This is a genomic window from Candidatus Accumulibacter contiguus (genome assembly GCF_036625285.1).
Lineage (GTDB): Bacteria > Pseudomonadota > Gammaproteobacteria > Burkholderiales > Rhodocyclaceae > Accumulibacter > Accumulibacter contiguus.
Window position 1 is genome coordinate 744,902 of sequence record NZ_JAZKUC010000002.1, and the last position, 56,205, is coordinate 801,106.

The following is a 56,205-nucleotide window of genomic DNA, read 5'->3' on the forward strand; positions in this document are numbered from 1 at the left end:
TTCTTCTCGTCGATTCCCGAGATTCCCTCACGCCGGCGCATCTCCTGCAATACGTCCTCGATCGACAGTCCATAGAAGGCGAGCAGCACCATCGTATGATAGAGCACGTCGGCGGATTCCCAGACCACATGCAGGCGGTTGCCCTCTTTGCCGGCCATGATCAGCTCGGCAGTTTCTTCGCCGATCTTCTTCAGGATCGCGTCCGGCCCCTTGGACATCAGCTGTGCCGTGTAGGAAGTTTCCGGGTCGGCCTTGCGGCGTTCAAGCAGTGTTTCCGAGATCCGGTGCAGCATGTCCATGTTCATTTGCCGTAAATGTCCTCAGGGTCCTTGAGCACCGGGTCGGTGGCAACCCAGAAGTCCCCCTGCAGTTGATAAAAAAAGCAGCTTGCGCGGCCCGTATGGCAGGCGATACCGCCGGCCTGGTCGATCGACAGCAGCAGCACATCACCGTCGCAGTCGGTGCGCAGCGACTGCACACGCTGTATATGGCCGGACTCTTCGCCCTTGCGCCACAGCCGCTGCCGCGAACGCGACCAGTATACCGCGGTCCCGCTGTTTATCGTCTCCTCTAATGATTGCCGGTTCATGAAGGCAAACATCAGTACCCGACCGCTGCTGGCGTCTTGTGCAATAGCCGGAAGCATACCCTGCTCGTCCCATTTCAGTGCGTCGAGCCACGGCAGGCCGGGGTCGAGATCACTCACAGGCGGACCTCGATGCCACGCTCGCGCAGGTATGCCTTGGCCTGGCGAACCGTATATTCACCAAAGTGAAAGATGCTCGCGGCCAGCACGGCGTCGGCACGGCCTTCCGCAATGCCGGCTGCGAGATGTTCGAGATTGCCGACGCCACCACTGGCAATCACCGGGAGATCGACTGCATCGGAGACCGCTCGCGTCAGCGGCAGATCGAAACCGTTCCTGGTGCCGTCACGATCCATGCTGGTGAGCAGGATTTCGCCGGCGCCCAGTTGCTGGACGCGGCGTGCCCAGGCGACGGCGTCGATGCCGGTGTTCCTGCGCCCGCCGTGCGTGAATACCTGCCAGACACCCGGAGCCGACTGCTTCGCGTCGATGGCCACGACGATGCATTGATTCCCGACCTTGGCCGATGCCTCGGCAACGAGATCCGGATTCTCGACGGCAGCGGTGTTCATGCTGACCTTGTCGGCGCCGGCATTCAGCAGACGCCGCACATCGGCGACCGAACGTACGCCGCCGCCCACCGTCAATGGAATGAACACCTGCGCTGCACAGGCCTCGACGATGTGCAGAATGATGTCGCGCTGGTCCGAGGAGGCGGTGATATCGAGGAAAGTGACTTCGTCGGCGCCCTGCTCGTCATAACGGCGGGCGATTTCGACAGGATCACCGGCATCACGCAAGTCAACGAAGTTGGTGCCTTTGACGACACGGCCGGCAGTCACGTCAAGGCAGGGAATGATGCGTTTGGCGAGGCCCAAGGTCAGCTACCGCCCCGAGTTTGCCAGGAGGAGGCGAAGACGATCATGGCGTTGCGGCACGGTCTGCTGCGGCCTGTGCCACAGCAAAATCGAGCGATCCATCGTAGATCGCGCGGCCGGCGATGGCAGCGCTGATGCCTTCCTCTTCAACCGCGCAAAGCTGCCGAATGTCTTCGAGGCTCGACAGACCGCCACTGGCGATCACCGGAATCAACAGGGCCTGAGCGAGTTTCACCGTGGCCGCGATGTTGATTCCCGAAAGCATGCCGTCACGGCCGATGTCGGTATAGATGATGGCCTCGACTCCGTAGTCCTCGTACTTCTTCGCCAGATCGATGACATCGTGGCCGGTCATTTTCGACCAGCCGTCAACCGCAACCTTGCCGTCCCTGGCATCGAGGCCGACAATGATGTGGCCGGGAAAAGCGCCGCAGGCGTCGTGCAGAAAGCCGGGATTCTTCACCGCTGCAGTCCCGATGATCACGTAACTGACCCCGTCGTCGAGGCAACGCTCGATGGTGTCGAGGTCGCGGATGCCCCCACCAAGTTGTACGGGAATATCATCACCAACGGCCTGCACGATTTCCTTGATCGCCTTCTCGTTCTTCGGCTTGCCGGCAAAAGCGCCGTCTAGGTCGACCACGTGCAGGCGGCGCGCGCCCTGCGCCAGCCAGTGGCGAGCCTGCTCGCCGGGGGAATCGGAGAAAACCGTGACCTGGTTCATCAGGCCCTGCTTGAGACGGACGCACTGTCCCTGTTTCAGGTCGATAGCGGGAATGATCAGCATCTTGAAAGGAGAAGAAGGTGGGTTGAGACAAGTAAGTGTAAAACAGCGTCGGTCGATCAGGGCTTCCAGACGACAAAGTTGGCCAGCATGGCGAGGCCGGCCAGGGCACTTTTTTCCGGGTGGCACTGAATGGCGAAGATATTATCCCGTGCCACCGCGCTGGTAAAGGGGAGGCCATAATCGGTGCTCCCGACGATGCAGGCGTCGTCGGTCGGGGCGACGAAATAGCTGTGGACGAAATAGAAGCGTTGGTCATTGGCAATACCCTTCCACAGGGGGTGCCCTCTGACTTGCCGCACCTGATTCCAGCCCATGTGCGGTACCTTGAGGCGGTTGCCGGCAGCGTCGAGCATGCGCTCGGCGGGAAAGCGGCGGACCTTGCCGGCGAAGACGCCGAGTCCCGGCACATCGCCTTCCTCGCTGTGCTCGAAGAGCATCTGCTGGCCAATGCAGATGCCGAGAAAGGGTTTGTTGCCAGCGGCTTCGAGCACCGCCGCACGCAAACCGCGTGCCTCGATCTCGCGCATGCAGTCGGGCATCGCCCCCTGGCCGGGGAAGACCACGCGTTCGGCTGCGCTGACCACCGCCGGATCTGCCGAGACGAGGACTTCACGTCCATCGGCGACATGCACCAGCGCCTGCCAGACCGAGCGCAGGTTACCCATGCCGTAATCGACCACAACGATCGCTCCCTTGCCATCACCCTTGGGCGCATTGTCCGTCAACATATTACAGTGTGCCCTTGGTCGATGGAATGCTGCCGCCGGCGCGCGGATCTTCCTCGACGGCCATGCGCAGCGCACGGCCAAAAGCCTTGAACAGCGTTTCCGCCTGGTGGTGCGCATTGTCGCCGCGCAGATTGTCGATATGCAGCGTCAGCAAGGCGTGATTGACCAGTCCCTGAAAAAATTCGTGTACCAGATCGACATCAAAAGTACCGATCATTGCCCGCCGGAAATCGACATGAAATTCGAGACCCGGCCGGCCCGAGAGATCGACCACGACTCGCGACAGCGCTTCGTCGAGCGGTACATAGGCGTGCCCGTAACGACGCAAGCCCTTCTTGTCGCCGAGGGCACTGGCCAGCGCCTGCCCGAGCGTGATGCCGATATCCTCGACGGTGTGGTGTGCGTCGATATGCAGGTCACCGGTGGCCGCAACATCGAGGTCGATCAGCCCGTGTCGGGAGATCTGTTCAAGCATGTGATCGAGGAAGGGCACGCCGGTCGCGAAGCTGCCGCGGCCGCTGCCGTCGAGGTTCAGTCGAACGGTGATCCGGGTTTCGAGCGTATTCCTGGAAACTTCTGCTTGCCGCATCGGGATACCATTGCCGGGAGGCATTTCGGGTCTGGAAAAAAGTTCGGCGTACTGCTGCGAACCCCTGGCGATCATCAGCACGGATCGCACTGCACGCATGATACCATTTCACGCTTCGCATGCATCCGAACCGAGCAGCCTTTCATGAGCCGCTACTGGAGTTCTCTCGTATACCGCCTGACGCCCTATGTTCCGGGCGAGCAACCCAGGCTGCCAAACCTCGTCAAATTGAACACCAATGAAAACCCCTATCCGCCGTCGCCGCGTGTTGCTGCTGCGATTGCCGAAGAAATGGCGAATGGCGGCGAATCGCTGCGTCTCTACCCGGATCCCGGCGCCGAGCGCCTCAAGGCGGCGGTCGCTGCCCGCTACGACGAGTTCGGCATTTCACCGCAACAGGTCTTCGTCGGCAACGGTTCCGACGAAGTGCTGGCGCATGTCTTCATGGCGTTGCTCAAACACGAGTTGCCGATTTTCTTCCCGGATATCACTTACAGTTTCTACCCGGTCTACTGTGGCCTGTATGGAATCGCTCATGTGGCCGTGCCGCTCGACGAGAACTTCGAAATCCGCAGCGAAGATTACGCGGCAGCAAACGGCGGCATCATTTTCCCGAACCCGAATGCGCCGACGGGTCGTCTGTTGCCACTCCCGGCAATCGAGCGTCTGCTCCTGGCGCATCACCGATCGGTCGTCGTCGTCGATGAGGCGTACATCGACTTCGGCGGCGAGTCGGCGCTTGCGCTGGTCAATCATCACCCGAACCTGCTGGTCGTGCACACCCTTTCGAAGTCGCGTTCGCTGGCTGGGCTGCGTGTCGGCTATGCGGTCGGCCATCATGAACTGATCGAGGCGCTCGAAAGAGTCAAGAACAGTTTCAATTCCTACCCACTCGATCGGCTGGCGATTGCCGGTGCCGTCGCCGCGATCGACGACCAGGAGCACTTCGAAACAACCCGGCAGGCTGTCATCCGCAGTCGCGAGATCCTGCGCAGCGCACTGCTGGGACTGGGTTTCGAAGTCCTGCCTTCGGCGGCCAATTTCATCTTCGCCCACCACCCGCAGCATGACGCCGGCCGGCTCGCCGCAGCCCTGCGTCAACGCGGCATCATCGTCCGTCATTTCAGGCAAGCACGTATCGACCAGCACCTGCGGATCACGATCGGCACCGACGATCAATGCGTGCTACTGGTCGAGGCTCTCGCAGGGATCCTGGGCGGATAGATCCTGATCGCTTGATTCGTCGCAAGGAGCACCATATGGAAGAAAGCCCTTTCAAGGGGCAGACCGGTTTGCGGCGGATATGGAACGCGTTCCACTATTCGCGCGCCGGCCTGCGCGCGGCTTATGTCGCGGAAGATGCCTTTCGGCAGGAGGTGCTGCTCGCTGCGCTGCTGATTCCGCTGGCTTTCTTCCTGTCGCCGAATGGTCCGGGGTTGGCGCTGATGATCGGCAGTGTGCTGCTGGTACTGATCGTTGAATTGTTCAACTCGGCGATCGAGGCGGCGGTCGACCGGATTTCTCTGGATCGGCACCCGTTGGCCAAGCGCGCCAAGGACATCGGCAGCGCTGCCGTCCTGCTGGCCTTGCTCAACGTACCGGTGATCTGGGGCTGTGTCTTGTTCGGGTGAGTCGGGGGCTTGCCGGAATCCTGTTCTGTGGGAGGTATCGCAATTTGCTCAGGGCGCTGCCTGAGGCGGTCTCAGCCGATGCGGCGCAGATGAATCCGCACCGAGATCTTCGCTCCCAGCCAGCCGAGGGCAGCGCCGATCGCGGCCAGGACGATGACGTCGCTCGCCGACAGGCCGCGCAGGGCGAAGCTGGCACCATAGAGCCGCGCCAGTTCGGCCACCGGCGGCGTCAGCAGGTGCAGACCGGCGCTCACCAGCAGGGCGGCGCAGAGTCCGCCGAGGGCGCCCTGCAGCATGCCGAAATAGTGCAGCGGGCGCTGAATGTAGGTATCGGTTGCGCCGATCAGTTTGGCCACCTCGATCTCGGCGGCCTGGGCGAGGATTTGCAGGCGAATGGTGTTGAAGGTGATGGTCACCAGCGCGCCGGCAAAGAGCGCGCCGAGTATCATGACGACCAGCTTGCCGAGGCGGAGCAGAGCGTCGAGGCGTTTCACCCAGGCCGAGTCGAGCTGGACATGCGCGACCTTCGGCCAGGTGGCAAAGGTCTTTGCCAGGCCTTCAAGGGCCTCCGGCCGAGCGTCTGTGGGGGTCACGACAAAGGCGTCGGGCAGCGGGTTTCGCGGCAGGCTGGCAATGATCTCGGCCATTCCTTCAGCGGCCTGCAGGCGCTGCAAAGCCTCCTCGCGCGGGACGAAACGCCAGCTTCCGGCAGGGCTTGCACGCAGGCGCGACTCGATTTCGCTGATCTCGCGCTTGCCGGTGTCGATGACCAGGAAGATGCTGATCTGTTGCACGCCGGGGGTGTCGCCGGTCAGCTTGCGGAGGTTGTCGAGGGTCAGCCAGCCGGCGGTCGGCAGGGTCAGCGCGACGCCGATCACCAGCAGCGACAGCAGCGAACTGAGCGGTGCTGCGGCCAATCGCCGCAAGGCATCGCGCAGCGCCGCCAGATGCTGGGCAAGCCAGGATCTCATGGCGCAACACCGCCGGTGGCCAGTTCGTGCTCTTCGCTCATCTCGCCTTGGGCGAGGCAGAGAACTCGCGGTCGCAGATGGGGCAGCAGCAGCGGGTCATGGGTGGCAATGACCACGGTCACCCCGACCTGCTGGAAGGCGCGAAAGATTTCGAGAATTTCGCCTGCCGAAGCTGCGTCGAGGTTGGCGGTCGGCTCGTCAGCGAGGATGATTGCTGGTCGATTGACGACGGCGCGGGCAATTGCCAGACGTTGTTGCTCACCGCCGGAGAGCGCGATCGGAAAGGTTTTCTCGCGATTCGGCAGACCCACCTTGGCCAGCGCCGCCTGGGCCCGGCGCAGCGCTTCTCTGGCCGGGTGGCCGACGATCGCCAGGGGCAGCAGCACATTGTCGATGACGTTGCGATCGAACAGGAGTTTACGATCCTGAAAGATCAGTCCGAGCTTGCGGCGCAGATAGGGAACGGCGTTCTTGCGCAGCGCAGCGAGATTCTGGCCGTTGATCACGATGCTGCCCGAAGTCGGGCGCTCGATGGCCGCCAGCAGTTTGAACAGTGTCGACTTACCGGCGCCGGAGTGTCCGGTAAGGAAAACCATTTCTCCGGCGGTGATCTCGAAACTCACGTTGCGCAGGGCTTCGCGACCTTCCGGGTAGCGTTTGGTGACGTTGCTGGCGGTAATCACTCGAATAGCGCGTCTACGAAATCGCGGGCAGTGAAAGGCCGGAGATCGTCAATGCCTTCGCCGACACCGATAAAGCGAATCGGTTTCGGGCACTGGCGGGCGATTGCGGCGACGACGCCGCCTTTCGCCGAACCGTCGAGCTTGGTCAGGACCAGACCGGTGACCTGGATCGCCTTGTCGAAAGCCATTACCTGTTGCAGCGTGTTCTGGCCAAAGGTCGCGTCGAGGACCAGCAGCGTCTCGTGTGGCCCGGACGGGTCGGCCTTCTGGATGACGCGCCGGACCTTGGCGATTTCCTCCATCAGGTGCAACTGCGTCGGCAGGCGGCCGGCCGTATCCGCCAGGACGATGTCGATGCCGCGTGCCCTGGCCGCGGCGATGGCGTCAAAGATCACCGCTGCCGGGTCGCCGGACTGCTGGGAGATCACCGTGACATTGTTGCGTTCGCCCCAGGCCTGCAACTGCTCGCGCGCGGCGGCGCGGAAGGTGTCGCCGGCTGCCAGCAGGACCGACCGGCCCTGTGCCTGAAAGTGCTTGGCCAGCTTGCCGATCGAGGTGGTCTTGCCGGCGCCGTTGACGCCGGCAATCATGATGATGAACGGGCGATGCGTGGTGAGATCGAGGGGCTCTTCGAGTGGCCGCAGGAGATCATGGAAAATCTCGGACAGCGCGCGCTGAATCGCTTCCGGGGTGTCGAGCCTGTCGCGTTTGGCGCGCATCTTCAGCTGATAGAGCAGATGCTGGGTCGCATCGAGTCCGACGTCGCTGCCCAGCAGCAGGCTTTCCAGATCTTCGAGCAGTTCGTCGTCGACCTTGCCGCGCGAGAACAGCGATTTCAGCTTGCCGCTGAACTGCGCGCGCGTGCGCGCGAGACCGGCCTTGAGTCGCTGCCGCCACGGGACCACAGGCGCTGCGCTTTCGTTGACGGCGGGACTGGTCGGCGCGGGCGGCTGACCAGTGGACTTCTTGAGGAAACCAAACATGGTGCTTTCGTGTCTCAAAGGCGCTCGGGTTTGTTGGCGGTGGTAAGATGCCGGTGAAATTACCCGACACCTTCCCAAATTCTATCAGAAGCGACTCATGCCCATGCGTCACGCGCGATTGATTCGATGCCTGCTGGTGCTGGCCGCACCCGCATCGGTGCTGGCCAATTCTTATGAGCAGCAGCTGGCGAACGGCCTGCGGATTATCGTCAAGGAGGATCGGCGTGCTCCCACGGTTGCACATATGGTCTGGTACCGGGCCGGCAGCATGGACGAGACGAACGGCAGCACCGGTGTCGCGCATGTACTCGAACATATGATGTTCAAGGGCACTCCGAGCGCCGGGCCTGGCGAGTTCAACCGCCGCGTCGCTGCGGCTGGCGGGCGTGACAACGCGTTTACCAGTCGTGACTACACCGCGTATTTTCAGCAGGTGCCGAAAGAGAAGCTGTCCGAGATGATGCAGCTCGAAGCCGATCGAATGCGCCATCTGACCCTGGACCCCAAGGAGTTCGCACAAGAGATCCGGGTGGTCATGGAGGAGCGGCGGCTGCGCACCGATGATCAGCCGCAGGCGCTGCTTTTCGAGCAACTGAGTGCGGTCGCTTTTCAGGCGCATCCATATCGCGTTCCGATCATCGGCTGGATGAACGATCTCGAGAACATGACCGTCAATGACGCACGCACCTGGTACGAGCACTGGTATGCCCCGAACAATGCTTATGTGGTGGTCGTTGGAGACGTCGACCATGCGCTCGTTTTCCAGCTTGCCGAGCAGCATTATGGCGCCTTGCCGGCACGCCCCCTGCCGCTCCGGAAGCCACAGGAAGAGCCGGCGCAGGTCGGCAGTCGCCGCCTGACGGTGAAAGCACCGGCAGACCTGCCGGTGCTGATCATGGCTTACAAGGTGCCGGTCATCCGCGATGTCGACCAGGACGTCGACCCCTATGCGCTCGAGATGCTGTCGGCAGTTCTGTCTGGTCACGAAGCTGCGCGCTTCTCCAGGCACCTCGTTCGCGAGCAGCGTCTGGCGGTGGATGCGGCGGCCAGCTATGACTCGACGACGCGCGGGCCGGGCATTTTCTACTTGCACGGATCGCCCAGCGAAGGAAAATCTCGTGCCGATCTCGAGGCCGGTCTGCGCGCCGAAATTGCGCAGGTGCAGCAACAGGGGGTGGCCGCCGACGAACTCACGCGCGCCAAGGCGCAGCTGATTGCCGGGCAGATCTACAAGCTGGATTCGATGTTTGCGCAGGCGATGGAGATCGGACAACTCGAGTCAGTAGGCATTCCCTACCGCTTGAACCGGCGCATGCTCGAAAAGCGGCAGGCAGTCACTGCCGAGCAAATCCAGATGGTCTCCAGGAAGTACTTCCGCGACGAGCAACTGACGGTCGCCGAACTCGACCCGCAGCCCTTGCCCCCGACGCCGCGTGCCCGCTCGCCATTCACCCCCCGTCATTGAGAGCCCGTTCATGAACCCTTGCAAGCTGCTGATCTGCCTGTGCCTGGTTCTTGCCATGCCAATGGCGCACGCCGGTCCCAGGATCGAGCGCTGGCAGACGACCTCGGGAGCCGGTGTTCTGTTTGTCGAGAACCACAGCTTGCCGATTCTCGACGTCCAGGTCGACTTTGCCGCCGGTACGGCGCATGAAGCCGAGGGCAAGGAGGGAGTGGCTTCGTTGACTCGCGCCCTGGTCGATCTGGGGGTTGCAGGGATGGACGAGATGCAGATTGCCAGCCGGATGGCCGACCTTGGCGCCAGGTTGTCGGGTGGGGTGGACATGGACCGTGCGTCGGTTGCGCTGCGGACGCTGTCGATGGCTGACAAGCGCGGCCCGGCACTCGACATGCTGCGTGCGATTCTGAGCACGCCGCAATTTCCCGCAGCGGTCTTCGATCGCGAGCAGGCCCGTTCGATCGCCACCCTCAAGGAAGCGCTGACGCGCCCCGAAGCCATTGCCAGCAGGGCTTTCTGGGCGGCAATTTATGGCGCGCACCCCTATGGACGGCATGCGACACCGGAATCGGTGGCTGCGCTGGTGCGTGCGGATGTCGTCGCTTTTCATGCCGCAAATTACACCGCGCAGCGCGCCCGCGTGACCATCGTCGGTGACCTGTCGCGCGACGAAGCCGAGTCGGTGGCCGAAGCGCTGACTGTCGCTCTGCCGTCGGGACCGCTCCCTGCAGAGATCGCGGTCCCGGAATTACCGGCAGCCGGCGAACGGCGGATTGACCACCCGGCGGTGCAGGCGCATCTGCTGGTCGGATTGCCGGCACTCAAGCGCGGCGACCCGGATTTCTTTCCTTTGGCCGTCGGCAACTATTCTCTCGGCGGAGGTGGCTTTGTTTCACGCCTGATGAAGGAGGTTCGCGACAAGCGTGGTCTTGCCTACAGCGTGCACAGCTACTTCCTGCCGCTGCAACAGTTGGGGCCGTTCCAGATGGGCCTGCAGACCAAAAAGACGCAGGCCGACGACGCGCTGAAGGTGGCTCGTGAAGTGCTTGCCAGCTTCCTCGAGCAGGGGCCGACCGAAACGGAGTTGCAGGCCGCGAAGCAGAATCTGATCGGCAGCTTTCCGCTGCGCCTCGACAGTAACCGCAAGCTCCTGGAGAATGTGGCGATGATCGGCTTTTATGGTCTGCCGCTCGATTATCTCGATCGCTACCCGGAAAATATCGAAAAGGTCACGGTCGCCGACATCAAGGCGGCGTTTGCCCGGCATCTGCGACCAGAGCATCTGGTGACCGTGGTGGTGGCCGGAGCCGGGGAATGACATCCTGAATTCGCTGCGTATCATTGGTGGTGAGTGGCGGCGAAGGATCCTTCGTTTTCCCGATTCGCCGGCTTTACGGCCGACACCGGAACGTGTTCGCGAGACGCTGTTCAACTGGCTCGGGCAGGATTTGACCGATCTTTCCTGTCTCGATCTGTTTGCCGGCAGCGGTGCTCTCGGGTTCGAAGCCGCCTCGCGCGGCGCCACCCGTGTGGTGATGGTCGATCATTCGCCAAAGGCGGTGGCGGCAATCGCGAACAACGTGAAAATCCTGGCAGCAGGCCAGCGGCTGAAGATTGTCCGCTCGGATGCGCTACGATTTCTTGCTTCCGTCAACTCGCGTTTCGACGTATTGTTTCTGGATCCGCCGTTTCACGACGGCTGGATGGACCGGCTGGCACCGATTGTGCCGGGCGTTCTGGCTGCGGACGGCATCATCTATGCTGAGGCAGAAACCCTCCTGGAAGGCCTTGGGGATTGGCGCACGCTGCGTCACGGTCGGGCTGGCCAGGTGTTCTATCACTTGATGCGGCGAGGCGAAGCGGATGGCACTGAATAAACGGGTGGCAATCTATGCAGGTACCTTCGATCCGATGACCCGGGGTCACGAGGATCTCGTTCGGCGTGCGGCCTGTCTCTTCGATCGGGTGATCGTGGCGATCGCCCAGAACCAGCCGAAAAGGCCATTTTTTTCGCTGGCCGAACGGGTCGAAATGGCACAGGAAATTCTCGCGTGCTACCCGAATGCCGAAGTCTGTGGTTTCGATGGCCTGCTGATGGACTTCCTGCATGCCAAGGGGGCGAAGGTGATCATCCGCGGGCTGCGCGCGGTCTCGGACTTTGACTATGAATTCCAGATGGCGGGGATGAACAGGAACCTCTTTCCCGAAGTCGAAACGGTATTCCTGACTCCCGGTGAGCAGTACCTGTTCATCTCGGCGACGATGGTCCGCGAAATTGCCGTTCTCGGCGGCGATGTCAGCAAATTTGTCCAGCCGGCAATCGGTCTCCGGCTGGCCAAGCGTGTACGAGAAATTTCAACAATCTGAAGGAACAGCAAGCATGGCTCTGATTATTACCGACGAATGCATCAACTGCGATGTGTGCGAGCCCGAGTGCCCGAACGAAGCGATCTTCCAGGGTGCGGAGATTTACGAAATTGACCCGAGCAAGTGTACGGAATGCGTCGGACATTACGATACGCCACAGTGTGTCGAAGTTTGTCCGGTCGACTGCATTCCGAAAGATCCTGCACACCAGGAGAGCGAAGATCAACTGTGGGTCAAGTATGAGAAGCTGACCGGTAACCCCGGCCGCGGCTGAACCAGAAGCACTCCACGCCAGCGAGAAGAGGTCTGCATGCGCGCCATTGAAGAAGAACTCGAGCAGATCAAGCGCGGGGCGGAAGAACTGCTGATTGAAGCCGAACTGCGTGAAAGGCTGAAGACTGGTCGGCCGCTCCGGATCAAGGCTGGTTTTGATCCGACCGCTCCGGATCTGCATCTCGGGCACACCGTGCTGATCAACAAGCTCAGACACTTCCAGAACCTCGGTCATCATGTGCTGTTCCTGATTGGCGACTTCACCGGCATGATTGGTGATCCAACGGGCAAGAATGTGACTCGACCGCCACTGTCGCGCGAGCAGATCGTCGATAACGCCAGAACTTACCAGGAACAGGTGTGCAAGATTCTCGACCCCGAGCGGACCGAGATCTGCTTCAATTCGGTCTGGTTCGATCCTTTGGGTGCCTCGGGGCTGATTCGCCTGGCGGCTTTGCATACCGTTGCGCGGATGCTGGAGCGCGATGATTTCGCCAAGCGCTACCGCAATGGTCAGCCAATCGCCATTCACGAACTGCTCTATCCGCTTTGCCAGGGTTATGACTCGGTGGCGATGAAGGCCGATGTGGAACTGGGCGGTTCCGACCAGAAGTTCAACCTCCTGGTCGGACGGGAGTTGCAGAAGCACTACGGACAGGCGCCGCAGTGCATCCTGACCATGCCGCTGCTCGAAGGTCTGGATGGCATCAACAAGATGTCGAAGTCCCTCGGCAACTACGTGGGAATCAATGAGCCGCCAGACGAAATGTTCGGGAAGCTGATGTCGGTTTCGGATGAGCTGATGTGGCGCTACTTCGAGCTGCTTTCGTTCCGCAGCATCGAGGACATTGCCGGCTTGCAGCACGAGGTCATGGGCGGTCGCAATCCGCGCGACATCAAGGTGCTGCTGGCACAGGAAATCGTAGAGCGCTTTCATGGCGCCTCTGCCGCGGTGCGGGCGCTGGCCGATTTTGATGCACGTTTCCGTCAGGGTGCCATCCCCGATAACATTCCGGAAGTCAGCCTGCTGGCCATCGACCAGTCCCTGAGCATTGCGCAGGTTCTCAAGCAGGCGGGACTGACCTCCAGCACGTCGGAGGCCTTGCGCATGATTGATCAGGGCGGGGTCAGGATCGACGGTAGCAGGGTCGATGACAGGAACCTCGTTCTGTCGGGCAAAGGCACCTACGTCGTGCAAGTTGGCAAGCGCAAGTTCGCGCGCGTCAGCATTGCCTGAGCCTTCGCGAGAGTAACTTGCCGAGCGTGCAGGCAAGCCGTGTGAAATAGTTGGACAAGAGGGTTGACGTTCCGGTGTGGCCCTGTATAATCCGCTCCTTCGTTGCTGAAGACGCAAAAAAAGCTGATTAAAAACAGCTTGTTATGTACATTCGGCAAGCTTCAGCGCAGTCCTTCGGGAAGGCGCTGGTAGCGAGAGAAGCTGCTGGCAGGTTTGAGAAATCAGTTATTGACGCCGCAGCAAACGCCTGTATAATGCGCCCTCTCGCTGCTCAGGCAGCACGGAAACAGCAGCATCGCAACAAGGCAGGATGACCTGGTGGCCGCCCTGCAGCTCTTTAAAAATTGGACAACCGATAGGTGTGGGTTCTTGATCTGGGAAGATCTGCGCAAGCGGATGGATAAAGGATAAGAAGGACTCGCACAGATGGAAAAGCCATTGATTGGGAGGAATCCTGGTTGATGGAGTAGACGTCAAGCGAGAGTTTTAGGAATTGAACTGAAGAGTTTGATCCTGGCTCAGATTAAACGCTGGCGGCATGCCTTACACATGCAAGTCGAACGGCAGCACGGGGTGGTAACACTCTGGTGGCGAGTGGCGGACGGGTGAGTAAAGCATCGGAACGTGCCCTGGAATGGGGGATAACGTAGCGAAAGTTACGCTAATACCGCATATTCTGTGAGCAGGAAAGCAGGGGATCGCAAGACCTTGCGTTCGAGGAGCGGCCGATGTCGGATTAGCTAGTTGGTGGGGTAAAGGCCTACCAAGGCGACGATCCGTAGCGGGTCTGAGAGGATGATCCGCCACACTGGGACTGAGACACGGCCCAGACTCCTACGGGAGGCAGCAGTGGGGAATTTTGGACAATGGGCGCAAGCCTGATCCAGCCATGCCGCGTGAGTGAAGAAGGCCTTCGGGTTGTAAAGCTCTTTCGGTGGGGAAGAAATTGCACGGGATAATACCCTGTGTAGATGACGGTACCTGGAGAAGAAGCACCGGCTAACTACGTGCCAGCAGCCGCGGTAATACGTAGGGTGCGAGCGTTAATCGGAATTACTGGGCGTAAAGCGTGCGCAGGCGGTTGGATAAGTCAGATGTGAAATCCCCGGGCTCAACCTGGGAACTGCATTTGAGACTGCCCAGCTGGAGTTTGGCAGAGGGGGGTGGAATTCCACGTGTAGCAGTGAAATGCGTAGAGATGTGGAGGAACACCGATGGCGAAGGCAGCCCCCTGGGCCAATACTGACGCTCATGCACGAAAGCGTGGGGAGCAAACAGGATTAGATACCCTGGTAGTCCACGCCCTAAACGATGTCAACTAGGTGTTGGGAGGGTTAAACCTTTTAGTGCCGTAGCTAACGCGTGAAGTTGACCGCCTGGGGAGTACGGCCGCAAGGCTAAAACTCAAAGGAATTGACGGGGACCCGCACAAGCGGTGGATGATGTGGATTAATTCGATGCAACGCGAAAAACCTTACCTACCCTTGACATGTCAGGAATCCCGAAGAGATTTGGGAGTGCTCGAAAGAGAGCCTGAACACAGGTGCTGCATGGCTGTCGTCAGCTCGTGTCGTGAGATGTTGGGTTAAGTCCCGCAACGAGCGCAACCCTTGTCATTAATTGCCATCATTGAGTTGGGCACTTTAATGAGACTGCCGGTGACAAACCGGAGGAAGGTGGGGATGACGTCAAGTCCTCATGGCCCTTATGGGTAGGGCTTCACACGTCATACAATGGTCGGTTCAGAGGGTTGCCAACCCGCGAGGGGGAGCCAATCTCAGAAAGCCGATCGTAGTCCGGATCGCAGTCTGCAACTCGACTGCGTGAAGTCGGAATCGCTAGTAATCGCGGATCAGCATGTCGCGGTGAATACGTTCCCGGGTCTTGTACACACCGCCCGTCACACCATGGGAGCGGGTTCTGCCAGAAGTAGTTAGCCTAACCGCAAGGAGGGCGATTACCACGGCAGGGTTCGTGACTGGGGTGAAGTCGTAACAAGGTAGCCGTAGGGGAACCTGCGGCTGGATCACCTCCTTTCTAGAGAAAAACTGGATCGAGAGCTCACAACCTATCGGTTGTCGCAAGCGGCACAAGCGCAGGGGTCTGTAGCTCAGTCGGTTAGAGCATCGTCTTGATAAGGCGAGGGTCGTTGGTTCGATTCCAACCAGACCCACCAGCGGATCGACGGCAGGCCTGCGAGGTGCGCAGGCCGGGATGGACCCGATGCGGCGTGAAGCTGGAGCGGTGCGGGTAGCCGATCAGCGGGGGATTAGCTCAGCTGGGAGAGCACCTGCTTTGCAAGCAGGGGGTCGTCGGTTCGATCCCGTCATCCTCCACCAATACTGCCGAGGTGAAGTGTCAGGCCTGCGGGGTGGTTGACCCTGCAGGCCTGACCCGTTACCGGGTATGTGCTCTTTAACAAACTGGAAGAAGGTTGTATTGCGGATTTCCCAAGGGATTGGGAGTCGGCAATACGGTGGTGATTGCATCAACCCCCCTGCAGGCAGGGGGAGCACGAAAGAGTTGCCTGTAACGTGAGTCTCGCAAGAGAGCTCAAGGTTATAGGATCAAGCGAATAAGTGCATGTGGTGGATGCCTTGGCGATTACAGGCGAAGAAGGACGTACAAGCCTGCGAAAAGCTCTGGGGAGCTGGCAATGAAGCTTTGATCCAGAGATGTCCGAATGGGGAAACCCACTCCGCAAGGAGTATCCCACGCTGAATCCATAGGCGTGAGGAAGCGAACCCGGCGAACTGAAACATCTAAGTAGCCGGAGGAAAAGAAATCAACCGAGATTCCCAAAGTAGTGGCGAGCGAAATGGGAACAGCCTGCAAGTGATAGCGATGGCGTTAGCGGAAGCCTCTGGAAAGTGGCGCCGTAGTGGGTGACAGCCCCGTACGCGAAAACCCGATCGTGGTACTAAGCTTGCGACAAGTAGGGCGGGGCACGAGAAATCCTGTCTGAATATGGGGGGCCCATCCTCCAAGGCTAAATACTCGTAATCGACCGATAGTGAACCAGTACCGTGAGGGAAAGGCGAAAAGAACCCCGGGAGGGGAGTGAAATAGATCCTGAAACCGCATGCATACAAACAGTGGGAGCCCCTTCGTGGGGTGACTGCGTACCTTTTGTATAATGGGTCAGCGACTTACGTTCAGTAGCGAGCTTAACCGAATAGGGGAGGCGTAGGGAAACCGAGTCTGATAAGGGCGATAGTTGCTGGACGTAGACCCGAAACCAAGTGATCTATCCATGGCCAGGATGAAGGTGCGGTAACACGCACTGGAGGTCCGAACCCACTAATGTTGAAAAATTAGGGGATGAGCTGTGGATAGGGGTGAAAGGCTAAACAAACTTGGAAATAGCTGGTTCTCTCCGAAAACTATTTAGGTAGTGCCTCAAGTATCACCGACGGGGGTAAAGCACTGTTATGGCTAGGGGGTCATCGCGACTTACCAAACCATTGCAAACTCAGAATACCGTCGAGTGCAGCTTGGGAGACAGACATCGGGTGCTAACGTCCGGTGTCAAGAGGGAAACAACCCAGACCGCCGATTAAGGTCCCCAAGCCATAGTTAAGTGGGAAACGAGGTGGGAAGGCTTAGACAGCCAGGAGGTTGGCTTAGAAGCAGCCATCCTTTAAAGAAAGCGTAATAGCTCACTGGTCGAGTCGTCCTGCGCGGAAGATGTAACGGGGCTCAAACTATGCACCGAAATCGCGGATATCCGCAAGGATATGGTAGGAGAGCGTTCTGTAAGCCGATGAAGGTGTCTTGAGAAGGATGCTGGAGGTATCAGAAGTGCGAATGCTGACATGAGTAGCGATAAAGGGAGTGAAAAGCTCCCTCGCCGAAAGCCCCAGGTTTCCTGCGCAACGTTCATCGGCGCAGGGTGAGTCGGCCCCTAAGGCGAGGCTGAAAAGCGTAGTCGATGGGAAACAGGTCAATATTCCTGTACCTCTTGGTAATGCGATGGGGGGACGGAGAAGGTTAGGTCAGCCGGGTGTTGGACGTCCCGGTTCAAGCGTGTAGGCAGGTCTCTTAGGCAAATCCGGGAGATCAATGTCGAGGCGTGATAACGAGTGGCTTCGGCCGCGAAGTGATTGATACCCTGCTTCCAAGAAAAGCCTCTAAGCTTCAGTTATCCAGAGACCGTACCGCAAACCGACACAGGTGGGCAGGATGAAAATTCTCAGGCGCTTGAGAGAACTCAGGAGAAGGAACTCGGCAAATTTGCACCGTAACTTCGGGAGAAGGTGCGCCCTGATAGGTTGTAGCCCCTCGCGGGTGAAGGCTGAAAGGGTTGCAGTGAACTGGTGGCTGCGACTGTTTAATAAAAACACAGCACTCTGCAAACACGAAAGTGGACGTATAGGGTGTGACGCCTGCCCGGTGCCGGAAGGTTAAGTGATGGGGTGCAAGCTCTTGATCGAAGCCCCGGTAAACGGCGGCCGTAACTATAACGGTCCTAAGGTAGCGAAATTCCTTGTCGGGTAAGTTCCGACCTGCACGAATGGCGTAACGATGGCCACACTGTCTCCTCCTGAGACTCAGCGAAGTTGAAATGGTTGTGAAGATGCAATCTCCCCGCGGTTAGACGGAAAGACCCCATGAACCTTTACTGTAGCTTTGCATTGGACTTTGAACCGACTTGTGTAGGATAGGTGGGAGGCTGTGAAACCGGGACGCTAGTCCGGGTGGAGCCAACCTTGAAATACCACCCTGGTTTGTTTGAGGTTCTAACCACGGCCCGTGAATCCGGGTCTGGGACCGTGCATGGTAGGCAGTTTGACTGGGGCGGTCTCCTCCTAAAGTGTAACGGAGGAGTACGAAGGTACGCTAGGTACGGTCGGACATCGTGCTAATAGTGCAATGGCAAAAGCGTGCTTGACTGCGAGACCCACACGTCGAGCAGGTACGAAAGTAGGTCATAGTGATCCGGTGGTTCTGTATGGAAGGGCCATCGCTCAACGGATAAAAGGTACTCTGGGGATAACAGGCTAATACCGCCCAAGAGTTCATATCGACGGCGGTGTTTGGCACCTCGATGTCGGCTCATCACATCCTGGGGCTGTAGTCGGTCCCAAGGGTATGGCTGTTCGCCATTTAAAGTGGTACGTGAGCTGGGTTTAAAACGTCGTGAGACAGTTTGGTCCCTATCTGCCGTGGGCGCTGGAAATTTGAAGGGGGCTGCTCCTAGTACGAGAGGACCGGAGTGGACGAACCTCTGGTGTACCGGTTATGACGCCAGTCGTATCGCCGGGTAGCTATGTTCGGAAGAGATAAACGCTGAAAGCATCTAAGCGTGAAACTCGCCTTAAGATGAGATTTCCCCGGGGACTTGATCCCCCTGAAGGGTCGTGGTAGACCACCACGTTGATAGGCTGGGTGTGGAAGCGCAGCAATGCGTTCAGCTAACCAGTACTAATTGCCCGTGAGGCTTGATCCTATAACCTTGAGCAGCAACTCCCATTCGTCCCCCCAATCACCACCCCTTCTTCCTCCGCACCCGCTCACCCCGGCGTGCGTACCCCTCATGCTTGGCGGCCATAGCCCTTTGGACCCACCCCTTCCCATCCCGAACAGGACCGTGAAACGAAGGTACGCCGATGATAGTGCATACTTCATGTGTGAAAGTAGGTCACCGCCAGGCTCCCCTTCCCCCCAAAGCCCTCCCGCTCCTTAGCGGCGAGGGCTTTCGGCTTTCCCGGGTCAGATAGACTGAATCCTTCGCTTGATGCGCTACACTCGTTCGTGCTACGGTCACCTTTCTGATGGCGAATGGTGGCGAGATGGAATCGAACAGCGAAATGGCAACACTTGGCGGTGGCTGCTTCTGGTGTCTGGAAGCGGTCTTCGAGCAGATGCGGGGTGTTCAGTCAGTAGTCTCCGGTTATTGCGGCGGATACCTTGACTACCCCAGCTATGCTGCCGTCTGCACAGGCCGGACGGGGCATGCGGAGGTTGTGCAACTGGCCTTCGATGCAAGGCAATGTTCCTATCGTGAAATCCTGGAGGTCTTCTTTGCGATTCATGATCCGACGACGCGCGACCGTCAAGGCAACGATATCGGAACGCAGTATCGGTCGGTGATCTTCTATCACACGCCCGAGCAGCAGCAGATTGCAGCGTCGCTGATTTCGGAACTCAACGAAGCGGGGTTGTGGGCAACACCGATCGTTACCGAATTGCTCGCCGCGCCACGGTTTTTCCCAGCCGAACCGGACCATCAGCAATATTTTCGCAGAAACCCCGATCAGGGTTACTGTCAGGTCGTTGTCAGTCCGAAGCTGGCGAAGTTTCGCAAACGGTTTGCCGGTCGCCTCAAGGTGAATCAATGAAGTCAAGCAAATCGCGAACGAAGCGCTCGCGTTCCCACTGGTGTGGCGAGTGATCGGTACCTTCGTAAACATGTAGTACGGCGTTGGCGATTCTGTTCTGGACGTAGTGCGCGGTCTCGCTGCGATAGTAATTACTGGCACCGCCATAGACCAGCAGGGCAGGAATATCGATTTTATCGAGAGTCGCCCGATAGTCGGCTTCGGTCAGGCTTTCCCAGCAGGCAATCAGCGGTGCTGGATCCTGGTCCTTCAGCCATTGCCGCGCCTTGTCGAGGCCCCTGGAGCCCTGATGATACTTTTCCCTGGCGCGTGTGTTGAGGCCCATCGCACCCAGCCGGAGAACGGATTCCGCAAAGTCGGTCTGGAGATGGTTCAGAAAAGCTGCGGAACGGTCGTGATCGAAATCGCCGTAGATCCCATTCAACCATTCGGAATCGGTGAGAAGTTTTGGTGACTGGTCCAGAAAGCAGACCTTGCGCAGCTTTCCGCAGCCATGTTCCTTGATGTACTGCCACAGGGTCAAGGCGCCCAGGGAGTGGCCGACTGCCACCAAATTGTCCAGATGATAGTGGTCGATCAGGTTATGCAGGTCTTGCGCCATACGCTGAACCGTTGGCACGGTATCTCGCGTCAGCCGATGTCCACCGTGGCCGCGGGCGTCCCATCGGAAGACACGATGATGCGGTGTCAGTTGGTCAAGAAACGGTGACCATTCACGGTGGCTGGCTGTCCAGCCGTGCAACATGATGATCGGCGAGCCGTTGCCGGAAACCTGCAGGTGGATCACTTCGCCATCGTCGGCCAGGAAATGCATCATCGAATCGAACACGCAAGGGAATAAACGGAGAGTGTCACATACACCAGACAATGGCAAGCATACACCCCATCGAGAGGGAACGCTTCCTGACCGGGATGCCTTACGCGGCAGGATCTGGCATCACTGGCTGAGTCGTCACCTTCGCCAAAGGCACTGCGAGGTCTGCATTCAGCGTCGGGCGATGCGCCGAAAAAATGCGCGTCGAAGGGGATCCGGTGCGGCTGTAGTGTTGCCAGGCTTGGAACCAGGATCCTCTTCGCAGATCCTGCTGAACATCGCATCGAGTGCAGCGGTGGCGGCAGCGCGTGCAGCGGTCTGCGAGGCGATCTGGCTGGGAGGCGCGAACAAGGGGCAATACTGGTACGAGGGGATCACTGCGGATGGGTTGTAATCGGCAATGAACTCTAACGGGCCAATCGGAAAAGTGATCTGGCAGCGCTCGCCGGAACGTCGGTCAGACCACAGGTTTCCGCCACCGGGCAGGATAAAGAGATTGATGAACCAGGGCGTGATGACTGCTCCCACCCAGTCACCCGACTCGTGCTCTGCATCGCCGGCTCCCGGTGCAGGCAGCGACGGGCCGACGGCAGACCAGTGGGTGGAATTCCAGCGGCGGAAGCCAACCGCTTCAACCGACAAGGCGGCATTGACGAAAGGCAGATTGTGCATACTGGTCGTCCAGATGTGCAGATACATCGCCTCCAGTCGCGCTGCCGGGTTCTCGATGATGGGTTCAGCCGGGGGAGGTTGCGGTGCCTGAAAGGCCGCATTGCGAGAACGCGGGCTCATTGCCGGTCGTTCAGGTCGTTGAGCGTATCGCGCAGGTCGGTAAAATGCTGCGACGAATCATAGCGACCCGCCAGAGAGGCGGCGAGTGCGGCAAGCGCATCTTCGATCAGAGCCCGCTCCCGATCATCAAGAACTTCCCTGGCCAAGCCGAGGGAAGCCAGAATCCATGTCCCCGGCGGTTGCCGGCCGATCAGCATCAGGTTTACCCGTTCCCGCCGCAGCGACTCTCCTTCTCGCCGCTCGACGATCGCGAACTCACCGCTTTCGTTTTCCAGCGCAACGATTTGCATGGGGATCGACAGGCACATCAGGCAGGTTCGCCAGCGAGCGGCGACGCGCTGATTCCCAGCATCGCCAGTTCCTCGACCAGCATGTGCAGCAGTTTCGGCATGCCGGCTTCGACTGCACTGCTCAGCTCCATGCCCAGCGCCAGAGACTGCGGCTGCAGGCCAAGGATAGTGGTGTGTCGCGGAGCCCTGCCCAGCATCGCGAGGGTGGCCAGAACGTCGCATAGACCGATCTGGTGCGGCGACAGCTTGGTCTTGAAGAATACCGGTACGGCTGTATCCGCCAGCCGGATCGGCGTACCCGGGGGCTTGCCGGCGCGTATCGCGTCAATCATGATCAGCGCGTCGAGGCCCTCGAGATTCTCGAGCATTTCCATGCCGCAGGTGCCACCGTCGATCAGCTCGACTTCCGGTGGCAAGGAATAACTCAGCGGCAGGCGCTCGACGATACGCACGCCAAGCCCTTCATCGCTTAGCAGGATGTTGCCAACACCCAGGACGACAATGCGCATCGCTAGTGCGGGTGCAGGGCGAGTTGCGAGGGATCGGGATGGCATCCCGGTGCCTCTGTGAATGCAGCCGCGTGCCCGATCATGCTGCCTTGACCTTGACCACCGGTTGCTTTTCCTGATCGACGACATGCACCGCACAGGCCAGGCAAGGGTCAAAGGAGTGCACCGTGCGCAGCACTTCGAGCGGTTGATCGGGAATCGCGACTGGCGTTCCCGCCAGGCAGGCCTCGTAGGCGCCAGGTTCGTCCTTCTCGTTGCGCGGCGCTGCATTCCATGTGGTGGGAACGACGCACTGGTAGTTCCTGATCTTCCCATCGTTGATCACGATCCAGTGCGAAAGAACACCGCGCGGTGCTTCATGGATGCCGACGCCGGAGATCTCGCCTTTCGGAAATGCCGGCTTGTTGAAGGTCTTCAGGTCTCCCTTGGCCATGCTGGCCAGCAGCAGATCCCATTGGCGAGCCAGTTCATCAACCTGTACCGCACAGCCTACGGCGCGCGCCGCGTGACGGCCGATTGTCGAGTGCAGCGCATCGATGCCGACCTTGGTCTTGGCCACGCTGGACACCAGTTCAAGCGTGTGCGTGGCATAGCCAATGGTCGGCTGATGCCCGGCTGCGACCATACCCAGAACGCGCGGCAGCGGACCGACCTGCATCGGCTTCTCATAAAACGTCGGTGATTTCAGCCACGAGTACTTGCCATTATCCTGGAAATCGGTGTATTGCGGTCGCGTTTCTCCCTGGTAGGGGTGCAATGGACCCTTGCCGCCCTCGTACCAGGAATGTTTGACCGATTCGCTGACGCCATCCTTGAAGTAGGGGTCGTTATGCGTCTTGATTTCCTTGAAGCTGGCCAGGTCGCCTCCGGCGATGTGACCGCCAGGGAGGGCAAACTGGGTGTTCTTGCCATCGAGAGGAATGTCCGGCATCGAGATGTAGTCGACGATGCCACGCCCGATGGTCGTCCACTCGGGATAGAAGCCACCTACCACAGCGACATCGATCAGGTAGACGTTTTTCACGAAGTCGCTGAGTTGATCGATCCATTCCTTCACCGCCAGTAGGCGTTCGACGGTCAGTACCGATTGCGAGTCGATGGCCAAAGCGTTGGCGACGCCACCGACTGCGACGTTCTGGATATGTGGTGTCTTGCCGCCGAGAATGCTGACCACCTTGTTGGCATGCCGCTGCACTTCCAGCGCTTGCAGATAGTGCGCCACTGCGATCAGATTCACCTCCGGCGGCAGTTTCATCGCCGGGTGACCCCAATAGCCGTTGGTGAAGATGCCGAGTTGTCCAGTGCCGACAAATCCGCCCAGGCGTTCCTTGACCTTGGTGTATTCGGCCTTGCTGTTGCCGGACCAGTTCGACAGGCTTTCGGCGAGGCTGGCTGCCTTGCCCGGGTCGGCCTTGAGGGCGCTGGTCACATCGACCCAGTCGAGCGCCGAAAGGTGGTAGAAGTGCACAATATGGTCGTGTACAGCATGCGCCAGAATGATCATGTTCCTTATGTACTGGGCGTTGACCGGCAGTTCCAGTTGCAAGGCATTCTCGACCGCGCGCACCGAGGCAATCGCATGCACTGTTGTGCATACGCCACAGATGCGCTGTGTGATCGCCCAGGCATCGCGCGGATCGCGACCAATCAGAATATTCTCGACACCGCGCCACATCTGGCCCGAGGCCCACGCTTTCTTGACCTTGCCGCCGTCGACCTCGACATCAACACGCAAGTGACCTTCGATTCGCGTGACCGGATCAATCGTGACTCTTTGCGACATTTTCGTGTCTCCTGAAGCGTTAATGTGAACGTCGCGTCAGCGACTCATGAATCCTGCCCTGAGCCTTGCCGAAAGGCTCCCCTCCCCCCTCGCGGGGGAGGGGTCGGGGGAGAGGGAAACGGTCATGGCTTTCATGATCGAGGGTGCCTGCAACAGCCATGACCGTTAGCTGCGCGCAGGCAGAGCATACGTTTCTTCACGAGGTAAAACCGGGAAGCGACGGGTAATGATGATGTAGCCGAGAATTTCGGCGGCGAAGATGCCGATGGTCACCAGTAGTTCCGGCACCGACGGGAAGTAGCTCCAGCCCGGACCGGTGTCGAAAGCGATCAGGAAACCGTTCAGACGCAACAGGATGCCACCGAGCATCACCGCGATGCCCGCCAGGAACAGCCTGGCCGGATTGCGGCGCGCTGCGACCGTGCCGATCAGAAGTAACGGTGCAATCAAACAGGCGTTTTCAATCCAGAAAGTCAGTGCGATGTAGGTGGGCTGGAATGCCTCGCCAAGGACGCCACGCACGGCGATATCGGTGAACCGTACCAACAGAAAGACTGCGATGATGCCGAGCATCACTCTGGCCATCGGATTGAGCATCGACACCTCGATTTGCCGCCGGTAAGCAGACGCGGCAACGCAGGACTCGAAGAGGATCACCCCGTAGCCCAGCGTGATTGCCGAAAGCAGATAAATCAGGGGCTGCATCGGGGTTTGCCAGAGTGGATGGACCTGGCCACCCATCACCACCAGCATCGTTCCCAGTGAAGCCTGGTGCATCATCGGCAGGACGACGCCGAGCGCGATGAACAGGAACAACACCTTTTCAAGTTTTCTGCGGGCGTCACGCAGGCCCATTTTCTCGAGGAAAACCGGCGAGAACTCGATCCACATGACAATGATGTAAAGGGTGATGCAGGCTGCGACTTCGAACATCACCGAATTGACGTTGAAGTAGCCCGGCCAGAAAATATGCCAGAAATTCCACCAGCGACCCAGATCGAAGGTGATGGCAGCACCGGCCAGGGTGTAACCGAAGAGGCTGCCAAGCAGAGCCGGCCGCACCAGCGGGTGGTACTTGCCCTTGTTGAAGATGTAGACCAGCAGCGCCATGCAGAAGCCTCCGCAGGCGAGGGCCGAACCAATGAAGACGTCGACCACCACCCAGATACCCCAGGAGTAGCCATCGTTGACGTTGGTGGTCGAAGCGAGCCCGAAAAAAAGACGCACCAGGATAATCGTCACCATCACGGCAATCAGCACGCCACAGACCAGTGTCGTGGCATTGAACAGGCTGCCGCCAACCGGCGCCGGTGCAGCATGTGGCTGAGCGTTCATGATGACTCCTTACCTGCTTCCTGCGCCGACGCATCGTCCTCATGATGAACATTGCGCCTGGCGACGTAGGTCATTGCCCCGAGGACGGCGAAGGGCATCAGCAGTCCGCCGTAGAGCGTGTGCTGAATCGTTTCGGAAGTGGATGCCGACGATTTGGGTGCCAGGTAGGGCATCCCGACCTTCTCGAAGTCGACCGCCGAGAGCTTGAGCACCTGTGTGCCACCGTACTCGGTCTCGCCGTAGATATGCTGCTGGTACTTGCCGACGTAGCCTTCGTAGCTCTGATCCTGACCGCCGCTCAGATTGCCGCGCGGATAGATGGTCGTGCTGCCCGGTTTGAGCGCCAGGCGTCGCCTGGCTTCGATCAGCAGGTCACTGGTACGACCGTAGAGCGTCGCGCCGGTTGGGCAGACCTCGGCGCAAGCCGAGTAGTGACCCTCCTGGTAGCGATGCCGGCAGAGCTCGCACTTGCCGATCTTGCCGGTCGGCGAGTCATACTGGTACTTGGGAATCCCGAATGGACAGGCAACGACGCAGTAGCGGCAGCCAACACAGGCCTCGGGATCGTAGGCGACGATGCCGGTTCTGGGATCCTTGGTCATCGCCGTCACCGGGCAGGCCGAGACACACGACGGGTCGGCGCAGTGCATACACGAGGTCTTCATGAATGCGTAGCCGTTGCTTTCATCGTCTTTGGTGCTCATCGTCCCGCTACGGTACATCTTGATGATGTTGAAGGTGTAGCCGCTGGTGTCGAGCGGGGTATCCCACAGCTTGTCGGCCGTCGAAAACTCAGCCGGATTGTCGTTGGCCCGCTTGCAGGCAGCGACGCAGGCCTTGCAACCGATGCACAGGGTCGCGTCGTACAGCAGACCGAGCGCCTCGGGTGGACGCTGGTAGGTGTCACGCGCCTCGACGGTGGAGCTGACGGTACCGGCAGTGACCGCTGCGCCGGCGGCGTTGACGCAGCCTTTCAGGAACTTGCGACGGGAGTTCTCGTCTGCTGGAGTGGTCGTGACCTCTGTATGCATCTCACACCTCCGTTTTTTCTGCTGCGGCCCTGGCTTTCTTGGTTTCCTCGGCCTGGTGTGACAGGCCCAGATTACGTGCGACCATCGCCGCGCCACCGGCTGCTGCACCGGCTACGGCAGCGAGTACGGCTGCCGAGCCAAGTGTCGCACCGATCCCTTTTTCCTCTACGATACGCGGGTATTGCTGCGGTGGCTCGACGTTTTTGACCTTCGCCAGCATATGCAGCGGTTTCGTGAAACCGACACCCTGCTCGGTGCAGCCAATGCACGGACAACCGCAGCCAACTGGCCAGGTGCCGGCGCCAGCGTCTCCGAACAGGATGCTCGGGCAGTTTGCGTAGGTCTCCGGGCCCTTGCAGCCGACCTTGTACAGGCAGTAACCCTTGCGATGGCCTTCATCGCCGAATTCGATGACAAAGCGCCCGGCGTCGAAGTGGGCGCGGCGCTCGCAGTTTTCATGGATCAGGCGTGAGTAGGCAAACCTTGGTCGACCGAGTTCATCGACCGGCGGTAGGCTGCCAAAAGTCAGAAAGTGCACTACTGCGGACAGGAAGTTGTAGGGATTGGGTGGGCAACCGGGAATCGTCACCACCGGTTTGCCGAGTACTGCCGCGACCCCTGAAGAACCGGTTGGGTTGGGGTCGGTTGATGGCATGCCACCCCAGCTCGCGCAAGAGCCAATGGCGATCACCGCTGCCGCGTCGGCGGCACATTCCCTGGTCAGCTCGATCGCCGTCTGGCCGCCGACCTTGCAGTAGATGCCTCCGTCGCGCGTCGGGATGGCGCCTTCAATGACCAGCAGGTAGCTTCCCTTGTTCTCGGCCATGGCCGTCTTGCGCGCCTGCTCCGCCTGGTGGCCGGCAGCGGCGAACAGCGTTTCGTGGTAGTCGAGCGAGATCACATCGAGAATCAGCTTTTCCAGTGTCGGATGCTCGGCGCGCAGCATGGACTCGGTGCAGCCGGTGCATTCCTGGAAGTGCAGCCAGATCACTGAAGGCCGCTTCCGGGTGGCCAGCGCTTCGGCAACGGCCGCGTCAGCACCTTGCGGCAAGCCCAGGCTGGCGGCGACGGTGGCGCAGAACTGCAGAAACTCCCGCCGCGGCAGGTTGAGTCGTTGGCTCACCGCGGCGATACGCGAATCCCCTTCCAGCTTCAGCAGACTGGTATTTGCCATCTTACTGCCCCCTATCTCGTCGTCCGACCGCTGGTCGGGAGGTTGATATCGACACACCTAACACCTGTGCGCTCACAGCAGAGAATGCAATCAAGAAACGTGCCAGGGAAGAATAATGATAAAGAACATCGATGTACGGTTTTCAAAGGGTACCGAAATCGATTTCTTCTTTGCGCTTGCTGTGCGAAGTGGAAACTTTCTTACCAGCACCATCGACGGTGGCCGACGCACCTCGGTACCCACAGATCTTGAGCGTGTCGAGCAATGGTAACCCGGTGGCAGGGGAAGCCCCTCGGACCCTTCAAGCAGTCCGACCGCCAACAAGGCAGGCAGCGCGAACAGCACTCCGCCACGCGGTACGGCAACGGCCGCCTGGAACTGGGGGAGCACCGCATTCAGCCCACCCACGCTTGCTGCCACCCGGGCGTCCACGTTGCTCGCCCCGACCCCCATTGGGGCAGCGCTGTCGAGCGCGCTCCGCTCGCTCTTCTTGACCGTCCTGCTTCCCGACAGACAGCAGGTCCTTGATCGGCGTCACGGCATCAGGAAAGATCGGCAACAGCAGTTGGGGCATCGGATTCTCCCGCAAGATCGGCGGGTCGCCGGCCAAAAAAGCCCTACCTATCCGCCTCTATCGGTATCTTCGCAATCCTAGACGATATCGAGGTGCCCGATGCCTGCCGTCAGATCCCGGTCTTTCGACTCCTTGCCATGCAGCTTGATCTGCAGGCGCAGGTCGTTGAGTGAGTCGGCGTTGCGCAAAGCGTCGGCGTAGCTGATCTGTCCTGCTTCGTAGAGGTCGAACAGGGCCTGGTCGAAGGTCTGCATGCCGAGTTCGCGCGATCGCTTCATCGCCTCCTTGATTTCGTGTACCTGGCCCTTGAAGATGAGGTCGGAAATCAGTGGCGAGTTGAGCATGATCTCGATCGCCGGGGCGCGTCCCTTGCCGTCCTTCTTGGCCAGCAGACGCTGCGAGATGAGGCCGCGCAGGTTGAGCGAAAGATCCATCAGCAGTTGGTGGCGGCGTTCCTCGGGGAAGAAATTGATGATCCGGTCGATGGCCTGGTTGGTACTGTTGGCATGCAGTGTGGCGAGGCAAAGATGTCCGGTTTCGGCAAAGGCGATGGCATAGTCCATGGTCGCGCGATCGCGGATTTCTCCCATCATGATCACATTGGGCGCCTGCCGCAGGGTGTTCTTGAGCGCTACTTCCCAACTATCCGTATCGACGCCGATCTCGCGTTGAGTGACGATGCACTTCTTGTGCTCGTGGACGAATTCGATCGGGTCTTCGATGGTGATGATGTGACCCTGGCTATTGCGGTTGCGGTGATCGACGAGCGCTGCCAGTGAGGTGGTCTTGCCGGTGCCGGTGCCACCGACGAAAATGACCAGGCCGCGCAAGGTCATCGCGATATCCTTCAGTACCGGCGGCAGGCCGAGTTCGTCGAGGGTCGGCACCAACAGGTTGATGGTGCGGCAGACCACCGCGACACGCCCCTGTTGTACCAGGGCATTGACGCGAAAGCGGCCGATTCCGGCAGGCGAGATGGCGAAGTTGCATTCCTTGGTCGCCTCGAATTCAGAAGCCTGCCGGTCGTTCATGATCGAGCGCGCGAGTTCTGCAGAGTGCTGGGGCAGCAGCGGCTGGTTGGACACCGGCACCACCTTGCCGTCGATCTTGATCGCCGGCGGAAAATTGGCAGTGATGAAGAGGTCGGAGCCATTCTTCTGGGCCATCAGGCGCAACAGCTCGTGCATGAATCTTAATGCCTGGTCGTTTTCCATACTTTCTCTCTTCTTATTCCGCTTGCAAGGCCAGCCTACATGCCCATGAAGTTGTCTTTGTTGGCAGCCTTGTTGCGCGCCTCGATGGACGAAACGATATTCCGTTTGACGAGTTCGGTCAGACATTGGTCAAGCGTCTGCATGCCATACTGCTGTCCGGTCTGCAGGGCGGAATACATCTGCGCGACCTTGTTTTCGCGGATCAGGTTGCGAATCGCCGGCGTACCGATCAGGATCTCGTGTGCCGCGACCCGCCCCTGGCCATCCTTGGTCTTGAGCAGGGATTGTGAAATCACCGCGCGCAGCGATTCGGATAGCATCGATCGGACCATTTCCTTTTCGGCAGCCGGGAAGACGTCGATGATCCGGTCGATGGTCTTGGCGGCGCTCGAGGTATGCAGGGTGGCAAATACCAGGTGGCCGGTTTCCGCGCCGGTGAGCGCCAGGCGGATGGTTTCGAGGTCGCGCATCTCACCTACCAGAATCACGTCCGGGTCTTCCCGCAGAGCAGAGCGCAGGGCATTCTGGAAGGAGAGGGTGTGCGGACCGATTTCGCGCTGGTTGATCAGGCATTTTTTCGGCTGGTGAACAAACTCGATCGGATCTTCGACGGTGAGAATGTGGCTATACGCTGTTTCATTGATGTGATTGATCATCGCCGCCAGGGTGGTCGACTTGCCTGAACCGGTCGGTCCGGTGACCAGGACGATGCCGCGGGGATAATCCGAGATGTCCTTGAAGATCTTCGGACAGTTGAGGTCTTCCAGCGTCAGCACCTTCGACGGAATGGTCCGGAAGACCGCGCCGGCACCGCGATTCTGGATGAAGGCGTTGACGCGAAAACGCGCCAGATTGGGGATCTCGAACGAGAAGTCGCATTCCCTTGTGTCTTCGTACTGCTTGCGCTGGAGGTCGCTCATGATGTCATACACCATGGCATGCACGTCCTTGTGCTCCATGGCGGGCAGGTTGATTCGCCGCACATCGCCGTTCACCCGGATGATCGGCGGCAGGCCGGCCGACAGGTGGAGATCGGAAGCCTTGTTCTTGACACTGAAGGCCAGCAGTTCGGTGATGTCCATGAGCTTCGGTCCTGGGGCGGTGGGCGGAGCGCAGTGTTATAATTCCAACAATCTGCGTAACGCCTGATTATGACCATACTTTCCGCCAAGCTGCAAGCCGTTCGCGCGCGAATCGCCCGCGCCGCGGGGCAGTGCGGTCGTGCTGTCGATACGATCCAGCTGCTCGCAGTCAGCAAGACCTGGCCCGCCATGCAGGTACGCGAGCTGGCAGCCGCCGGCCAGCGGGCTTTTGGCGAAAGCTATGTGCGAGAAGGCATCGAGAAGATCACCGAACTGCGCGCGCTGCAACTTGAATGGCATTTCATTGGCGTGCTGCAGACCAACAAGACGCGTGCGGTTGCCGAGGCCTTTGACTGGGTACATTCGGTGGACCGTCTGGAGATTGCGCAACGCCTCTCCGAGCAGCGTCCGGCGTCGCTGCCACCCCTGTCGGTGTGTCTGCAGGTCAATGTCAGTGGCGAGGCATCGAAGGGCGGGGTCTCGCTTGCCGCAGCGCCGGCACTGGCGCAGGCGCTGACGGCGCTGCCGAAGCTGCGGCTGCGTGGTCTAATGGCCATCCCGGCACCGAGTGATGACTTCGTCGAGCAGTGCCGTCCATTCCGTCTTCTGCGGGAACTTTCTGAACGACTGCAGGCCAATGGCCTGTTGCTTGACACCCTTTCGATGGGCATGTCGCATGACCTGGAAGCAGCCATTGCCGAAGGGTCGACGCTGGTGCGTATTGGCACCGCAATTTTTGGTGAGAGAAACAGAGCATGAGAATCACTTTCCTGGGCGGTGGCAATATGGCCAACGCGATGATCGGTGGGCTGGTGAAGACCGGCTTTTCGGCAAGCGACATCGCCGTCATCGAACTGGGTGCGCAGGGGCGCGCCAAACTGCGGCTGGCCTACGGGGTGCGTTGTTATGAAGCGGTGAGCGCCATTGCTCTGGATTGCGACGCCGTGCTGTTGTCGGTGAAACCGCAGCAGATGCGCGAAGCCTGTATGCCGCTACTGAAACACCTCAAGCAGCAACTGGTGATCAGTATTGCCGCCGGTCTGCGCCTGGCCGATGTTTCGCGCTGGCTGGGTGGCTACGGCAAGATCGTGCGCGCGATGCCCAACACTCCGGCGCTGGTTGGCGCCGGCATTACCGGATTATGTGCGATGCAGGCGGTGTCGATGGCCGAGCGACTCGGAGCCGAGCGCATCCTGCAGGCGGTCGGCAGCACCTTGTGGATCGCCGACGAAAACCACATGGACGCGGTCACCGCCATTTCCGGCAGTGGTCCGGCTTATGTCTTCCTGTTCATCGAAGCCCTGCAGCAAGCGGCAAGCGAGCTGGGTCTGACGCCGGCACAGGCACGCCAGCTCTCGATCGATACCGTGCTCGGCGCCGCCAAGCTTGCCGCACAATCCGATGAAACGGCCTGTGTGCTGCGCGAGCGCGTGACTTCGAAAGGTGGGACCACCGAGGCGGCATTGCGTACCATGGCAGAACGTGGTGTCAAGGAAGGCTTTGTCGCCGGGGTGCTGGCCGCCAACCTCCGCGGTCGTGAGTTGGGCGAACTGCTGGGCAAGGATAATTGATGATCGCACAGGCCGGCTTGTTCCTGCTCGAAACGCTGACCGGTTTCCTGACCTTCGCGCTGCTGCTGCGTTTCTACATGCAGGCTTGCCGCGTTTCCTTCAGCAATCAGATCGGCACTTTCGTCGTCGAGTTGACCAACTGGCTGGTCAGGCCCTTGCGCAAGCTTCTGCCGGGCTGGTACGGCCTGGATCTGGCGAGTCTCCTGCCGGCCTATCTGTTGCAGGTGATTTTTGCCGGCGCGGTGATTCTGCTGCATGTCGGCAGCGATCTCTGGGCACCGGAAACCTTGCTGCCGCTGCTGCTCTGGCGAGGTCTGCTGGCCACCTTGCGTTTCAGTATCTACCTGCTGATTGGCGCGCTGCTGGTGCAGGCCGTCCTGTCATGGGTTAGCCCGTACTCGCCCCTGAGCCAGCCGGTATCGCAACTGACGCGGCCCATCCTGCGTCCGATCCAGCGTTTCGTGCCGCCCATCGGCGCCATCGACCTGTCGCCGCTGGTGGCCATCGTCCTCGCGCAGTTGCTGCTGATTTTTCTGTAAACCGTGCTCGACTGGCTGCGCGAAGCCGACGGCGTGCTCACTCTGACCGTCCATGTCCAGCCCGGCGCGAAACGCAGCGAAGTGGCCGGCCTGCACGGCGACGCGCTGAAGATTCGCCTTGCCGCGCCACCGATCGATGGCCGGGCAAACGCCGCGCTGCTGGCGTTTGTCGCGCAACGGCTGGGCCTGGCAAAGTCGGCGGTCGAACTGAAAAGTGGCCAGACCTCGCGGCACAAGGTACTGTTGCTGCCTGGTACGCATGCCGACGCGGTACGGCGCCTGCTTGGGCAGTGAGCAGGCGTCTGCCTGACGGATCAACATTTGTGCATCCTCAACCAGGAAATTCCATCTACTTACGCACCAATCATTCGGCATGAATTGATCGCATCAACTCGACTCCGAGCAATTGTCCGGGCAGCGGGAAGTCCCGCCTCACTTCCACATCGCCCGCATGCGCGTCGCGAGGTCGAGCGTCTGCTGCCTGGCGTTCGCATTGGCGGGCGGCGCTTCGGGCGGCGGCGGCCAGGAGATCTGTTCGAAGTGCGGCAGCAGGGCATTGGCGATGAAACGCGTACGATTGGCGTAGACGTGGCGGTCGCCGAATCCCGGCTGATGGGAAACGTAGAAGCGCTGCGGCAGCAGGAGGTCGAGGTGCTCTTTGGCACGCGTCATGGCGACATACAGCAGGCGCCGTTCCTCCTCGATTTCGCCCGTGGAACCGCTGGCCAGGTCGGAGGGGATGCAGCCGTCGACGGCATTGAGAATGGTAACGGCGGTCCATTCCTGTCCCTTGGCCGAGTGGATCGTCGACAGGATCAGGTAGTCCTCGTCGAGTAGCGGTGTTCCCGCCTGGTCGCTGCTGGCATCGGGCGGGTCGAGCGTGAGTTCGGTGAGGAAGCGTTCGGCATTGGCGTAGGTGACGGCGATGCGCGCGAGCTGTTCGATGTCGGCTTGCCGGATCGGCGCGTCTGCATGCAGGCGGTCGATTTGCGCCTGGTACCAGCCGCAGATGCGGTCGAAAGCGGCTGGCCAGGGGGTGCTTGCGCTGGCTTCGATCAGCCTGGCAAACTCGATCCAGGCGACTCTTGCCGCTTCCGGCACCGCTGCCTCCCCGAGCAGCGCGCCCGTCGAGTGGGCCGTGCCGACCCGGGTCAGTACCCTGCCGGCGGTTTTCGGGCCAATGCCTGCGACCAGTTGCATGGCCCGAAAACCGGCCATGCGGTCGCGCGGATTCTGCACCCAGCGCAGGATCGCCAGCAGATCCTTGACATGCGCCGCTTCGAGAAACTTGAGGCCACCGTATTTGACGAAAGGGATATTGCGCCGCGTCAGTTCCAGTTCCAGCCGCATGCTGTGCTGTGCGGTCCGGAACAGCACCGCCTGCGCCTTCAGCGGGATACCGGCCTCACGGCGAGCGAGCGTCTGTTCGACGACGTAGATCGCCTGCCCGGTGTCGTCGCGCACCGTCACCAGCCTCGGTTTCTCGGAGGAAGCGCGGTCGCTCCACAGATCCTTGGTGAAGCGCTCGGCGGCAGCAGCGATCACCTGGTTCGCTGCGGTCAGGATCGGCTGCGTCGAGCGGTAGTTGCGCTGCAGCGTCACCAGCTCTGCCGGGGGATCGAAATGGCCGGGGAAATCGAGGATGTTGCGCACGCTTGCGCCGCGGAAGGCGTAGATCGACTGCGCGTCGTCACCGACCACGGTGAGGCCGCGGCCATCGGGTTTCATCGCCAGCAGGATCGCCGCCTGCAGACGGTTGGTATCCTGGTACTCGTCGACCAGCACATGCCGGAAGCGCTCGCCGATTTCCCGGCCGAGTTCGGGTTCGCCGACCATCTGCGCCCAGTAGAGCAGCAGATCGTCGTAGTCGAGCACCTGCTGCGCTTGTTTGCTCTCGACGTATTCAAGGAACAGCCGCTGCAGGTCGGACTCCCATTCGCTGCACCAGGGAAAGGACGACTGCAGTACCTCGCCGAGCGTCGCCTGCGTGTTGATCACTGCCGAGTAGATGGCCAGGCAGCTTCCCTTGAGCGGAAAGCGTTTGCCCTTCGCCGAGAAGCCGAGGCCGTAGCGGACCAGGTTCATCAGGTCGGCCGAGTCCTGCCGGTCATGGATGGTGAACGCCGCGTCGAGACCGATGCGGCCGGCGTACTCGCGCAGCAGGCGCGCACCGATGCCATGGAAAGTGCCGGACCAGGCCAACGTGCTGATGCCGGCCATCCAGCAAGCGCCGGTGTGCCGCGTCAGAATGCGTTCGACGCGGCGGTTCATCTCGTTGGCGGCGCGTCGTGAGAAGGTCAGCAGCAGGATACGTTCGGGATCGGCGCCCTGCGCGACAAGTTGCGCGACGCGGTGCGCCAGCGTACTGGTTTTTCCCGATCCGGCACCGGCGATCACCAGCAAGGGACGATGCGTGCTGTCATCGCCGGTACTGCCCGGTGCCTGCAGGATGCCGAAAGTGGCCGCCGCGCGTTGCGCTTCGTTGAGCTGCGCGAGTGGGTCGACGGCGATGCTACGGCTGCTGTCCTCGAGGATTTTCATGGTCTTGTCTGATTCATTCACGGTAAGGGTTCTCTTGTCACGGTGATTATCAACGGTTTCCGCTCGAAAGGCATTGCGTCACTCGTGCCGATTGATGACAATGCCGGCGATGCCTGCGGCAAGGCGGTCGCCAGCCTCCCAGCGGTGCGGGGGACGACCGGCTGTCGTGCGACGACGGCAGTGACCAGAAAGCCTGATGGCGACTGGTGCTGATCACTTTGGAGCGGGAGGGTGACATGCATCGCAGGGTACTGGCGGGTGACCGACTGATCGCGGCTTTCCTGGTCGGCTGCGTGCTGTTCAATTATCCGCTGCTTTCGCTTTTCGACCGGCACACCGCGGTCTTCGGAATTCCCCTGGTGTATGCCTATGTTTTTTTCGCCTGGGCCGTCGTCATCGCCGTGATGGCCTGGGCCATCGAACGTCGCTTCAAGTAGGCAGCAGCGATGCTTGAAGCCCCGGTCGTCATCGCCGTTTCGCTGTTTTACCTCGGGCTCTTGTTTGCGGTCGCCTGGTGGGGCGACAAGCGCGCTGATCAGAAAAGATCGCTGATTGCCAACCCGACCATCTACGCCCTGTCGATGGCCGTCTACTGCACGACCTGGACCTTCTACGGCAGTGTCGGTCGCGCGGCGGTGTCGGGAATCGGTTTCCTGCCGGTCTACCTGGGGCCGACGCTGGTGATGGCGCTCGGCTGGTTCCTGCTGCTCAAGATGATCCGCGTCGTCAAGGCCAACCGTATCACTTCGATCGCCGACTTCATTTCCTCGCGCTACGGCAAGAGCCATCTCCTGGGTGGGCTGGTGACGATCATCGCCGTGCTCGGCATCATTCCGTACATCGCCCTGCAGCTCAAGGCGGTCTCCAGCTCGGTCAGTCTCTTGCTCAGCTACCCGGAAATCGTCATGCCGAGCCACAGCGCGACGATGTCGGTGGCGGCCGACATCAGTTTCTATATTGCCCTGATCCTCGCGGCTTTTACGATTGTCTTCGGGACGCGTCATCTCGATGCCACCGAACGACATGAAGGCATGGTCGCGGCGATTGCCCTGGAGTCCGGCGTCAAGCTGGTCGCTTTCCTGGCCGTCGGCGTGTACGTCACCTATGGCATGTACGACGGTTTCGGCGATATTTTCGAGCACATCGACGCCAATCCGGAACTGCAGCGCCTGGCGACGGCGATTCCCTCGGGCAAGGGCTACACCGGCTGGTTTTCGCTGATCGTGTTGTCGGCGATGGCGGTACTCTTTCTGCCGCGCCAGTTCCAGGTCACGGTCGTCGAGAATGTCAACGAGGCGCACCTGAAGCGGGCTGCGTGGCTCTTTCCGCTGTATCTGCTGCTGATCAACATTTTTGTGTTGCCGATCGCCCTCGGCGGTCTGCTGCATTTTGCCGGGCAGGGCGTCGATGCCGACACCTTCGTGCTGACCTTGCCGATGTCGCAGCGGCATGAGGGCCTGACGCTGCTGGTTTTCGTCGGAGGCCTGTCGGCCGCAACCGGCATGGTCATTGTCGAAACCATCGCCCTGTCGACGATGGTCTGCAATGACCTGGTGATGCCGCTGCTGATACGCCACAAGCGCGTTGCACTCGAAGAATCCGGGGACCTCTCGCGGCTGTTGCTGAGCATCCGGCGCGGCGCCATCGTGGTCATCCTGCTGCTCGGCTACCTGTACTTCCGGCTGGCCGGCGAAGCGTACGCGCTGGTGGCCATCGGCCTGATCAGTTTCTCTGCGGTTGCCCAGTTTGCACCGGCGATGATCGGCGGCATGTACTGGCGCGGGGGAACTCGCGGCGGCGCCCTGGCGGGCCTGTCGGCAGGTTTTCTGGTCTGGGCCTATACCTTGCTGCTGCCGTCGTTTGCCAAGTCGGGCTGGCTGCCGGATGACTTCCTGACGCAGGGCCTGCTCGGGACCGAGTTGCTGCGGCCACAGCAATTGTTCGGTCTGACCGGTTTCGACGAGATTGCTCATTGCCTGTTCTGGAGTTTTTTCGCCAATATCGGCGCTTATGTTGGCGTCTCGCTGCTGCGGCCGCCAACGGCGGCAGAGGCGACGCAGGCGACGGTGTTCGTCGACGCGCTGAAGGATGCCGGACCGGTGGGCGCAGCGCTGTGGCGGGGACGCGCGAAAGTCAGCGACCTGCAGGAACTGGTCGGCCGCTTTCTCGGCCCACAGCGGGCGCAATCGCTTTTTACAGCCTATGCGCGTCGCCGCGGCGTGGCCAGCGGGGTGATGCTAGAGGCGGACGCGCAACTCGTGCAGTTCGCCGAATCGCTGCTCGCCGGTGCGATCGGCAGCGCTTCGGCGCGCGTGATGGTCGCTTCGGTGGCCAAGGAGGAGCCGCTGAGCATCGACGAAGTGATGCATATTCTCGACGAAGCCTCGCAGTTGCGGACCTACAGCCGCGAACTCGAGCGCAAGTCGCGCGAGCTGACGGCGGCCACGCTCGATCTGCAGGAAGCCAATGAACGTCTGCAGGAGCTGGATCGTGTCAAGGATGACATCATGTCGTCGGTGACGCACGAACTGCGGACACCGCTGACCTCGATCCGTGCCTTTTCGGAGTTGCTGCGCGACGATCCGAAGATGCACCTGGCCGATCGCGAGCGTTTTCTCGGGCTGATCGTCAGCGAGGCCGAGCGCCTGACCCGGCTGATCAACCAGACCCTGGACCTGGCGAAGATCGAGTCGGGCCGGGCCGACTGGAACGGCTGCGAACTGGACCTGAAGGAGGTCATCGAACAGTCAGTGGCCGCGACCGGTCAGTTGTTCCGCGAGAAAGGGGCGCTTGTCGAACTCGATCTGCCCGATAATCTGCCACGGATTCTCGCCGACCGGGATCGCTTGATCCAGGTCATGCTGAATCTGTTGTCGAATGCGGTAAAGTTCCTGGCGCCAGGCAGCGGACGGGTTACGGTGATGTTGCGCATGCTGGCGGACGGACTGGAAGTCAGTGTCGCCGACAACGGGCCGGGAATTCGTCCGGAAGATCAACAACTGATATTCGAAAAGTTCCGTCAGGTGGGCGACACGTTGACCGCCAAGCCGTCAGGAACCGGGCTCGGGCTGCCGATCAGCAGGCGCATTGTCGAGCACTTCGGGGGGAGGCTGTGGGTGGAAAGCGTGCCGGGAGATGGGGCGACCTTCCGCTTTACCCTGCCTTTCGCTCCCGTTCAGGAGCAGGCGCTTGCGCAGGCTGCAGCAGCATAGTGGATTGTGGCTATTGATGATCGGAGAGTTGATGAGCAAAAAAATACTGATTGCCGACGACGAGCAAAACATCGTCATCTCGATCGAGTTTCTGTTACGCCGCGAGGGTTTCGAGGTGCTGATCGCTGGCGATGGTGAAGAGGCCTTGGCGAAAGTGCGTGCCGAGCGACCGGATCTTGTTCTCCTCGACGTGATGATGCCGAGGATGAATGGCTTCGACGTCTGCCAGGCCCTGCGTGCCGACCCGGACCTGAGTGCGACGCGTATCCTGATGCTGACCGCCAAGGGACGCGACACCGAAGTCAGCAAGGGTCTCGGGCTCGGTGCTGATGGCTATATGACCAAGCCTTTCTCGACCAAGGAGTTGCTCGCCGAAGTGCGGAAACTGCTCGGGATGTAGCCGGTGAAGCACATGCGCAAGCTGCTCCTCGCAGCGGCGGCCATCGCTCTGTTTCTGCTTGCCGTGGTGGTCGCGACAGCGCTTCTGATGCTGGCCAGCGAAGCTGACGCCAGCGGCAGCGGCCGGACTGCAGAGGAGAGGATCGTCGTCCTGTTGGTGCTGTTGCTCGTCGCCTGTGCCATCAGTTTCTGGGTGACCTACCGGCTGCACGAGCTCTATGTCAGCGCCCCCTTGCGAATGGCCGAAGAACTGGCTGCGGCGGTGGCGCACAGTGGTTTGCGGCTGGGTGAGTACGCTGCCGGCGAACTGCAGGTTCTCGGCAAGGTGGGCAATCAATTGCTCTCGCTGCGCGAAGCTCATGAGAAAGATGTCGCTGAACGCGTGCGCGAAGCCCGCGCTTCGCTCGAAGAGGAACGTAGCCGTCTGGCTGCACTGATGGCCGATCTGAGTCAGAGTGTCGTGGTCTGCAACCTCGACGGCCGGGTTCTGCTCTATAACCAGCGGGCCAAACAGGAACTCTCGACCGCTGCCGACGGCAGCAATGCCGAATTGCTCGGCCTTGGACGTTCGATTTATACCGTCTTTGACCGCGCGCTCATCGGGCATGCGCTGGAACGTCTGCAGCAAGCGAGTCGAGACGGGAGCGACGGGGACAGCAAGAAGCTCGTCGGTTCGGCGCAGTTCGTCACGGCGACCCGTTCCGGGCGCCTGTTGCGCGCGCATATGTCGCCGGTACTGGGGGAGGATGGCCCGCACCACGCCCGCGTCGGCGGACTTTCCATTACCGGTTTCGTGCTCGTTCTTGAAGACGTCACCAGTACCAATGAGCGGCATGCGCGACGTGATGTGCTGATCCAGTCGCTGGTCGAGGGCGGGCGCGGGCCTCTGGGCAGCATTCGTGCTGCCGGCGAAATGCTCTCCGACTTTCCCGACATGCCGAGCCAGCAGCGCGATCGCTTCCTGCGTGTCATCCGCGACGAAGCGGGGGTACTGACAGCGCAGTTCGAGAAAACGGCGAGTGCCTTCTCGAATGATTTGCGTGAGCGCTGGTTGCTCGAGGAAATTCTTGGAGCCGAACTGCTTGCCGTGGCCGCGCGCCGTATCGGTGAACGACGTTCGAGCGAACGGCGCGCGCTGGCCGTCAAGACCGAGAATGTCGATGAAGAACTGTGGCTGCGTGTCGACAGTTTCGGGTTGCTGCAAGCCCTGCACTACCTGGCCCTGCGCCTGCAGGACGAGTATGAGGTGCGCGAGGTACGGCTGTCGTTGACGCGCAGCGGACAGTTGGCGCAGTTCGATCTATCCTGGCTCGGCACATTCATGAACAATGAAACGGCGATGAGCTGGCTGCAGGATCCGATGACCACTGGCGGTGAAGCGTCGCCGCTCAGCGTTACCGATGTGATCGAACGCTGCAACGGCGACATCTGGTTTCAGCGCGAACGGGTTTCGCATCGCGCCTTTTTCCGTACCATGCTGCCGGCCGCCGAGGCGCCGAAGGATCTGCCTCGGGCGATCGTCGCTGCACCGGAGGGTGAGCGTCCGGAATTCTACGATTTCGATATCTTCCTCTGGTCGGCCGTCAGCCATGAACTCGATGATCGGCTGCTCACGGAACTGTCCTATACCATCTTCGATACCGAAACGACCGGGCTGCAGCCTTCCGAGGGCGACGAGATCATTCAGATCGGTGCGACGCGTATCGTCAATCGTCGGCTGCTGCGCCAGGAGTGTTTCGACCAACTGGTCGACCCGAGGCGTTCGCTGTCGCCACAGTCGGTCGCCATCCACGGCATCACTCCGGAACTGCTCGTCGGGCAGCCGTACATCGATGCCGTATTGCCGAAGTTTCATGCTTTCTGTGCCGACACGGTCCTGGTGGGCCACAATGCCGCTTTCGATATGCGCTTCCTGCAAATGAAGGAGAAGCAGACGGGTCTGCGTTTCGAGCAGGCGCTGCTCGACACCCTGCTGCTCTCGGCCGTACTTCACCCCAACCAGACGACGCATCGCCTGGAAGCCATCGCCGAACGCCTCGGAGTATCGGTCTTCGGACGCCATACGGCACTCGGCGACGCCATCGTGACCGGCGAAGTTTTCCTGAAAATGCTGCCCTTGCTTGCCGAGATGGGCATCAAGACGTTGCGGCAGGCACGCGAAGCCAGTCAGAGAACGTACCATGCCCGGCTCAAGTACTGAACAGACGAGGCGCGTTGCACCCTTCTCGCCGTACGTTGCGTTGCGTCATCTGGTGCGTGCGCAGCCGCTGACCATTGCGCCGGGGGCGAGCATCCGCGAGACCTTGCTGCTGCTCGACCGGATGCGCGCGGATGCGGTGGTGGTAATCGATGCGGACAGTCGCGTGCCGCTGGGAATCGTTACCCTGCCCGACGTGGTTCGCCGGATTGGAATCGAGGCTTGCGACCTGCAGGCGCCGATTGCCACGGTGATGACCAGTGGTCTGATCACCGTGCCGGCCGACGGCACGGCACACCAGGCGAGTGTGGTGATGGTGCGTCGTGGCGTGCGTCATCTGGTGCTCACCGAAGCCGATGGCAGTTACTTCAACCTCGTCTCGCAGACCGATCTGTATACATTGCCGGGTGCGCAGCACGCCGACCTGGTGCAATCGATCCTGGCGGCGCGCGATATCCGGACGCTGGCGGTTCTGGCTGGCGATGTCCGTGCCTTCGTTTCCCGCCTCGTTGCCGAGCGGGTGAGTGCCGATGCCCTCTGTCATCGCATCTCTGCGCTCAACGATCTGCTGACCCTGCAGGTGATCGAACTCGTGGCCAGCCAGTTCGATCTGCCTTACGTACCCTGGTGCTGGCTGGTATTTGGCTCAGAGGGGCGACTCGAACAGACGCTGGCCACCGATCAGGACAATGGGCTGATCTTCGCTGCCGATTCCGATGCCGAGGCGTCAGGCCTGCGCGAAGCCTTCCTACCCTTTGCACGAGCAGTCAATGAGGCACTCGATGCCTGTGGATTTCCCTTGTGCAAGGGCAACATCATGGCCGGCAACCCGCAGTGGTGTCTGTCCGTCTACGAGTGGCGAACAGCTTTCTCCGGCTGGCTGAACTCCCCACAACCCGAGGCGCTGCTCAATTCTAGCATCTTTTTCGACCTGCGCGGCCTCTATGGGCAGGAGTCGCTGGTCAATGACTTGCGGAGCTGGCTGCTGTCGAGAGCCTCTTCCTATCCCATTTTTCTGCGTGCGATGGTTGAGAACACGATGAACTGGGAGTCACCACTCAATTGGTGGAAAGGTTTTCGCTATGATCAGGACAAGGAGTTTCCGCACACCATCGATCTGAAGAAGCACGGATCGCGGCCCTTCGTTGACGCCGCCCGGATCTATGCGCTGGCCGGGCAGATACCCGATACCAATACGGTCGAGCGTCTGCGCATCAGCGGCGAACAGGGGGGCATGGCCGCCGACGAACTGGCTGCGCTGATTGACGCTTTTCATCACATTCAGCGTCTTCGACTGGAGCATCAGGTCAACAGCGGCGTCGCCATGGACTCCAACCGCGTCAATCCCGATGAACTGCACGAACTCGATCGCCTGATCCTGAAAGAATCGCTCAAGCAGGTCCAGCATCTGCAGAAGCGGCTGACTCGCCAGTATCTTTCGGCGTACGGCAGGGTGTAGGTTGAGGGGGCGGCGCCCCTATAGCGATGGTGCTGTTACCCGCAGGCGGAAATGGTCGGGCACTGCGGCCACCTTGCGCGCAGCGTAGTCGAAGAAAACGATTCCCGTCTTGCCCCGTGCGACCTCGCGCTGACTGGCCTTTTCCCGCATGCTCCACAACAGGTCACAGCCCTTGCTGCCGAAATCGCTGGTGGTCATGCGAACGACCATCACCTCGCCGTGAAAGGCCTCGGACTTGTACTGCAGCGCAGCGTCGGCGATGACGATGCCCAACCCTTCGACATCGAGTTCGCTATAGCCAAGCGACTGGAAAAAGCGTGCTCGTGCTTCCGACACCACCGACAGCAGCGCAGCGTTGTCGAGGTGGCCGGCATAGTTCATGTGACTGAGATAGAGCGGAATCTCGGTCGTAAAGGCAAAATTCTCTGGTAGCTCGATCTGTATTCTGGGCATGGCCTGGCCTGTATCGGATGTTGGCAAGAGAGGAACGCTGCACGCATCGTGGCCCGCTTGGCCTCGATGCGTGACGCTGCCACTCTCGCTTTCAGGGCAAGCGCGGATACATATTAATGTGAAAGTCGCGTATGCGACTCACGAATCTCCCCTCCCCCTCGCGGATCGCTTGAATTACGACGGTCCGATCGCTTCAGTGGTGCGCCGTCGGCGACATCAGCAGGAGATGCAGGAACTTGTCGATCCCTCTGGCCAGCCAGACAAGCGTCTTGCGGGTTGCAGCGGCATAGAGGTCGCCGGTGGCGAGGCTGCGCTGGTATCGTGCGCGCTCAACGATGATCATCATCTGTTCGCGGTTGAGGTCGGTTTTCATTGCTTTCTTCCTTGTGTTGTTCTCGGTCCCCGAGACTGCAACGCTACTGTATTTGTTTGCCGATGCGCCGGCAAACGATCAATAATCAGCCAATGCGTGAGAATATCTCATTCATATGACTTACCGATTGCCCCCCCTCAACTCGCTGCGTGCCTTCGAGGTGGCCGCTCGCCATCTGAGTTTCAAGGATGCCAGCGAGGAACTTGCGGTCACGCCCACAGCCATCAGCCACCAGATCCGGGGTCTTGAAGAATACCTCGGCTTTCCGCTCTTTCACCGCCTGACGCGCGCGCTGGAACTGACGCGCCAAGGGCGGGCGATGCTGCCGAAGGTGCGCGAAGGCCTGGAATGCTTTGCTGCGGCGATCGAGAGCACACGCTTTCACGAAGCCGCCGGGCGCCTGCTGATCACGACGCCGCCGGCTTTCGCCAGCCGCTGGCTGATTCGCCATTTACCCGCTTTTACTGCCGAACACCCGGAGATCCAGTTGCACATGGCAGCGTCGGTCGATACGATCGATGCTCACGACGCTTCAGGTATTTCGGGGCTCGAAGGAATCGATGTGCGCGACGACGAGACCGAATTGTTCATTCGTTTCGGTCGGGGTCAATACGACGGCTGCCGCGTCGACCGGCTGTTCGTTCCGGCGTATGCCCTGGTGTGCAGTCCACGTCTGCTGTTCGGGATGCGGCCCCTGAATGTGCCGTCCGATCTGCGGCGACACAACCTTCTGCATGACGAATCGATCATGGAACTGATGGACCGCCCGACCTGGGCCGAATGGCTGCAGGTCGCAGGGGTCACTGGCATCGACCCGGATGCCGGCACGCATTTCAGCGACTCGGCATTGGTTCACGCAGCGGTGGTCGATGGCGTCGGGGTGGCTATTGCCTCAATACCGCTGGTCGAAGCCGAGGTCGCTGCCGGGCGTCTTGTGGTGCCCTTCGACATCATCATTCGCCGCACCCAGGCCTATTACCTGGTGGTGCCCCAGGCCGTTGCTGATCGCCCGATCGTCAACGTTTTTCGCCAGTGGTTGCTCAGCGAAGCAGCACAGGTTGCCGAGAAATAGTCGGGTCAGGCAATGCTTGCGAAAAGCGCCGGCCGAATCGTCCGGCGCTGAAGGCTTTACGCCGTGCTGGCCATCATCGGCGAATCGTCATTCTCTGCAGGCTCGGCTGCCGTCTTCGCTTTGCCGGTCGCCAGCTGATGTACCTCGGCAGTCAACTCGATGACCCGTAGCGAGAGTTGTTCGATGTCGCGCCTGGTCGCCAGGAGAACGAAATCGAGCGGCCGCAGAAAGCGTTCCCTGACCACCTGCTCGCCGCGCTGAATGGTGGTATTGGCGGTGTTCATCAGTTCGGCCGACTTCTCTTCGATCTGTTGGCACGCTTTCGGTTGCATGGCTTTACCTTCACGAACGAGCGTCTCGACGGTCCTGACACTGCTCCTGGTGGCCAGCGAATAAGCACCAAGACCACAAAGCCACAGCTTCCGTGCCGCTTCCTGAGCCTTCGTCAGGAGTTGCTCGTTGCCGACCCGATCGACCAACGCGGTGAGTTTCCTGCTCATGTGTTTCTCCTTTGTCTGACTGTATTTGAAATTTCCTGCAGTTGCCTTTGCAACCACTGCGGATCAGTCTAGCGGGAAGATCTAGAGGAAGCACACTAAAGGATTAGGCACGGTCCTCTGGAACGGCCGTCCCTTGATGAGGTATGCTTGGCGCGCCATGACGCCGGGACCAAGGCTGCCTGCGCTTGTCCGGAGAAAGATTGTCGGTGACCGCATGCCAAGGGGGTTCCTCGCAAACCCTTGCCAGTCTCACGGAGATGCGTCAGTCAGTTTGCAGGATAACCATACGAAGGGCGAAGGAAACCTCGATGAACAAACTTTCCTTGCTGGATGTGGCTTTCTTCATCGCCGAGTCGGAGGCCAGCCCGAAGCATGTGGGCGGCCTGATGATCTGCAAGCGCCCACCCCGAGCGAAAACCAGTTTTGCCGCAGATCTGTACCGGGAATTTCTCACCTTCACCGATGTCCAGGCGCCGTTCAACCGGATCATTCGTTTTTCTCTGACGGCCATGCCCAGCTGGGAGGAGTGCGATTCGGTTGAGCTCGGCGAGCATGTCTTCTATCACAAGCTGCCGCGCGGCAAGAACGGTCGGGAGGAATTGTACCGGCTGGTATCGGATCTGCATCAGCCGATGCTCGACCGCTTGCGGCCCTTGTGGGAAGTGCATGTCATTGACGGCCTGAGTGAGGCTCGTTTTGCCATCTATGTCAAGACCCATCACGCCAGCGCGGACGGCGTGACCATGATGCGCTGGGCTGTGAATTCGCTGTCCCCAAGCGCTGACGATCTCGAGCTGAAACCGCTCTGGTCCGTCCCGCACATCGCTGCTGGGACAAAGGAGAAGCGACTCCAGGAGAAAATGGCCAGGTCGCTGCTTGGCGATCTCGCGGGCGCCGGCAAGCATGTTCTGGGGATTGGCCGTCTTGCCGCGATGTTGCTGCTGGAGAGTGTCAAGCTCACCAAGAATGCCATTTCGCTGCCGTTTGTTGCCGACGGCAATACGCCGCTGACCGGGCAGGTGACGGCCGGCCGCCAGTTTGCTACGACCAGCGTGAGTATGGAAAGGGTCAGCCTGATCCGCAGCAGAACTCGCTCGACCCTGAACCATGTCGCACTGACCTGCCTGGATGGTGCCTTGCATCGCTATCTGCGTGACGAACGCGTCGACCTGCAAAGGCCGATCACCATACAGATGCCGGTCAACCTGCGCAAGGAAGGCGATCAGCGCGCGGGCAACAAGATCGGTATCATCCAGGTCGAGTTATCGCCGCCGACCGATGATCCCTACATTCGTCTGCGCAACATCGGTTTTTCGCTGCGCAATGTACGCACCATGATCGACAGCGTCGAACCCGAGGCGATCGAGTCCTACACCCTGATCACCGGTGTTGTCGGGCAACTTGCGGAAATGCTGAAGCTCAGCAAGCACTTGCCGCCGACCGGAAATACGCTGGTCTCGAATGTGCCTGGTCCGGCCGAATATCTGTATCTCAAGGGTGCGCGCCTGGAGGAACTGCATCCAATCAGCACGCTCCCGGCCGGCAACCTGCTCAACATCACGCTTTTCAGCTATGCCGGGCAACTGCATTTTGGTTTGATTGCTACCGACGAATTGCCGAACCTCCAGCGTCTGAGCCACTATGTTGCCGAAGCCTTCACCGAACTCGAGCAGTCCGTCCTGGACACCGGCAAGCCCGCTGCCTAGCGGCTGTTTCGGCTCTTGAACTACATCATTGACGCCGATAAACGCCAATCCAAGCAGGACACCCGCGACGTGGCATCGTTAACTACGGGAAGATTTTATGGAAGCCGGTTTGTCATTGCCGGCCAGCAGTAACTGAAATTCCTCGAAGGATATGTCGAATACTTCGGTAAGCTCCGGGAGACGACGATCCGGAATGCGGCGACGGTCGGGGAGCTTGTTGGGCCGGCCAAAGTCGTGTTCGCGCCTGTCAAATCCGCTTCGAGGTTTCTCGATTTTCATTGCTGGTTGTCTTTCAACACGTGCCGAAGTGATGTGCTAACGATACCGGCGACCAACACATGGCACTGTGTGCAATGTCACAATGCCAGGCAATTGTCGTTACGAGAGAAGGGAATGGACGGCTTTTCCACTGACAATCATGCAAGTGCTCCCCTGGCCGAGCGCTTGCGACCGAAGTCGCTGGCCGAGGTGATCGGGCAGGCGCATCTGCTCGGTCCCGGAAAGCCGCTGGCGATGGCTTTTCAGTCCGGCCAGTTGCACAGCATGATCCTCTGGGGGCCGCCCGGAGTCGGCAAGACGACACTGGCGCGTCTCATGGCGGACGCCTTCGCTGCCGACTTCATCGCCATCTCGGCGGTCTTTGCAGGCGTCAAGGACATCCGCGAGGCGGTGGCACGTGCTGAAGTGACACGCGCCCGCAGTGGACGGCGGACGATTCTCTTCGTCGACGAAGTACATCGCTTCAACAAGGCACAGCAGGATGCCTTTCTGCCCTATGTGGAAGGCGGGCTGCTGACCTTTGTCGGCGCGACGACCGAGAACCCGTCGTTCGAAGTCAATTCGGCGCTGCTCTCGCGTGCTTCGGTTTACGTCTTGCATCCGCTCTCGGCCGACGAGATGGGCCAGCTCTTCGAGCGCGCGTGCCGGCAGGTCTTGCCGGGGCTGACTTTCGACGATGATGCGCGCTCGCGCCTGATCGGCCTCGCCGATGGCGATGCCCGACGCCTGCTCAACCTCATCGAGCAGATCGATACGGCAACCCAGACCTCCCCGGCGCGCAGCATCGACGGCGCCTTCATCGACCGCACGCTGGCGCAGAATCTGCGTCGCTTCGACAAGGGCGGAGATGCCTTTTTTGACCAGATCTCGGCGCTGCACAAGGCAGTTCGCGGATCGTCTCCGGATGCCGCGCTGTACTGGTTCTGCCGAATGCTCGACGGTGGCGCCGATCCACGCTATCTGGCGCGTCGCATCGTGCGCATGGCCTGGGAAGACATTGGCCTTGCCGATCCGCGCGCGGCGCGTATCGCGCTCGACGCGGCCGAGACCTTCGAACGTCTGGGTTCTCCCGAAGGCGAACTGGCGCTTGCCGAAGCACTGCTGTACCTGGCCATGGCGGCCAAGTCGAACGCCGCTTACCTCGCGTATAATGCCGCGCGCGGCTTCATCGGCGGTGACGGTTCACGGCCGGTGCCGGCGCATCTACGCAACGCGCCGACGCGACTGATGAAGAACCTGGGGTATGGGAAAGACTACCGCTATGCGCACGACGAGGTAGATGCCTACGCTGCCGGCGAGACCTATTTCCCCGAGGGTATGCCGGCGGTCGAGTGGTATCGACCGGTCGATCGCGGTCTCGAGATCCGGATTGGCGAGAAGCTCGCACATTTGCGCGAACTCGATCGCCAGGCAAGACAGAAGAAGGACTAAGCCCGCCGCTGCGCTTGCCGCTGTGCGCAGCCGGGAAAACGGACAGATTCGCGAGTCGCCGCGCGACCGCCAACGTGAGGATTGACCATGCTCGACATTCAGCTGCTGCGCAACAACATCGATGGCGTTGCCGAACGACTGGCCACGCGTGGTTTCACGCTCGACCGCTCGGCCTTCCAGGCACTCGAAAGCGAGCGCAAATCCCTGCAGACGCGCACGCAGGAGCTACAGGCGAATCGCAACAGTCTCTCGAAGCAGGTCGGCGTGCTCAAGAGCCGCGGCGAAGATGCCGCAGCAGTCATGGCGCAGGTGGCGGCACTGAAAGACGAGCTCGAGGCCAATGAAGTCCGTCTTGGCGAATTACTGAAGGAACTCGACGCATTTCTCTCGGGGCTTCCCAACCTGCCGCAGGACAGCGTGCCGATCGGCAGGTCTGACGCCGACAATGTCGAGATCAGGCGCTGGAGGGTGCCGCGCAGATTCGACTTCGCGGTCAAGGATCATGTCGATCTCGGCGAGGGGATCGGCCAGCTCGATTTCGCCACTGCCGCGAAAATCGCCGGTACGCGCTTTTCGCTGATGAGGGGAGAGCTGGCCCGCCTGCACCGTGTGCTTGCCCAGTTCATGCTCGATACGCACGTGACACAACATGGCTACACTGAAGTCTACGCGCCTTATCTGGTCAACGCTGCCAGCCTGACGGGTACCGGGCAGTTGCCGAAGTTCGAGGAAGATCTGTTCAAGATCCTGCGCGCGGACGCCGAACCCTTGTACCTGATCCCGACGGCGGAAGTGCCAGTCACCAACATCGTTCGCAACGAGATTCTCGCGGCCGATGAACTGCCGCTCAAGCTCGTCTGTCACACCCCGTGTTTTCGTTCGGAAGCCGGTTCCTATGGTCGCGACACGCGTGGCATGATCCGCCAGCACCAGTTCGACAAGGTTGAACTGGTGCAGATCGTCGCCGCAGGCGATTCGCTGGCTGCGCATGAGGAACTCACCGGGCATGCCGAGCGGATCCTCGAAATGCTCGATCTGCCTTACCGGCGGGTCACGCTATGTACCGGCGACATCGGTTTCTCGTCGGCGAAAACCTATGATCTTGAGGTCTGGCTGCCGGCACAGCAGGCCTATCGTGAAATCTCGTCATGCTCCAACTTCGAGGCGTTTCAGGCCAGACGCATGCAGGCGCGTTGCCGCAACGAGCGCAACAAGATCGAACTGGTGCACACCCTCAATGGCTCCGGTCTCGCCGTCGGACGCACCTTGGTGGCGATCATGGAAAACTTCCAGAATGCCGACGGCAGCATCAGCGTTCCGGAAGTGCTGCGTCCTTATCTCGGCGGGACCGAAAGAATCAGCGCGCGCTGAGCCGGCTGGCGATTCTCGCAAGAAAATGGCACCGTCCGTGCCTCATCGCTTCATCTTGTGCTACCATTCGCGCCCGACGGAGAGGTGGCAGAGTGGCCGAATGTACCTGACTCGAAATCAGGCGTAGGTGTGAGCCTACCGCGGGTTCGAATCCCGCCCTCTCCGCCAGGATACCAGACCTAAACTGTCTGCACCAAAAACGAACACCCCGCTCAACGCCTTGTTTTGCGGGGTTTTTCGTGTAAACCTCCTGACCTCGCCTACGCCACAAATGTCATATCTGCGCTCTTGAGAGCCATTTCTCTCGAAACCTCCTGACTTCGAAAATTTAGTACGGTTTTTTCAAGTGGTTGTTTTGAAGTGACTTTTCGATGGGCTTGGGCGGGTTTCGCGTTGGCGTGTGCTTTGGTTTCGTGAGGTACGCCATCGCGAAATTTCCGGTTGGTGATGCGCCGAAATGGCCAATAGCGTTCCACTCCGCTTCACCTGGCACATGATTTGGGTCGTCCCGGCTACAGGCATCGGCATCGAACTTCACGGCGTCGCAGCCGCCGCCAATTTGGGCGACAGCCCTTTCAACAGATCCAGAACCACCTGTCCGAGGCCCTCCAAGTCGAGGCTGATGCTCACCTTGTCTGTGCTGACGGTGACGCGCCTCACCATCGTCTGAACCAGATCGTGGCGAACGTCGAACACAAGCATGTCCCATACAGCGTCGATGTTGGCCAGCATGGCAAGCACGGCGGCCCCCTCGTAGCGCGGGTGCTGCTGTACCGATTCGGGCAAATTTCCCAGCCAGGATGCTGGCGCTCGAAGCTGGCCTCTCAGGTATTCGATGATCACTGCCTCCAGTTCACCCGCGGGGCAGCGCGGAAGTCCGGAGGCGGCAGCGCCTTCTGCGATCTTGCTCTGGGGGACGTAGTAGGCGTAGCTACGGCCGTTGCGCACGCTGGAACGCCACGGCGAGTAGGCACGGCCGTCGGAGCCAAACACCAGCCCCTTGAGCAGGAAGTCTTGGTGTTTGTCCGACGCACGTTTTTTCGGACGGCGCCGGTCATCGAGCAAGGCATGGGCGCTTCCCCATAGGTCGGCCGCAACGATCGGCTCGTGGGCGCCGACATGCCACTTGTCGCCAGACTTCATTTCACCGATCAGCGTTCGGTTGTTGAGCAGCTTGTACAGGTAGTTCTTGTCGAGCGGCCGTCCGCCTCGCGCCCTGCCCGTCTTTGTCGTCCACGACTTGGTAGTCACGCCTTGTTCGCCGAGTTCCTGGAGCAGGTCGGTGATCGATCCCACAGCCACGAAGCGCTCGAAGATGTGCCGCACCACCCGTGCCTCATCCTCGTTGACCAACAACTGCTGGCCGCGGGCCTCGTAGCCCATCGGCGGCACGCTGCCCGTCCACATCCCCTGGCGCCGCGTGGCGCGGATCTTGTCGCGGATGCGCTCGCCCGTGTTCTCCCGCTCAAATTGGGCAAAGGTCATCAGAGCGTTGATCGCCAGGCGACCGGCGGCGTCGTGGCTGTTGAGGTGCTGCGTGACGGAAACCAAGGTGACGTGGTGGCGCTCGAACATTTCCATCAGTCTAGCGAAGTGCGCCATGCTACGGCCCAGACGGTCGAGTTTGCAGACCACGACCATGTCAATCCGGCCGGCTTCGATGTCGGCGAGCATCTGCTGCAGCGCCGGGCGATCGAACGTGCTACCGGAAAAGCCTGGGTCGTCGTAAGAAACGGATATCGGCAGCCAAGTCAGGTGGTGCCGGCTGGCGATGTAGGCGTAACAGGCCTCCTGCTGAGCGTTGATGGAAGTGAACGCCGGGTCGGTCTCGCCTTCGCGGGAGGTGCGTGTGTAGACCGCACAGCGCAACGGGAATGGTGGCGACGAGGGGTCGACGTGGGTTGCCATCCCTCGATCATCTCAGGGATCGCTGTCGTTGGTCGAGCAGTCACAGTTCGCCAGTTCCTGCAGCTCGTCTTACTTGGGTACCAGTCATGGGTTCGGCAAGATTTTCCAGACACCTACCAGTAAGTATCTGTCCAGAAATAACTTGTACAACTTATACGAGTAGGCGACGATCTCGTCATGAGTAATGACGAGCTAGTTGAAACGATCCGTAAGAAGTTCGAGCGCGTGTCCACGGTTTTGGATGAGCGGGGGCGTCGTGTGTGGGCGTTGGCGGAAGCCGAGGCGCTCGGTTACGGCGGACAAAGCATCGTCGCTAAAGCCACGGGGCTATCGCGAATGACGCTGTATTCGGAAAAATGCGGTCATGCCCAGGACGACCCGGCGGGTTCTCGTAGACACGTCCGAAAAGCAGGGGGTGGACGCAAGAAGCTGATCGAGCACGAGCCGACATTGCTCTCGGCGCTGGAAAGATTGGTGGAACCGACCACCCGGGGAGACCCTGAGAATCCTTTACGGTGGACCTGTCTGAGTACCCGTCAACTGGCGGCGGCCCTTGAACAACAAGGCCACCGGATTGGTCGTCAGACCGTAGCGGTTTTGCTGGATAAGTTGGGCTATAGCCTTCAGGGAAATCAAAAGACCAAGGAAGGCACCGTCCATCCGGACCGGGATGCTCAATTCCGTTACATTCACGGTCGAGTCGAGGATTTCCAACGACGGGGACAGCCTGTGGTTTCAGTCGATACCAAGAAAAAGGAACTCGTCGGGGACTTCAAAAATGGAGGCCGAGAGTGGCGCCCCAAAGGAAACCCCGAACCGGTTCGCGTTCATGACTTTATCGACAAGACCCTAGGCAAAGTGAATCCCTATGGCGTCTATGATCCAACGGCAAACACCGGTTGGGTTAGCGTTGGGGTCGATCATGACACCGCCGAGTTTGCGGTGGAAACGTTACGACGGTGGTGGGAAAAGATGGGACGAATTCGTTATCCCGGGGCTACCGAACTGTTGGTGACTGCGGATGGTGGTGGCAGCAATGGGGCGAGAGTACGGTTATGGAAGGTCGCTTTACAGCGTCTGGCCGACCAAACCGGCCTATGCATCTCGATCTGCCATTTTCCACCGGGAACTAGCAAATGGAATAAGATCGAACATCGGATGTTCAGCTACATCAGTATGAATTGGCGAGGAAAGCCTCTGGTCAGCCATGAGGTCATCGTCAATTTGATTGCTGCCACCACCACACAAGCAGGCCTAAAAATTGAGGCGGAGATGGATACCAACACCTACGCGAAAGGCATACACGTGACTGATGATGAACTCGATAAAGTTCACATAGAACGCTCCGAGTTTCATGGTGAATGGAACTACACCATCCGGCCATCGGTTTGAACTTGTACAACTTATTTCTGGACAGATACTAAGAAGATGAGGCGGGCTTTCATCGGGCAGGAGGTAGGGATTTGAGGAGCCAATACCCCTCTGCCGGCTTCTGCTGAGTGTGTATACTTGAGGCTGGGAGCCTTGGTGATGCCTCGATAGTTAATGTTCTTGACGCCATATGTGTCGAGGACCATAATCACTTTATGGCTTGGTCTGTTCTCCTGCACGACGACTTCGACGCAGAGTTCTCGGCGCTGGATGAGCTATTACAGGACGAACTGCTGGCGCACGCCAAGCTGCTGGCGGAGTTCGGGCCGAACCTGGGCCGTCCCACGGTGGACACCTTGAAAGGCTCGCGGCATGCCAACATGAAAGAGCTGCGTTTTGCCTGGCAAAGTGAAGTCTGGCGCGTGGCGTTCGCTTTCGATCCCTGGCGCCAGGCGATCCTGCTGGTCGGGGGCGACAAGGGCGGCGCGGACCAGCGGCGATTTTACCGGCGCCTGATTGCTGTGGCCGATGATCGGTACGACGATCATCTTGCCTCGCTCAACGCTAACGAAGCAAAGGAGTCCAAACATGGCAAGAAAACTCGATGACGTGATGGCAGCGCTTCCTGCGGAACGTAGAGAGCGTGTCGAGAAGCGCGCCATGGAACTGGCGACGCTCAAGGACTTGCGTATCGCGGCCGAGCAGACCCAGGAGGATCTGGCTGCGGTACTTGGCGTCGGCCAGGACACCATCTCCCGGCTGGAAAAGCGCAGCGACATGCTGCTGTCCACCCTGCGGCACTACGTGGAAAGCATGGGCGGCAAGCTAGAACTCGTGGCCCAATTCCCCAACCGTCCGCCGGTAGTGATCGAACATCTCGGTATCGAGAAAACACCTCGTCGGCGCACCGCCAGCACACGCTCCAGATCCGGTGGCTCGCCGGTTGCTGCTTGAGCAGGTAGCAATAGACCGACTGTTCACATTCCTTCTTGCCGCCAGGACACCGGCTGCAAACTGTCTGAACCAAAAACGAACGCCCCGCTCAACGCCTTGTTTTGCGGGGTTTTTCGTTTATACCTCCTGACTTCGCGAATTTGGTACGGAATTTTCAAGCTATTGGTTTTGCTTGAGTTTTCGAGTGGTCTTGGCGGGTTTTGCGATGACGTATGCTTTGGTTTGGTGAGCTACGCCAACGCGAAATTTCTGGTTGGTGATGTACGGCTGTCGGCCACAACCAGCCGTAGCAACCCCGAAAAATTGAGCCGCGCGAACGTCAGCTCACTCATCAGATACCGGCCGCTCAGCCCTGTAGTAGGTCGGCCCGGTCCTCGGCCAAAGCTCCCATTTGTTTAGACATTGCTGAGTGGCGGGTTCGCAGTGTAAAGCGGTCTTCGCCTTGACTTGAAGGTATGGCCTGCTACCTCAGTATTAATTCTGATCTCGACAGCCGACAAAGCTGCGATCGTTGCGACGGGGCGTCCGGGGTCTGCGTGTACCTGGCGAAACTCTCGTCTTGGGTCGCCTGGCCGGCAAATACTCGCTGCCGACAACGGCCAAGATCAAAGCCAGCGTCGAAACCATCGTTTGGTGCCATCACGATCAGTCCAGACCGGAATTCGCCAGCCGGCTCAATTGTGAGCACTGGTACGTGCTGCTGCCAACCTTGACCTGGTGCGAAGCCTCTCCCGACGACATTCACGGCTGATCCGGCCTCTCCATCGGCCACGAGCGAAGCCTATATTTCGAGTCTGCTCCGGTCGACCGCCCGCTTTCCCCGAAAATCAGCGGGCTGGACGGCACAGCATTTCGAGTCGCGCCACAACCACCGATCAGTCCGCAATCCGTAGTTGGTCCGGTTGCAGAATCAGAAAGCGCGCAAAGCGGTCCTCATCCCGGCTGCCGTCGTCGCTGACGATGATGATGCACTGCCGGCCATCGATGACCGCCGGGCTCACCCCCTCGGCATGCTCGAAACCGGACAGGCCGGCAACACTGACCCGGCGCGGGCGATCTTCGCTGCCACCACGCCAGAACCAGAGCCGGAATTCAACCTGTTCACGGGCAACGGGACCGGCGACGACCAGATAGCCGGCAAGAGAGGGCACCCAGGACATGCCGCGAATGCCGTTGCCGCCCAGATCGAGTGTCGTCAGGGTGGCGCCGATCCTCGGCCGCTCATCGGCGTCGAAGATGGCGCCGGGATTCTCGATGCTGGCGATGATCGCCCGCCCGTCGAGGAGCGGACTGCGAAATCCGATCAGCAGGCGCCTCTGGTCGGCGCTCATTGCCAGCGCCTCGATGTTCAACCCGCCCTCGCTCTTGACATCGCGTATCCCGGCAGAAGCGGCCAGTTCCGGGTGCGCGGCCGTCAGATCGCGCTTCAGGCTGCCGACTACCCTCGGATCGACGACGTTGTCGCCTTCGATGCGGAAGCGCACCAGTCTTTCCCTGGATTTCCGCTCATCGCCGTCGCTGTCACGGGAATGCGAGGTGATGGCGTAGATGTTGCCCGCTCTATCGGCGGTGACGCCTTCGAGGTCGTCAAGCTTCCAGAAATCGCCGTCACCCCACGACCAGAAAGGGGCGCTCAGGGCCGTGTGACTGACGTGGTCGCCAGTGATACGAAGGAGACTCAGCGCATGCTGCTCTTCGTCCTCGACAACGAGAAAGCGGCCGTCGGCGAGCTGCTGGATGCCGGACGGCTCGTAGGCCCCGGTCAGGGGTTGAAAGATCGGGATGTCATTTTGCGGCATTTCGGCGGTCTCCCATCACGATTGCCGGCGCCACCGGCGCGGCGCAATGCGCCCTCGGGCGCCCCGCTCCGGCTGCGCCGAAAAGGCAAGGCCTGTCAAACCATGCGGTTGATCTCCATGTCCTGCGGCCCGAATTAACAGTAGCACCGAAGGATAGGAATTACAAAGGCGGGTCGGCAATCCGCACGATCCAAGGATAGGAATTTCAATGCCCTTTTCCAAGAGTATTCGTGGCCATTGAATCGTGGTCAATCGTCGAATTGACGAGCGCAGGTCCTCAAAACCTCCTGTTCGGAAGCTCGCAGCATCATGCCTGAGGCCGAGCAAGCGACGATTTGGGTCACTTGCTCGGCGAGCATGTACGGGATTTTGTGTATTCGCCAGTGACCGCGAAGGCCGAACAGCATGTAGTCGTCAGAGCCCCATGACCGGCAGGTTTGTAATAAGTAAGCCGCCATAGCCCATGAAAACATCATCAGTCCGTTCAGGGTCGACACTGGAGATTCGCGTTTCTCGATAGCGGTCGTTGATCTCGACGTGGTGATCACCGGCAGCCCAGGGCCAGACGGTAGAATGCGGACTATGACGCGCTCCGATCTCATCGCCACCATCGCATCGCGCTTCCCAAACTTGATGGCGAAGGACGCCGAAATCGCGGTAAGGGAAATTCTTGACGCCATCGGGCACGTCCTGTCCCAAGGTGACCGAGTCGAAATCCGTGGCTTCGGAAGTTTCAGTCTGAACTACCGTCCGGCACGTACCGGGCGCAATCCGAAGACCGGTGACGCAGTTCCGGTTTCCGAGAAACCTGTCCCGCACTTCACGGTTGGCAAGGAGCTGCGAGAGCGTATCCAGGCGTCAGCCCAGCGCACGCCGCGTCGGCAGGACACTTCGGATGTCGCCGAACAATGAACCGATGAATGCCGACGACCTGCAACTACCGGTGACCTACACCATGC

At 60.2% G+C, this 56,205-nt stretch carries 53 protein-coding genes, 3 tRNA genes and 3 rRNA genes (1 of these 59 running past the window's edge); 33 read left to right on the plus strand and 26 right to left on the minus strand.

Features of this window, described 5'->3' with window-relative positions:
• The 6 genes in view from V5B59_RS21980 to hisB are tightly spaced (at most 56 nt apart) and all read right to left on the minus strand, a layout consistent with a single transcriptional unit that may run on beyond the window.
• Positions 1-305, minus strand: the 5' portion of a protein-coding gene (locus V5B59_RS21980) for a phosphoribosyl-ATP diphosphatase (protein ID WP_034915322.1). It extends 16 nt beyond the left edge of the window; 305 of the gene's 321 nt are visible here — the first part of the coding sequence; its start codon is at positions 303-305; its stop codon lies off the left edge, out of view.
• Entirely contained in the window at positions 302-706 is a 405-nt protein-coding gene (hisI, locus tag V5B59_RS21985) for a phosphoribosyl-AMP cyclohydrolase (protein WP_169071020.1), read from the minus strand. The genes V5B59_RS21980 and hisI overlap by 4 nt, the downstream gene beginning before the upstream one ends.
• A complete protein-coding gene (gene hisF / locus V5B59_RS21990; protein WP_034915328.1) occupies positions 703-1,464 on the minus strand; it encodes an imidazole glycerol phosphate synthase subunit HisF in 762 nt (253 codons plus the stop codon). Before hisF ends, hisI begins: the two co-directional genes overlap by 4 nt.
• 43 nt (positions 1,465-1,507) lie before the next feature.
• The gene (gene hisA, locus V5B59_RS21995) at positions 1,508-2,251 is read right to left on the minus strand and encodes a 1-(5-phosphoribosyl)-5-[(5-phosphoribosylamino)methylideneamino]imidazole-4-carboxamide isomerase (RefSeq protein WP_034915331.1); all 744 of its coding nucleotides are present in this window, start codon (positions 2,249-2,251) and stop codon (positions 1,508-1,510) included.
• 56 nt (positions 2,252-2,307) lie between these two features.
• Positions 2,308-2,979 (minus strand): imidazole glycerol phosphate synthase subunit HisH, encoded by a 672-nt coding sequence (hisH, locus tag V5B59_RS22000; RefSeq protein WP_169071019.1) that lies wholly within the window; start codon positions 2,977-2,979, stop codon positions 2,308-2,310.
• A gap of 1 nt (position 2,980) precedes the next feature.
• A complete protein-coding gene (gene hisB / locus V5B59_RS22005; RefSeq protein WP_034915367.1) occupies positions 2,981-3,568 on the minus strand; it encodes an imidazoleglycerol-phosphate dehydratase HisB in 588 nt (195 codons plus the stop codon).
• A 144-nt stretch (positions 3,569-3,712) separates the two neighbouring features.
• On the opposite strand from hisB, the gene hisC reads away from it, so the two are divergent.
• Positions 3,713-4,792 (plus strand): histidinol-phosphate transaminase, encoded by a 1,080-nt coding sequence (gene hisC, locus V5B59_RS22010; RefSeq protein WP_169071018.1) that lies wholly within the window; start codon positions 3,713-3,715, stop codon positions 4,790-4,792.
• Positions 4,793-4,827: 35 nt separating this feature from the next.
• Positions 4,828-5,199, plus strand: a complete 372-nt coding sequence (locus tag V5B59_RS22015) for a diacylglycerol kinase (RefSeq protein WP_169071017.1) — start codon at positions 4,828-4,830, stop codon at positions 5,197-5,199.
• A 71-nt stretch (positions 5,200-5,270) separates the two neighbouring features.
• Here V5B59_RS22015 and ftsX read toward each other — a convergent pair whose 3' ends face one another.
• Genes ftsX through ftsY form a run of 3 tightly spaced genes read right to left on the minus strand, consistent with a single transcriptional unit; the run spans position 5,271 to position 7,836 of the window.
• Positions 5,271-6,170: a permease-like cell division protein FtsX gene (gene ftsX, locus V5B59_RS22020; protein ID WP_034915339.1), complete on the minus strand. Its 900-nt coding sequence runs from the start codon at positions 6,168-6,170 to the stop codon at positions 5,271-5,273.
• Positions 6,167-6,853: a cell division ATP-binding protein FtsE gene (gene ftsE / locus V5B59_RS22025; RefSeq protein ID WP_169071016.1), complete on the minus strand. Its 687-nt coding sequence runs from the start codon at positions 6,851-6,853 to the stop codon at positions 6,167-6,169. Before ftsE ends, ftsX begins: the two co-directional genes overlap by 4 nt.
• On the minus strand, positions 6,850-7,836 hold the full coding sequence (ftsY, locus tag V5B59_RS22030) for a signal recognition particle-docking protein FtsY (protein WP_034915344.1): 987 nt from the start codon (positions 7,834-7,836) through the stop codon (positions 6,850-6,852). The genes ftsE and ftsY overlap by 4 nt, the downstream gene beginning before the upstream one ends.
• Positions 7,837-7,933: 97 nt before the next feature.
• Here ftsY and V5B59_RS22035 point away from each other — a divergent pair, with 97 nt between their 5' ends.
• The 12 genes from V5B59_RS22035 (at position 7,934) to msrA (ending at position 19,513) form a co-directional block, all read left to right on the plus strand.
• Complete coding sequence (locus tag V5B59_RS22035; protein WP_169071015.1) at positions 7,934-9,301, plus strand: M16 family metallopeptidase; 1,368 nt, start codon at positions 7,934-7,936, stop codon at positions 9,299-9,301.
• 10 nt (positions 9,302-9,311) lie between these two features.
• Positions 9,312-10,613: a M16 family metallopeptidase gene (locus V5B59_RS22040; RefSeq protein WP_034915347.1), complete on the plus strand. Its 1,302-nt coding sequence runs from the start codon at positions 9,312-9,314 to the stop codon at positions 10,611-10,613.
• A gap of 19 nt (positions 10,614-10,632) precedes the next feature.
• Entirely contained in the window at positions 10,633-11,172 is a 540-nt protein-coding gene (rsmD, locus tag V5B59_RS22045; protein ID WP_332352481.1) for a 16S rRNA (guanine(966)-N(2))-methyltransferase RsmD, read from the plus strand.
• The gene (gene coaD, locus V5B59_RS22050; RefSeq protein ID WP_408612956.1) at positions 11,159-11,662 is read left to right on the plus strand and encodes a pantetheine-phosphate adenylyltransferase; all 504 of its coding nucleotides are present in this window, start codon (positions 11,159-11,161) and stop codon (positions 11,660-11,662) included. The genes rsmD and coaD overlap by 14 nt, the downstream gene beginning before the upstream one ends.
• Positions 11,663-11,675: 13 nt before the next feature.
• The gene (locus V5B59_RS22055; protein ID WP_034915351.1) at positions 11,676-11,936 is read left to right on the plus strand and encodes a YfhL family 4Fe-4S dicluster ferredoxin; all 261 of its coding nucleotides are present in this window, start codon (positions 11,676-11,678) and stop codon (positions 11,934-11,936) included.
• A 36-nt stretch (positions 11,937-11,972) separates the two neighbouring features.
• Positions 11,973-13,172, plus strand: coding sequence for a tyrosine--tRNA ligase (gene tyrS, locus V5B59_RS22060; RefSeq protein ID WP_034915354.1), 1,200 nt, complete (start codon positions 11,973-11,975; stop codon positions 13,170-13,172).
• 495 nt (positions 13,173-13,667) lie between these two features.
• Positions 13,668-15,209, plus strand: a 16S ribosomal RNA gene (locus V5B59_RS22065).
• Positions 15,210-15,271: 62 nt separating this feature from the next.
• A tRNA-Ile gene (locus tag V5B59_RS22070) sits at positions 15,272-15,348 on the plus strand.
• Between the two features lie 87 nt (positions 15,349-15,435).
• Positions 15,436-15,511 (plus strand) — tRNA-Ala (locus V5B59_RS22075).
• A gap of 226 nt (positions 15,512-15,737) precedes the next feature.
• Positions 15,738-18,621, plus strand: a 23S ribosomal RNA gene (locus V5B59_RS22080).
• A 90-nt stretch (positions 18,622-18,711) separates the two neighbouring features.
• Positions 18,712-18,825, plus strand: a 5S ribosomal RNA gene (gene rrf, locus V5B59_RS22085).
• The 16S, 23S and 5S rRNA genes sit together here with 2 tRNA genes alongside, the layout of an rRNA operon.
• A 139-nt stretch (positions 18,826-18,964) precedes the next feature.
• The gene (gene msrA / locus V5B59_RS22090; protein ID WP_169071295.1) at positions 18,965-19,513 is read left to right on the plus strand and encodes a peptide-methionine (S)-S-oxide reductase MsrA; all 549 of its coding nucleotides are present in this window, start codon (positions 18,965-18,967) and stop codon (positions 19,511-19,513) included.
• On the opposite strand, the gene V5B59_RS22095 is transcribed toward msrA, so the two are convergent.
• From V5B59_RS22095 to V5B59_RS22140, 11 genes are all read right to left on the minus strand, one after another.
• Positions 19,497-20,330, minus strand: coding sequence for an alpha/beta fold hydrolase (locus tag V5B59_RS22095; RefSeq protein WP_169071294.1), 834 nt, complete (start codon positions 20,328-20,330; stop codon positions 19,497-19,499). The two genes, msrA and V5B59_RS22095, sit on opposite strands and share 17 nt — an antisense overlap.
• 168 nt (positions 20,331-20,498) lie before the next feature.
• The gene (gene hybE, locus V5B59_RS22100; RefSeq protein WP_169071293.1) at positions 20,499-21,119 is read right to left on the minus strand and encodes a [NiFe]-hydrogenase assembly chaperone HybE; all 621 of its coding nucleotides are present in this window, start codon (positions 21,117-21,119) and stop codon (positions 20,499-20,501) included.
• Positions 21,116-21,427, minus strand: a complete 312-nt coding sequence (locus V5B59_RS22105; RefSeq protein ID WP_034916027.1) for a HypC/HybG/HupF family hydrogenase formation chaperone — start codon at positions 21,425-21,427, stop codon at positions 21,116-21,118. The genes hybE and V5B59_RS22105 overlap by 4 nt, the downstream gene beginning before the upstream one ends.
• Entirely contained in the window at positions 21,427-21,918 is a 492-nt protein-coding gene (locus V5B59_RS22110; RefSeq protein WP_034916029.1) for a HyaD/HybD family hydrogenase maturation endopeptidase, read from the minus strand. Before V5B59_RS22110 ends, V5B59_RS22105 begins: the two co-directional genes overlap by 1 nt.
• A 79-nt stretch (positions 21,919-21,997) precedes the next feature.
• Entirely contained in the window at positions 21,998-23,701 is a 1,704-nt protein-coding gene (locus tag V5B59_RS22115; RefSeq protein ID WP_169071292.1) for a nickel-dependent hydrogenase large subunit, read from the minus strand.
• Positions 23,702-23,866: 165 nt separating this feature from the next.
• Positions 23,867-25,036 (minus strand): Ni/Fe-hydrogenase cytochrome b subunit, encoded by a 1,170-nt coding sequence (hybB, locus tag V5B59_RS22120; protein ID WP_169071291.1) that lies wholly within the window; start codon positions 25,034-25,036, stop codon positions 23,867-23,869.
• Positions 25,033-26,067: a hydrogenase 2 operon protein HybA gene (gene hybA, locus V5B59_RS22125; RefSeq protein ID WP_169071290.1), complete on the minus strand. Its 1,035-nt coding sequence runs from the start codon at positions 26,065-26,067 to the stop codon at positions 25,033-25,035. The genes hybB and hybA overlap by 4 nt, the downstream gene beginning before the upstream one ends.
• Position 26,068: 1 nt before the next feature.
• Complete coding sequence (locus tag V5B59_RS22130) at positions 26,069-27,241, minus strand: hydrogenase small subunit (protein ID WP_034915901.1); 1,173 nt, start codon at positions 27,239-27,241, stop codon at positions 26,069-26,071.
• A 90-nt stretch (positions 27,242-27,331) separates the two neighbouring features.
• A complete protein-coding gene (locus tag V5B59_RS26405; RefSeq protein ID WP_353739865.1) occupies positions 27,332-27,694 on the minus strand; it encodes a putative transposase in 363 nt (120 codons plus the stop codon).
• A gap of 198 nt (positions 27,695-27,892) precedes the next feature.
• Positions 27,893-29,029, minus strand: coding sequence for a PilT/PilU family type 4a pilus ATPase (locus V5B59_RS22135; RefSeq protein WP_169071289.1), 1,137 nt, complete (start codon positions 29,027-29,029; stop codon positions 27,893-27,895).
• A 35-nt stretch (positions 29,030-29,064) separates the two neighbouring features.
• Positions 29,065-30,111 (minus strand): type IV pilus twitching motility protein PilT, encoded by a 1,047-nt coding sequence (locus V5B59_RS22140; RefSeq protein WP_169071288.1) that lies wholly within the window; start codon positions 30,109-30,111, stop codon positions 29,065-29,067.
• 69 nt (positions 30,112-30,180) lie between these two features.
• Between V5B59_RS22140 and V5B59_RS22145 the strand changes: the two genes are divergently transcribed.
• Genes V5B59_RS22145 through V5B59_RS22160 form a run of 4 tightly spaced genes read left to right on the plus strand, consistent with a single transcriptional unit; the run spans position 30,181 to position 32,515 of the window.
• On the plus strand, positions 30,181-30,870 hold the full coding sequence (locus V5B59_RS22145; RefSeq protein ID WP_169071287.1) for a YggS family pyridoxal phosphate-dependent enzyme: 690 nt from the start codon (positions 30,181-30,183) through the stop codon (positions 30,868-30,870).
• Positions 30,867-31,682 carry a pyrroline-5-carboxylate reductase gene (gene proC, locus V5B59_RS22150; RefSeq protein WP_034920419.1) on the plus strand — a complete coding sequence of 272 codons (816 nt, stop codon included), beginning with the start codon at positions 30,867-30,869 and terminating at the stop codon, positions 31,680-31,682. The genes V5B59_RS22145 and proC overlap by 4 nt, the downstream gene beginning before the upstream one ends.
• Positions 31,682-32,221, plus strand: coding sequence for a YggT family protein (locus V5B59_RS22155; protein ID WP_034920418.1), 540 nt, complete (start codon positions 31,682-31,684; stop codon positions 32,219-32,221). The genes proC and V5B59_RS22155 overlap by 1 nt, the downstream gene beginning before the upstream one ends.
• Positions 32,222-32,224: 3 nt before the next feature.
• Complete coding sequence (locus V5B59_RS22160) at positions 32,225-32,515, plus strand: DUF167 domain-containing protein (protein WP_034920415.1); 291 nt, start codon at positions 32,225-32,227, stop codon at positions 32,513-32,515.
• A 138-nt stretch (positions 32,516-32,653) separates the two neighbouring features.
• Here the strand turns inward: V5B59_RS22160 and V5B59_RS22165 are convergent, their stop codons facing one another.
• Positions 32,654-34,762 carry an ATP-dependent helicase gene (locus V5B59_RS22165; protein WP_169071297.1) on the minus strand — a complete coding sequence of 703 codons (2,109 nt, stop codon included), beginning with the start codon at positions 34,760-34,762 and terminating at the stop codon, positions 32,654-32,656.
• 236 nt (positions 34,763-34,998) lie between these two features.
• On the opposite strand from V5B59_RS22165, the gene V5B59_RS22170 reads away from it, so the two are divergent.
• From V5B59_RS22170 to V5B59_RS22190, 5 genes are read left to right on the plus strand one after another with little or no spacing between them, the layout of a single operon-like run.
• Positions 34,999-35,199, plus strand: coding sequence for a hypothetical protein (locus V5B59_RS22170; RefSeq protein ID WP_034920411.1), 201 nt, complete (start codon positions 34,999-35,001; stop codon positions 35,197-35,199).
• Between the two features lie 9 nt (positions 35,200-35,208).
• The gene (locus V5B59_RS22175; RefSeq protein ID WP_288129529.1) at positions 35,209-37,974 is read left to right on the plus strand and encodes a sensor histidine kinase; all 2,766 of its coding nucleotides are present in this window, start codon (positions 35,209-35,211) and stop codon (positions 37,972-37,974) included.
• Positions 37,975-38,005: 31 nt separating this feature from the next.
• Positions 38,006-38,374, plus strand: coding sequence for a response regulator transcription factor (locus tag V5B59_RS22180; protein WP_169071286.1), 369 nt, complete (start codon positions 38,006-38,008; stop codon positions 38,372-38,374).
• Positions 38,375-38,386: 12 nt separating this feature from the next.
• Entirely contained in the window at positions 38,387-40,573 is a 2,187-nt protein-coding gene (locus V5B59_RS22185; protein ID WP_211203473.1) for a 3'-5' exonuclease, read from the plus strand.
• Entirely contained in the window at positions 40,554-42,029 is a 1,476-nt protein-coding gene (locus tag V5B59_RS22190) for a DUF294 nucleotidyltransferase-like domain-containing protein (protein ID WP_169071284.1), read from the plus strand. Before V5B59_RS22185 ends, V5B59_RS22190 begins: the two co-directional genes overlap by 20 nt.
• Positions 42,030-42,047: 18 nt before the next feature.
• Here V5B59_RS22190 and V5B59_RS22195 read toward each other — a convergent pair whose 3' ends face one another.
• Positions 42,048-42,482, minus strand: coding sequence for an acyl-CoA thioesterase (locus tag V5B59_RS22195; RefSeq protein WP_034911186.1), 435 nt, complete (start codon positions 42,480-42,482; stop codon positions 42,048-42,050).
• 193 nt (positions 42,483-42,675) lie between these two features.
• Positions 42,676-42,855, minus strand: a complete 180-nt coding sequence (locus tag V5B59_RS22200) for a hypothetical protein (RefSeq protein WP_169071283.1) — start codon at positions 42,853-42,855, stop codon at positions 42,676-42,678.
• Between the two features lie 115 nt (positions 42,856-42,970).
• On the opposite strand from V5B59_RS22200, the gene gcvA reads away from it, so the two are divergent.
• Positions 42,971-43,927, plus strand: coding sequence for a transcriptional regulator GcvA (gcvA, locus tag V5B59_RS22205; RefSeq protein ID WP_034911189.1), 957 nt, complete (start codon positions 42,971-42,973; stop codon positions 43,925-43,927).
• Between the two features lie 56 nt (positions 43,928-43,983).
• Here gcvA and V5B59_RS22210 read toward each other — a convergent pair whose 3' ends face one another.
• The gene (locus tag V5B59_RS22210) at positions 43,984-44,427 is read right to left on the minus strand and encodes a phasin family protein (RefSeq protein WP_034911190.1); all 444 of its coding nucleotides are present in this window, start codon (positions 44,425-44,427) and stop codon (positions 43,984-43,986) included.
• Between the two features lie 308 nt (positions 44,428-44,735).
• Here V5B59_RS22210 and V5B59_RS22215 point away from each other — a divergent pair, with 308 nt between their 5' ends.
• From V5B59_RS22215 to V5B59_RS22230, 4 genes are all read left to right on the plus strand, one after another.
• Entirely contained in the window at positions 44,736-46,133 is a 1,398-nt protein-coding gene (locus V5B59_RS22215) for a wax ester/triacylglycerol synthase domain-containing protein (RefSeq protein WP_169071282.1), read from the plus strand.
• A 393-nt stretch (positions 46,134-46,526) separates the two neighbouring features.
• Entirely contained in the window at positions 46,527-47,843 is a 1,317-nt protein-coding gene (locus tag V5B59_RS22220; protein ID WP_034911195.1) for a replication-associated recombination protein A, read from the plus strand.
• 87 nt (positions 47,844-47,930) lie between these two features.
• Entirely contained in the window at positions 47,931-49,214 is a 1,284-nt protein-coding gene (serS, locus tag V5B59_RS22225) for a serine--tRNA ligase (RefSeq protein ID WP_034911197.1), read from the plus strand.
• A gap of 78 nt (positions 49,215-49,292) precedes the next feature.
• Positions 49,293-49,382 (plus strand) — tRNA-Ser (locus V5B59_RS22230).
• A gap of 366 nt (positions 49,383-49,748) precedes the next feature.
• On the opposite strand, the gene V5B59_RS22235 is transcribed toward V5B59_RS22230, so the two are convergent.
• Positions 49,749-51,122 (minus strand): recombinase family protein, encoded by a 1,374-nt coding sequence (locus tag V5B59_RS22235; protein ID WP_169070884.1) that lies wholly within the window; start codon positions 51,120-51,122, stop codon positions 49,749-49,751.
• A 177-nt stretch (positions 51,123-51,299) separates the two neighbouring features.
• On the opposite strand from V5B59_RS22235, the gene V5B59_RS22240 reads away from it, so the two are divergent.
• From V5B59_RS22240 to V5B59_RS22255, 4 genes are all read left to right on the plus strand, one after another.
• Positions 51,300-52,514 carry an ISAzo13 family transposase gene (locus tag V5B59_RS22240; protein WP_332351424.1) on the plus strand — a complete coding sequence of 405 codons (1,215 nt, stop codon included), beginning with the start codon at positions 51,300-51,302 and terminating at the stop codon, positions 52,512-52,514.
• A 194-nt stretch (positions 52,515-52,708) separates the two neighbouring features.
• Positions 52,709-53,101, plus strand: coding sequence for a type II toxin-antitoxin system RelE/ParE family toxin (locus tag V5B59_RS22245; RefSeq protein ID WP_288131133.1), 393 nt, complete (start codon positions 52,709-52,711; stop codon positions 53,099-53,101).
• A complete protein-coding gene (locus tag V5B59_RS22250) occupies positions 53,082-53,447 on the plus strand; it encodes a helix-turn-helix domain-containing protein (RefSeq protein WP_332352325.1) in 366 nt (121 codons plus the stop codon). Before V5B59_RS22245 ends, V5B59_RS22250 begins: the two co-directional genes overlap by 20 nt.
• Before the next feature lie 559 nt (positions 53,448-54,006).
• On the plus strand, positions 54,007-54,198 hold the full coding sequence (locus V5B59_RS22255) for a hypothetical protein (RefSeq protein ID WP_332352326.1): 192 nt from the start codon (positions 54,007-54,009) through the stop codon (positions 54,196-54,198).
• Between the two features lie 124 nt (positions 54,199-54,322).
• On the opposite strand, the gene V5B59_RS22260 is transcribed toward V5B59_RS22255, so the two are convergent.
• Positions 54,323-55,246 carry a DUF3616 domain-containing protein gene (locus V5B59_RS22260; protein WP_034913932.1) on the minus strand — a complete coding sequence of 308 codons (924 nt, stop codon included), beginning with the start codon at positions 55,244-55,246 and terminating at the stop codon, positions 54,323-54,325.
• 582 nt (positions 55,247-55,828) lie between these two features.
• Here V5B59_RS22260 and V5B59_RS22265 point away from each other — a divergent pair.
• Positions 55,829-56,158 carry an integration host factor subunit beta gene (locus tag V5B59_RS22265; RefSeq protein WP_332352327.1) on the plus strand — a complete coding sequence of 110 codons (330 nt, stop codon included), beginning with the start codon at positions 55,829-55,831 and terminating at the stop codon, positions 56,156-56,158.
• The last annotated feature ends 47 nt before the right edge of the window (positions 56,159-56,205 follow it).

Coding starts and splice junctions, on each gene's coding strand:
- V5B59_RS22110 (WP_034916029.1), bottom strand. CDS start 21,918: ATGCGCATTGTCGTCCTGGGTGTTGGCAACATCCTGCTAAGCGATGAA.
- hisB (WP_034915367.1), bottom strand. CDS start 3,568: ATGCGGCAAGCAGAAGTTTCCAGGAATACGCTCGAAACCCGGATCACC.
- ftsY (WP_034915344.1), bottom strand. CDS start 7,836: ATGTTTGGTTTCCTCAAGAAGTCCACTGGTCAGCCGCCCGCGCCGACC.
- V5B59_RS22240 (WP_332351424.1), top strand. CDS start 51,300: ATGAGTAATGACGAGCTAGTTGAAACGATCCGTAAGAAGTTCGAGCGC.
- msrA (WP_169071295.1), top strand. CDS start 18,965: ATGGAATCGAACAGCGAAATGGCAACACTTGGCGGTGGCTGCTTCTGG.
- V5B59_RS22250 (WP_332352325.1), top strand. CDS start 53,082: ATGGCAAGAAAACTCGATGACGTGATGGCAGCGCTTCCTGCGGAACGT.
- proC (WP_034920419.1), top strand. CDS start 30,867: ATGAGAATCACTTTCCTGGGCGGTGGCAATATGGCCAACGCGATGATC.
- V5B59_RS22130 (WP_034915901.1), bottom strand. CDS start 27,241: ATGGCAAATACCAGTCTGCTGAAGCTGGAAGGGGATTCGCGTATCGCC.
- V5B59_RS22015 (WP_169071017.1), top strand. CDS start 4,828: ATGGAAGAAAGCCCTTTCAAGGGGCAGACCGGTTTGCGGCGGATATGG.
- V5B59_RS22165 (WP_169071297.1), bottom strand. CDS start 34,762: ATGAAAATCCTCGAGGACAGCAGCCGTAGCATCGCCGTCGACCCACTC.
- V5B59_RS22215 (WP_169071282.1), top strand. CDS start 44,736: ATGAACAAACTTTCCTTGCTGGATGTGGCTTTCTTCATCGCCGAGTCG.
- V5B59_RS22135 (WP_169071289.1), bottom strand. CDS start 29,029: ATGGAAAACGACCAGGCATTAAGATTCATGCACGAGCTGTTGCGCCTG.
- V5B59_RS22105 (WP_034916027.1), bottom strand. CDS start 21,427: ATGTGCCTGTCGATCCCCATGCAAATCGTTGCGCTGGAAAACGAAAGC.
- gcvA (WP_034911189.1), top strand. CDS start 42,971: ATGACTTACCGATTGCCCCCCCTCAACTCGCTGCGTGCCTTCGAGGTG.
- tyrS (WP_034915354.1), top strand. CDS start 11,973: ATGCGCGCCATTGAAGAAGAACTCGAGCAGATCAAGCGCGGGGCGGAA.
- V5B59_RS22195 (WP_034911186.1), bottom strand. CDS start 42,482: ATGCCCAGAATACAGATCGAGCTACCAGAGAATTTTGCCTTTACGACC.
- V5B59_RS22180 (WP_169071286.1), top strand. CDS start 38,006: ATGAGCAAAAAAATACTGATTGCCGACGACGAGCAAAACATCGTCATC.
- V5B59_RS22055 (WP_034915351.1), top strand. CDS start 11,676: ATGGCTCTGATTATTACCGACGAATGCATCAACTGCGATGTGTGCGAG.
- V5B59_RS22220 (WP_034911195.1), top strand. CDS start 46,527: ATGGACGGCTTTTCCACTGACAATCATGCAAGTGCTCCCCTGGCCGAG.
- hisH (WP_169071019.1), bottom strand. CDS start 2,979: ATGTTGACGGACAATGCGCCCAAGGGTGATGGCAAGGGAGCGATCGTT.
- ftsX (WP_034915339.1), bottom strand. CDS start 6,170: ATGAGATCCTGGCTTGCCCAGCATCTGGCGGCGCTGCGCGATGCCTTG.
- V5B59_RS22115 (WP_169071292.1), bottom strand. CDS start 23,701: ATGTCGCAAAGAGTCACGATTGATCCGGTCACGCGAATCGAAGGTCAC.
- serS (WP_034911197.1), top strand. CDS start 47,931: ATGCTCGACATTCAGCTGCTGCGCAACAACATCGATGGCGTTGCCGAA.
- V5B59_RS22170 (WP_034920411.1), top strand. CDS start 34,999: ATGCATCGCAGGGTACTGGCGGGTGACCGACTGATCGCGGCTTTCCTG.
- V5B59_RS22190 (WP_169071284.1), top strand. CDS start 40,554: ATGCCCGGCTCAAGTACTGAACAGACGAGGCGCGTTGCACCCTTCTCG.
- hybA (WP_169071290.1), bottom strand. CDS start 26,067: ATGCATACAGAGGTCACGACCACTCCAGCAGACGAGAACTCCCGTCGC.
- V5B59_RS22095 (WP_169071294.1), bottom strand. CDS start 20,330: ATGATGCATTTCCTGGCCGACGATGGCGAAGTGATCCACCTGCAGGTT.
- V5B59_RS22265 (WP_332352327.1), top strand. CDS start 55,829: ATGACGCGCTCCGATCTCATCGCCACCATCGCATCGCGCTTCCCAAAC.
- hybE (WP_169071293.1), bottom strand. CDS start 21,119: ATGAGCCCGCGTTCTCGCAATGCGGCCTTTCAGGCACCGCAACCTCCC.
- V5B59_RS22200 (WP_169071283.1), bottom strand. CDS start 42,855: ATGAAAACCGACCTCAACCGCGAACAGATGATGATCATCGTTGAGCGC.
- V5B59_RS22260 (WP_034913932.1), bottom strand. CDS start 55,246: ATGCCGCAAAATGACATCCCGATCTTTCAACCCCTGACCGGGGCCTAC.
- V5B59_RS22185 (WP_211203473.1), top strand. CDS start 38,387: ATGCGCAAGCTGCTCCTCGCAGCGGCGGCCATCGCTCTGTTTCTGCTT.
- V5B59_RS26405 (WP_353739865.1), bottom strand. CDS start 27,694: ATGGGGGTCGGGGCGAGCAACGTGGACGCCCGGGTGGCAGCAAGCGTG.
- hybB (WP_169071291.1), bottom strand. CDS start 25,036: ATGAACGCTCAGCCACATGCTGCACCGGCGCCGGTTGGCGGCAGCCTG.
- V5B59_RS22245 (WP_288131133.1), top strand. CDS start 52,709: ATGGCTTGGTCTGTTCTCCTGCACGACGACTTCGACGCAGAGTTCTCG.
- V5B59_RS22140 (WP_169071288.1), bottom strand. CDS start 30,111: ATGGACATCACCGAACTGCTGGCCTTCAGTGTCAAGAACAAGGCTTCC.
- V5B59_RS22155 (WP_034920418.1), top strand. CDS start 31,682: ATGATCGCACAGGCCGGCTTGTTCCTGCTCGAAACGCTGACCGGTTTC.
- hisA (WP_034915331.1), bottom strand. CDS start 2,251: ATGCTGATCATTCCCGCTATCGACCTGAAACAGGGACAGTGCGTCCGT.
- V5B59_RS22210 (WP_034911190.1), bottom strand. CDS start 44,427: ATGAGCAGGAAACTCACCGCGTTGGTCGATCGGGTCGGCAACGAGCAA.
- V5B59_RS22145 (WP_169071287.1), top strand. CDS start 30,181: ATGACCATACTTTCCGCCAAGCTGCAAGCCGTTCGCGCGCGAATCGCC.
- V5B59_RS22235 (WP_169070884.1), bottom strand. CDS start 51,122: ATGGCAACCCACGTCGACCCCTCGTCGCCACCATTCCCGTTGCGCTGT.
- coaD (WP_408612956.1), top strand. CDS start 11,159: ATGGCACTGAATAAACGGGTGGCAATCTATGCAGGTACCTTCGATCCG.
- V5B59_RS22035 (WP_169071015.1), top strand. CDS start 7,934: ATGCCCATGCGTCACGCGCGATTGATTCGATGCCTGCTGGTGCTGGCC.
- hisC (WP_169071018.1), top strand. CDS start 3,713: ATGAGCCGCTACTGGAGTTCTCTCGTATACCGCCTGACGCCCTATGTT.
- V5B59_RS22175 (WP_288129529.1), top strand. CDS start 35,209: ATGCTTGAAGCCCCGGTCGTCATCGCCGTTTCGCTGTTTTACCTCGGG.
- V5B59_RS22040 (WP_034915347.1), top strand. CDS start 9,312: ATGAACCCTTGCAAGCTGCTGATCTGCCTGTGCCTGGTTCTTGCCATG.